Raw genomic sequence first — 56,931 nt, forward strand, 5'->3', positions numbered from 1 at the left:
CCGTCCGGGCGACGGCAGGCGACTGCTCGGGAGATCGGGTGGCGGCTCGGCACACCTGAGGAAAGCAGTCGCCGCGAGGTGACGCAATCTCGACGCGCAGGGAGACCCCGAATGACGTCCCCCCGAACGACCTCCCCGCGAACGGCCTCCCCCCGAACGACATGCCCCGAACGACCTCCCCACGAATGAAGTCCACAGACAGGAGAGAACGATGACCTCGTCCGACACCACCAGCACCACCGGCACCACCACCGCCGCCGACCGCGCCCCGCAGCAGGAGCGCATCGGCCTCTGGCTGATCGGAGCCCGGGGCAGCGTCGCCACCACGGCCGCCGTCGGCCTGCACGCCATCGCCTCGGGCGCCGCTCCCAGCAACGGCTGCGCCACCGCGACCCCGGCCTTCGAGGACGTCCCGCTCGCCGGCTTCGACGCGATCGTGATCGGCGGGCACGACGTCTCGTCGACCCCGCTGCTCGAGAAGGCGATGGGCCTGGCGGCCGGCGGGATGTTCCCGACCTCGGTCGTCGCCGAGGTCGCCGACCGGCTCGACGCGACCGACCGCGAGATCCGGCGCTCCTTCGGCGTCGAGGGCGGCTCGCAGCAGGACGAGATCGATCGTCAGGCGGCCGACATCGTCGAGTTCCGCGAGCGGCACGCGCTCGCCCGGGTCGTCGTGATCGACGTCGCCTCCACCGAGGTGCTGCCGCAGGACCGCCCCGAGTTCCACGACCTCGCCGCCCTGCGCGCCGCGCTGGCCCGGCCCGGCGAGACCGTGCTGCCGCCGAGCTCGATCTCCGCGCTCGCCGCGGTGACCGCCGGCTCGCCCTACGTCTGCTTCACCCCCTCCACCGCGCTGGCGCTGCCCGCGCTGGAGGAGTGGGCCGCGGAGGCGGGCATCCCGATCGCGGGACAGGACGGCAAGACCGGCGAGACCCTGCTCCGCAGCGTGCTCGCGCCGATGTTCACGGCGCGCGGGATGCGCGTGCTGTCCTGGGCGGGCGCGAACCTGCTCGGCGGCGGCGACGGGCAGACCCTCGCCGACCCGGAGGCGGTGCGCTCGAAGCTGGTCTCGAAGAACCGCGGGCTCCGCAGCCTGCTCGGCGACGAGGTCGTCACTCCGCTGCACATCGACAACGTGCCGGACCTCGGCGACGTGAAGACCGCGTGGGACCACGTGCACGCGGAGGGGTTCCTCGGCTCGCGGATCACGGTGCAGACCATCTGGTCGGCCTACGACTCCGCGCTCGCCGCCCCGCTGATCCTGGACCTGGCGCGCCTGATGTCGCTCGCCGACGCGGCCGGGATCTCCGGCCCGGTCGCCGAAATGGGCTTCTTCTTCAAGGACCCGTGGGGGAGCGACGTGCACGGCTTCGCGGAGCAGACCGCCGAGCTGGTCGCCTGGTCGGCCCGCACCGGGGCGGCCGTCGCTCAGCGCTCGCTCGTGGCGGGCGGCGCGATCCGCCATGGCTGAGCTGCGCGACTGGCTCGAGCTCGTGCGCGCCAAGGCTGCGCTCTCGGTGCTCGGCGACACGGTGGCCGGAGCGGCGTGGGCCGGCCGGGCGCCCGGCGCGCGCACCGTCGCGCTGCCGCTCGCGTCCGCGCTCCTCTACTCCGCGGGCATGGCGCTGAACGACTACGCGGACGCGGAGCTCGACGCGCTGGAGCGGCCGGAGCGGCCGATCCCGTCGGGGCGGATCCGGCGCGGCGCCGCGCTCGGGCTGGCGGCCGGGCTGACCGGGGCGGGGATCGCGGTCGCGGCACTGGTGGACGGGCGCCGCTCGCTCCTGCTGAGCGTGCCGCTCGCGGCGAGCATCTGGTCGTACGACCTGCTGGCCAAGCCGACTCCGCTCGGGCCGGTCGTGATGGCGGCGTGCCGCGGGCTCGACGTGCTGCTCGGTGCCGGAGCGGGTGGTGTGCGCGCGGCGGCTCCCGCCTCCGCCGCCGTCGCGGCGCACACCCTCGGCGTCACCGTGCTCTCGCGCGGCGAGGTGCACGGCACCCGCCCGGCCCTCGCGGGAGCGGCGGCGACCGGCACGGCCGCGCTCGCCCTCGCGCTGGGGATCGGGGCGGTCCGCGCGAAGGGCGGCCCGGCGATCGGAGCGGTCGTCGCCGTCGCGATCGCCCGCTGGATCGCGCTCGTGCTGGTCCCGCAGCTGCGGGCGGTGCGGACGCCCGACGCGGCCGCGGCGCGGACGGCCACCCGCTCGGGCATCGCGGGGATGATCCCGCTGCAGGCGGCGCTCGCCGGGCTGCGGCGGCCGGAGCTCGGCGCGGCCCTGCTCGGGCTCGACGCGCTCGGCGCCGTCGTGCTGCGGCGCCCGAGGGTCTCGGCGGACATCACATGAGCGGGCAGGAGAGCGACCAGGCCGGCCCCGTCCTCGGCTACGGCACCAACGGCTTCGCCGACCACACCCTCGACGACGCCCTGACCGTGCTGCACGCCGCCGGTTACCGGGCGGTGGCGCTGACCCTCGGGACCCCGCACCTCGACCCGTTCGCCGACGACGTCCGCGAGCGCACCCTCGCCCTGCGTCGACGGCTCGACGAGCTGGGCTTCCGCGTGGTGATCGAGACCGGCGCGCGCTACCTCCTCGATCCGTTCGTGAAGCACCGGCCGACCCTGGTCGACGAGGAGGCCGGCCCGCGCCTGGCCTTCCTGCACCGCGCGATCGAGATCGCCGCTCTGCTCGGCGCCGACGCCGTCTCGCTCTGGTCGGGCGTGCTGCCCGAGGGGATGGAGCGCGCCCGCGGCTGGCGGCTCCTGGTCGAGCGGATGCGCGGCGTCGTCACCGAGGCCGAGCGCTACGGCGTTCGGCTGGGCTTCGAGCCGGAGCCCGGCATGCTCGTCGAGACCGTCGCGGACGCGCTGCTGCTGCGGCGCGAGCTCGGCGACCCGGAGGCGTTCGGCCTCACCGTCGACCTCGGCCACTGCGTGGTCGTCGAGCCGGACGGCGTCGTCGGCGCCCTCCGCAGCGCGGCCGGCCTGCTGGTGAACGTGCAGGTCGACGACATGCTGCCCGAGCGGCACGAGCACCTCGAGCTCGGCACCGGCGTGCTCGATCTCGCGGCCGCCTTCGCGACGCTCGAGGAGATCGGCTACCGCGGGATCGCCGCCGTGGAGCTGCCGCGGCACTCGCACGACGCCCCGCGCCTCGCGGTCGCGAATCTCGCGGCGATGCGAGCGGCGATCCGGACCCGGGGGGCAGGGGCGGAGTCGCCCCAGCACCCCTGGACCGCCGGCGCCTGCGCCGTCCTGCGCGAGCAGCCGCGGCGGATCGAGCGCTGCTTCCCGGCGGCCGGTCGGGAGGCCGGCCGCGCGCCGCTCCGCCCGGACACGGATCCGCAGGGCCTCGTGCACGGCACCGAGGACGACGCGGCGCGCTCGGCGCTGATCGCGGCCGCCGCCTCGGCGCTCGACGACGAGGACCTCGCCGCCCTGCTCCTCCGCCTCTACCGCGGCGGCGACGACGCCGAGCGCCGCGGCGTGCTGGTCGGGCTGCACGCCCTGACCGCCGCCGGGCGCGCGGGCGAGTCGCTCGCCGCGGCCGGCCGCGAGCTGATCGCGGACGCCCTGCGCGCCAACGACACCCGGCTGGTCGCCGCGGCGATGGGCCGCTTCGCCGAGGAGCACCTCGACGCGCACGCCTGGCGGCACGGCGTGCTCAAGCTCGTCTTCTGCGGCGTCCCGCTCGCGGCCGTCTCCGGTCTCGAGCGGCGGAGCGACCCCGAGCTCGCCGCGATGGCCGGCCGCTTCGCCGACGAGCGCCGCGCCGCCGGCCGCACGGTGCCGGACGACCTGGCGGTGCTCCTGCCGAGCTGAGGGACCCCGGCGCGTCCCTCGACACGACCGCCGGCCCCGCACACCATCACGACCCCTCACGAGAAAGGCGCGACGATGCGCATCTTCGACCCGCACATCCACATGACCTCCCGCACCACCGACGACTACCAGGCGATGCACGACGCGGGAGTCCGCGCCGTCGTCGAGCCGTCGTTCTGGCTCGGCCAGCCGCGCACCAGCGTCGGCTCCTTCACCGACTACTTCGACGCCCTGATCGGCTGGGAGCGCTTCCGCGCCGCGCAGTACGGCATCCGGCACCACTGCACGATCGGCCTCAACCCCAAGGAGGCGAACGACCCGCGCTGCCGCGAGGTGCTGCCCGAGCTCGCCCGCTACCTCGCCAAGGACGGCGTCGTCGCGGTCGGCGAGACCGGCTACGACTCGCTCACCGCGGAGGAGGACGCGGTCTTCCGCCACCAGCTCGAGCTGGCGAAGGACCACGGCCTGCCCGTGCTCGTGCACACCCCGCACCGCGACAAGGCGGCGGGCACGCAGCAGACGCTCGACGTCGTCGCCGAGTCGGGGATCGACGCCGGCCTCGTCGTCGTCGACCACCTCAACGAGACGACCGTCGACCTCGTCCTCGGCTCCGGCTGCTGGCTGGGCTTCTCGATCTACCCGGACACCAAGATGGACGAGACCCGGCTGGTGACGCTCGTCGAGCGGATCGGCCTGGACCGCGTGCTGGTCAACTCCGCCGCCGACTGGGGCCGCTCCGATCCGCTGACCACCGCGAAGACCGGGCACCTGCTGCTCGTCGCCGGCTTCAGCGCCGCCGAGGTCGACCGGCTGCTCTGGCAGAACCCGATCGACTTCTACGGGCAGAGCGGACGGCTGAACCTCGACCCGATCCCGGGCTTCGACGCGGTCGACGCGATGGGCCGCAGCTTCGAGGGCAACTCGATCCTCCGGGGCGCGCCGCGCGTGGCGGAGGTCGTCTGATGCACCTCTCCTACTGCACCAACGTCCACCCGGCCGAGGACCTCGAGGGCGTCGTCCGCCAGCTCGACGTCTACGCCGGGCCCGCCCGCGCCGCCGCGGGGCTCGACACCGTCGGCGTGGGGCTGTGGATCCCGCGCGACCTCGCCGCCCGGCTGGTCGCCAGCCGCGAGGACCGCGCCGTGCTGCGCGCCGCGCTCGAGCGCAACGGCCTCGAGGTGCGGACGCTCAACGCCTTCCCCTACGCCGCCTTCCACGCCGAGGTGGTGAAGCTCGACGTCTACCGGCCCGACTGGACCACCCCCGAGCGCCTCGCCTACACGATCGACTGCGCGCGGATCCTCGCCGATCTGCTGCCCGCGGGCGCCGACGGCAGCATCTCGACGCTGCCCCTGGGCTGGCGCGAGGGCTGGGGCGCCGAGCAGGACGCGGCGGCGGTACGGCAGCTCGCGCGGCTGGTCGACGAGCTGCGCGAGCTGCGGCGCTCGACCGGGCACGCGATCCGCCTGGCGATCGAGCCCGAGCCGGGCTGCATCCTGGACACGGTCGAGGACGTCGTCGCCTGGCTGCACCCGCGGATCGGCCTGGTCGACCCGGCCTACGTCGGCGTCTGCCTCGACACGTGCCACCTCGCGGTGTCGTTCGCCGACCCCACGGCGGCGGTCCGGCGGATCCGGGACGCGGGGCTCCGGGTCGTGAAGGTGCAGGCCTCGGCCGCGCTGCACGTCGCGGACCCGGCCGATCCGGCCGCGCGCGCCGCCGCCGGGGCGTTCGTGGAGAAGCGCTACCTGCACCAGACCCGCGAGAACGGCGCGAGCGGGGTGCTCCGCGTCGACGACCTGCCGGACGCACTCGACACGCTGCCCGGCGCCGGGCCGTGGCGCGTGCACTTCCACGTGCCGCTGCACCACCGGCCGGCCGCGCCGCTGTCGGCGACCACCGCGGTGCTCGCCGAGGCGGTCTCCGCCGTCGACGCCGCCTGGCCGTACGACGAGATCCACCTCGACGTCGAGACCTACACCTGGGCGGTGCTCGCGGACGCGCCGAGCGATCTCTCGGTCGGCATCGGGGCCGAACTGGCCTGGGCGGCGGAGCACCTGATGACGCCGCAGGCACGCGCCGCGGTGCTGGAGGCGGGTGCCGCAGTGCCGCCGGTCGCCGCAGTGCCGGTCGCCGCCCTCGTCGCCGAGGAGGTCGCGCTGTGACGCCGGTGCTGCTGCTCGACGTGGTCGGCCTCACCGCGACGGCGCTCGCCGACATGCCGCGGCTGTCCCGGCTCGCGCGGGCCGGCGGGCAGCTGCCGCTCGACACGATCCTCCCGGCCGTCACCTGCAGCGTGCAGTCGTCGATGCTCACCGGCACGATGCCCGCGCAGCACGGGATCGTCGGCAACGGCTGGTACTTCCGCGACCTCGGCGAGGTGCACCTCTGGCGCCAGCACAACCGACTGGTCACGGGGGAGAAGGTCTGGGAGACGGCCCGCCGGCTGTCCGACGGCGAGCCCTACCGCGCCGCCAACATCGGCTGGTGGTACGCGATGGGAGCGACGACCGACGTCACGGTCACGCCGCGGCCGATCTACCACGCCGACGGCCGCAAGTCGCCGGACGCCTACGTCCGCCCGCCGGCGCTGCACGACGAGCTGGTCGGGAAGCTGGGCGCCTTCCCGCTGTTCCAGTACTGGGGGCCGACCGCGTCGCTGCGCTCCACGCAGTGGATGGTGGACGCGACCCGGCACGTGCTCGCGGGCGACGGCTCCGGCCCGCCGCAGCTGACCACGGCGTACCTGCCGCACCTCGACTACGACCTGCAGCGCTTCGGGCCGGACTCGCCCGAGGCGCGGCGGGCGGCGTCCGAGTTGGACGTGGTGCTCGCGCCGCTGCTCGACGACGCGGAGGCGCTCGGCGCGTCGGTCGTGGTGGTGGCCGAGTACGGGATCGCGGCGGCGGACACCCCCGTCGACCTCAACCGGGCGCTGCGGCGCGCGGGCCTGCTCGAGGTGTACGTGCAGGACGGCCGCGAGCAGCTCGACCCGTGGACGTCGCGCGCCTTCGCGGTGGCGGACCACCAGATCGCGCACGTCTACGTGCCGGACGCCGCGGACCTGCCGCGGGTGCGCTCGCTGCTCGAGGCGCTGGACGGGGTGGACGAGGTGCTCGACCGCGAGGCGCAAGCGCGGTACGGCCTCGACCACGAGCGCTCCGGTGAGCTCGTCGTGGTGGCGCGGCCGGGCGCGTGGTTCACCTACTACTACTGGCTCGACGACGATCGCGCGCCGGACTTCGCGCGCGGCGTCGACATCCACCGCAAGCCCGGCTACGACCCGGCGGAGCTGTTCTTCGACCCCGCCGACAAGCTCGTGAAGGCGAAGGCGGCCGGCAACCTCGCGAAGAAGGCCCTGGGCCTGCGCTACGCGATGAACCTCGTGCCGCTGGACGCGTCGCTGGTGCGCGGCACGCACGGCCGCCTGCCGGTGTCGGCGGCGGACACCCCGCTGGTGCTGACCTCGGACGCGGACCTGCTGCCGGCCGGCGCCGGGTCGCTGCCGGTGACGGCGGTGCGCGACCTGGTGCTGGCGGCGCACGGCCCGGCGCTGGCGCGCGCGGTGGCGTCGGCTCGGGCCTGACGCGGGCCCGGCCCGGGGCGGCTTCGAGTTGACGCGCGACGGGCCTTGCAGCTTCCGCAGCGCCCGTCCTGCGTCCACTCGCGCGGCTCGCCCGTCGCGAGCGGACGCGCGACGGGGTCTGCGGAGGGAACGTGCCCCGTCTCACGTCCTCTCGATGAGCGGTCCGCGCCTGGAGCGGGAGTAGTCCTCCGCGAACGGGTACGTTCTTCTCGTATGCCCCGGACGGGACGCGAGAGCGTCGGCGCGCCGGGGCGATCACCGTTGACGGGGTGCGAGCGCTGCGCGCGCGATGACCGCGGGGCATCCGCCGATCCTGCGAGGGCGGAGTTCGTCTCCTCGAGAAGACGGCGGTCGCAGGGTCGTTCGGCGGGCGGCGGTCAGTCGGCGCCGTCGAGGTCCGCGAGGTCGAGGACGAAGCGGTAGCGGACGTCGTTCGCGGCGAGACGCTCCAGTGCGGTGCCCACCTGCGCGGAGGGCAGCACCTCGACGTCGGCGGTGATGCCGTGCTCGCCGCAGAAGGCGAGCCGCTCGCGGGTGCTGCGGGTGCCGCCGCTGCCGCCGGAGGTGAGGCTCTTCCGCCCGATCAGCAGGTCGGTGACGTCCACGGTGACCGGTGCGAGCATCCCGAGGACGCTCAGTGCGCCGTCGAGGGCGAGGACGTGCAGGTACGGCGCGAGGTCGTGCGCGGCCGAGACCGTGTCGAGGACGAGGTCGAGGCGTCCGCGCTGCGCGGCCATCGCCTCCTCGTCGCGGGAGACGACGACCCGCGTGGCGCCGAGCGCGAGGGCGTCGTTGGTCTTCGCCTCGGAGGTCGTGAAGACGGTCACCTCGGCGCCGAGGGCGCGGGCCAGCTTCACCGCGAGGTGGCCGAGACCGCCCAGGCCGACGACGCCGACGCGCGAGCCGCGGCCGACGGAGTGCGCGCGCAGCGGCTCCCAGACGGTGACGCCCGCGCAGAGCAGGGGAGCGACGGCCGCCGGGTCGAGGCCGGCCGGCAGCGGGTAGGCGAAGCGGTCGCGGACCACGTACTCACGTGAGAACGCGCCGTGCGTGGTGCTGCCGTCGTGCCGGTCCGTACCGCCGTAGGTGAGGGTCGGGAACTCGCGGCAGAAGTTCTCCTGCTCGGCCGTGCACATGTCGCACGCGCCGCAGGAGTCGACGATGTTGCCGACCGCGACGGGGTCGCCGGGGGAGAAGGCCGTGACACCTTCGCCGACGGCGAGCACCGTGCCGACGAACTCGTGACCCGGAACGAGCGGGCCTGCGGCGGCGGCGGGGTCGGCGGAGTGCGCGGCGTGGGTCCGGAGGGCGTGCAGATCGCTGTGACAGACGCCGCAGTAGTCGACGCGGACGGCGAGGTCGTCGGGGCGGAGGGCGCGCCGCTCGATGACGGCGGGAGCGAGGTCGCCCTCGGCGGTGGCCGCGTAGGCGGTGGTGCTGGTCATAGCGCGCTCGTTTCTACTAACCGGTTGGTTTTATTGACGCTAGCACTGGCGGGCGGCGGAGAACAGACCGGTCGGTAGTCTCGAGGGATGGGAGCGACACCGGCCACCGGCAAGGGTGAGGCGACGCGTGCGCGGATCATGGCGGCGGCGACGGCCGAGTTCGCCCGCTACGGCATCGCCGGCGCGCGGGTGGACCGGATCGCGGCCGAGGCCCGCAGCAACAAGGCGCAGCTGTACTCCTACTTCACCAGCAAGGAGCTGCTGTTCGACGCGGTCTTCGAGGCGTCGCTCGACCGGATCGTCGACGTCGTGCCGATCGACCCGTCCGACCTCGGCGACTGGGCGGTCCGCCTCTACGACGAGTACCTGCGCCGCCCCGATCTGATTCGGCTCGCCACCTGGGCGCGCCTCGAGCGCCGACCGGCCGGCCACCTCGTCGCCGACGACGAGGCGCGCGTGCGCGAGGAGGGCAAGCTCGAGGCGATCCGCGCCGCTCAGGCCGATGGCACGGTGGGGGTCGCGGCCGACCCGTTCGACGTGATGGCGCTCGTCATCGCGATGTCGATGGCGTGGTCGCCGGTGAGCAACGTCTACGCCGCCACGGCGGAGGAGGCCGCGTCGGAGCACGAGCGGCGGCGCGCGCTGCTCCGCGCGGCGGTCGGGCGCGCGTTCCCGGCGGCCTGAGCGGAGGCGTCAGGCCGCGGCGACCCGCGCGGTGCCGGTGCGACGGGCGGCGGTGACGCGGAGCAGGAGCGTCGCCACGAGCACGACGGCTGCAGCGATCAGCGCGGCGGTGCCGGCGGGGATCGACACGAGCTCGCCGGAGAAGCGGCCGACCGCGACCCAGGCCAGGCCCCAGCAGAGCGAGAGCATCGGAGCGATCCGGCCGCGACCGGTGACGGCGATCAGCACGCCGATCAGTGCGGCGACGATCAGGACGACGACCGCCCACGGTGCGGCGCCGGGTCCGTCGGCGCTGCCGATGCCCGCGCCGACGAGGCCGGCCGTGACGTTGGCGACCGTCGCGACGCAGACCCAGCCGAGGTAGAGGCCGAACGTGCCGTCGGTGAGGACCGCGTCGACGACGCCGCCGGTGCGGGTGATGCGCAGGAGCACGAAGATCCGCGCGAGCACGGCGAGGAGCAGCGCGATCACCACGACGCTGAGCGCGAGCAAGCCGGCCTGCACGACCAGGATCCACGCGGCGTTCAGCAGCAGGCTCGCGGCGGCCCAGTAGCCGAGCCGGCGGTGGCGGGTGCGGGTGGTCTGCGACGGCAGGAACTGCCAGATCGCGTAGCCGAGGAGGCCGGCGTAGATGACGCTCCAGATCGCGAAGGCCGGTCCGTCGGGCGCGACCGGCGTCGAGGAGGCGGACAGTGCGCCGCCGGCGGCGTCCTGGATCTGCGTGCCGCCTGCTGCTCCCGAGCCGATGAACGAGCCGACCACCGCGAGCACGGCGCTGACGGCGACGGTCGACTGCCGGATCCGGTCCGCGCGGGTGAGGGATGTCGTGGCGGTCATGTCGCTCCTCGATTAGTCAGCTGGCTGAGTAATGAGCGTAGCGTGCCGGACGGCGTCGGCGCACGCGCCTTCCGAGCGTCGTCCGAGCCGCTCGGGGAGTGGGCGTACGAGGTCCACTGTCTGGCGGGGTCGGTTCTCGATACGCGCTGCGCGCTACTCGACCAGCATGAGGGGCGCATACCGACGCGCGCTGCAGGCGCTGCGGGCTGATGCGCCATGTAGGCGCTGCATGCTGATCGAGTAGCCCGCCTCGCGGGCGTATCGAGATCCACCCACCGTCAGAACGGCGCGGGCACGGTGTCGAACCGAGGCCTCGGCGGCGGGTCCGGCGGCCGCCCGGGCAGTGGGGGCGGCCGGTTGCTGATCCGCCGGCCGGTGGGGCTCGTCCACACGATCGTCACGTCGTCGACCTGGTCGTACGTCCACTGGTCGCCGTGCCGCAGATGGTGATGCGAGGTGCAGAGCGAGACGAGGTTCTCGAGGGAGGTCTCGCCGCCGTTGCGCCATTCGAGGGTGTGGTCGGCCTCGCTGGTGGTGGCGGGCCGGGTGCAGCCGGCGAAGCGGCAGGTCTGGTCCCGCAGTTGCAGGTGCAGGCGCATCTGCGGCGGTGGGACGCGGTGGGTGCGGCCGACGGAGACGACGGCGCCGGTGTCGGGATCGGTGAGGACCCGGGTGAACGAAGGAGCCGTGCGGATCAGCTCGCGGGCGATCTCGGCGGGGACCGGGCCGTAGCCGTCGAGATCCGCGGGCGCGTCGTCGAGACCCACGGCGGTGGAGGCGGCGAGGGTCAGCCGGACCTCGGCGCGGATGCCGGGGACGAAGGTCGGGTCGGGTCGGTGCTCGGCGTTCGGAGTCGTTCCCGCGATGTCACCGTCGCAAAGCAGGTCGACAGCGGCGTCGGCGCTGAGCTGCTGCAGGGTGCGCGGGTCGCCGTCGTCGCGGAGGGTGCGGGCGATGCGGCGCAGCCGGTCGTAGGCACCGGAGACGACCGGTGCAGGAGCGTGGACGCAGAGCGTGGCCATCCCGTCGACATCCGGGGTGACCCAGACGGCGCGGTCCTGGCGGGCGCGGGCGTGGCGCTCGGCGAGGGGCTGCTCGTGCAGCTCCTCGCGCCACCGGCTCAGGGCTCGGCGCAGCTGCGTGGTCGTCATGGTGACTGCGGCGTCGGTTGCGCGCTCATCAAGGGCCACGCGGGAGGCCTCAGGGAGACTGCTCGCCGTCCTGCAGATCGCCTCGCCGACCTCCCAGAGGATCCGGCCGTCGCGGAGCAGGGCGCGGGTGAGCGGCAGGTGCTCCATCAGCATCTCCGCGGTCTCGAGCCGTCGGCAGACCTCCGGCTCGGACACGCCGAGCGTCACCGCGAGTTCGGCGCGGATGGAGCGCTCGACGAGATCGCGGGTCTCGCTGCGCGTCGCGCCGCGGGCGAACGCCTTTGGGACGGTGAGCGCGATGCGGTGGCCGCGGTGCATCCGTTCCGCGGCTCTGAGGCGCGTCGGGGAGGCGGCGCGCTCGGCGGCCGCGGCGTCGGTGAAGCAGTCGCGCACCTCCGCGAGTGCTGCCGCGTTCTCATCTTCTGACATACGGATATCGAAGCAGGGGCCGCCGACGGCCGGGTCGGAATCACGGGCTGATCGGGGACAACGTCGTCGGAACCCGAGTGTGGAGGAGGCTCGCTCCTGGATCTCTCGGCGATGGTGGGTCTCGATACGCCGCCGGAGGCGGCTACTCGACCAGCATGCACGGGCCGCCGGAGGCGGCTACTCGGCCGGCATGGAGGGGCCGCTGCTCGACCGGCGTGAACGCGCCCTGTCGAGCGCTCGGCCGGCACGACGCGCCGAGCCTCTAGCGTTGGCGTGTGCCCCTCCGTCCGCCGTGCCCCCGCCCGTGAGCGCGCTCGTCGCGCGGCTCGAGCGGCGGCAGGTCGCCGTGTACCTCGGCGCGATCGCCGCCGGCGCCGTGCTCGGGCTGCTGCTGCCCGCCGCGCGGCACCTGGAGGGCGCGATCGAGCCGGTGCTCGGGCTGCTGCTGTTCGCGACGTTCCTCGGCGTCCCGTTCGCGGCGCTCGGCCGCGCGCTGCGGGACGTCCGCTTCCTCGCCGCGGTCGGCGTCCTGAACTTCGTCGTCGTCCCGGTCGTCGCGTACGGGCTGTCCCGCTTCGTCGCCGAGAGCCCGGCGCTGCTCTTCGGGGTGCTGCTCGTGCTGCTGACACCCTGCATCGACTACGTGATCGTCTTCGCCGGCCTCGCGGGCGGCGCGTCCGACCGGCTGCTCGCGGCGGCACCGCTGCTGATGCTCGCGCAGCTCCTGCTCCTCCCGCTCTACCTCCTGCTGTTCCTCGGGCCGGAAGGCGTCGCCGTGGTCGAGGTGGCCCCGTTCGCGCGGGCGCTCCTGCTGCTGATCGTGCTGCCGCTCACCGCCGCCGCACTCGTGCAGGCGCTGGGCCGCCGGCATCGCGCGGGGCGGGTCGTCGAATCGACGATGCTCGGCCTGATGGTGCCACTGATTGCGGCGACCCTCCTCGTCGTCGTCGCCTCGCAGATCGGCGCCGTCGGTGCCGCCGCGGGCAGACTGCTCGTCCTCGTCCCCCTCTACGCCGCGTTCCTCGCGGTGATGGTCGCGGCCGGACTCGGCGTCGCCCGGCTCGTCCGCCTCGACGTCCCCTCGTCCCGCGCGCTGGTGTTCAGCGGCGCCACCCGCAACTCCCTCGTGGTGCTGCCGCTCGCACTCGCGCTCCCCGCGCCGCTGGCACTCGCGCCCGTGGTCGTCGTGACGCAGACCCTGGTCGAGCTGATCGGCATGGTCGTGCTCGTGCGGCTGCTCCCGCGGCTCGTCCGCCACCCGGCCGCCCCCGACGCGCCCACCCCCGAGTAGGGCCCGGCGCCCGGATCCGCTTCCCCGGCGGTGCCGCCCCGATCTACGCTCGGCCCTGACCCCCGCCGAGAGGATCCCGCCGTGCCCGACCCGACCGCTCCCCCCGCGCCAATCGCGCGCCGCACCCTCGTCGGAGCGGCCTGGGCCGCTCCTGTGATCGCGCTCGCCGTCTCCGCACCGTCCGCCGCGGCCAGCGGCACGCTCCCTCCGCTCGGCGCTCGCGCCGAAGGTCCCGCGGAGGACGTCGCGTCGGCCTCGACGGCGTATCGCGTCTATGCGACCAACACCGGCTCCGCCCCGCTCGAGGGTGGCTCCGTGATCGTCGTCCTCCAGGATCCGGGAAACGGCTACTCGTTCGCCGGCTTCAACGGACAGCAGTGGAGCTACGCCGACGGCTTCCCGGAGGGACGCATCGCCCTCCGCTACGACCCCGCGCTCGCGGCGGGCGAGGAGTCCGGCATCCTGCTGCTGCTGATCGCCAGCGACGATCGCACGCAGAGTCCGGTCCCCGTGGCGGACCTGGTCATCACCGCGCCGGGTTTCGACGTCGCGGTGCTGTCGCTCACGGTCCCGTACTGATCCGCCGCCGAACCTCCGACGTGTGAGCGCCCCGGGGCGACGATTGTCATCGATTGCACAAGATGAGGATTTTCTAATTCGGGGCAATCTTCATCAATCTTCGGCGATCGACCCGCTTCCCGTCAGTCGCCCGTGCAGTCAGTTGCCCGTGCAGAACACCCGGTCGGACCTGACCGACGCCGTGCTCTTCGCGCCGGTGCCGACGGAGCCCTCGGGGAGGGTCGTCGTCGCGTTGAGGGTGAAGGCGCTGGTGACCGAGAGGGTGGTGCGCAGGCCCAGGGTGGAGCCTGCGGGCAGCGGACCGGTGAGGGTGACGAAGCGGGTGGTGCTGCTCGGGGAAGTGATCGTCGCGATGCTCGGGGTGGCCGTGAACACGCCGATGTTCGCGACGCCGCTGCCGACGATCGTGATCGTGGTCCCGACCGGCAGGTCGGCGGAGCCGGCGGTGAGCGTGAAGCCGGGGCCGAGGATCCCGGGACTGCCGCAGGTGCCGTTCAGGACGAAGGCTCCGACGTCGAGGCCGGACGCGGCGGCGGCGGGCGTGCCGACGGCGACGGCCACGACGGGCACGGTCCAGGCGGCGGCGGTGGTGACCGCCCGGCGGGAGACGCCGCGGGGGTCGGGGCGGCGGGCGGGGTGGTCGGCGGGGGTGCGGACGTCGATCATGGCGGCCTCTCGTGCGGCGGGGGAGGGGCTCCCGGGGGAAGAAGGCCCACGAGGGATCCTGGCAGGCGGCACGCCCCGCCGCGCAGTGCCGGCGCGCCCCCCGAGTGGGGCGGCGACGACTCCGACCCGGACTAGCGCGGCTCGGTCGTCGCGGACTCCGCGCCGAGGAGGACGCGGAACATCCGGTCCAGCGGCTCGCGGAGATCCTCGTCGGCGGCGGAGGCGATCGGCTCCACGGCGGCGGAGGTGCGCATCACGGTGACGCCCATCATCGTCGCGATGGCGAGCTGGGCTCGGACCAGCACCGGGGCGGTCCGCGGGTCGTCCGGGCGCCAGCCGGCCGCGACGGCGAGCCGGCGGGTGAACTCCTCGAGGGTCTCCCGGCGGATCCGGTCCGCGGTCGCGTCGCCGGAGGAGCGCAGCAGGAGGAGGAGCTGCAGCGGGTCGTCGTTGTTCGGCGCGCGGAGGACGTGGCCGATCAGCCGCTGGACGATCGCGTCGAGATCCGCGGGTCCGCCGGGGGTCTCGGACTCCAGCTCGTCCGAGGTGCGGCGCATGCACGCCTCGAAGAGACCGTCCTTGGAGACGAAGTAGCGGTTGATCAGGGCCACGTTCACTCCGGCGTCGGCGGCGATGTGCCGCACCGTGGTCGCGCGGTAGCCGTCGGTCGCGAACCGGCGCCGCGCGGCCCGGATCAGCGCGCGCTTGGTCGCCTCCGCGTCCCGGCCCGGGCGGACGAGCTCGTCGTCGGCGTCGCCGCCGGAGACCGCCGTGACGACGTCCTCGCTGTCAGTGCTCATGTCCCACTCCCGTCGACCAACCTAGCCGAGGACAAGTAAACACGTGTTGACAGGCGCACCGCGCTGGCTACACTCGACAAGTAAGCACCTGTTTACACGCCGCTCACACGCCGCACACCAGCCGAGGAGACGCATGTCCACCACCAGCCAGCCCGCCGCGACGGGCTCGGTGCCGACCGGAGTCCCGCCCGAGAGCGCTGCGCCGCAGCGGAAGCCGCGCGGCACCGCGATCGTGCTCTACCTCTCGCTCGGCGGTCTCTCGTTCGCCGTCCTGCAGTCGCTGGTCGCCCCCGCCCTGGGCACGATCGGGCAGGACCTCGGCGTGGCCACGAGCGACGCGAGCTGGGTGCTGACGGCCTACCTGCTCTCCGCCTCGGTGCTCACGCCGATCCTCGGTCGCCTCGGCGACATGGTCGGCAAGCGCAAGGTGCTGATCGTGGTGCTGTCGCTGCTGCTGGTCGGCACGGTCGTCGCCGCGATCGCGCCGAACCTCGGCGTCCTCATCGTCGGACGTGTCCTGCAGGGCGCGGCCGGTGCGGTGATGCCGCTGTCGATCGGCATCGTCCGTGATGAGCTGCCACGGGAGCGCGTCAGCGTCACCATCGGGCTGCTGTCCGCCATCTTCGGCATCGGCGCCGGAGTCGGCATCGTCGCCGCCGGCCCGATCGTCGAGGCGCTCTCCTGGCACTGGCTGTTCTGGCTGCCCGCCGTGCTGGTCGCCGTCGCCCTCCTCGGAGCGGTCTTCGGGATGCCGGAGTCGCCCGTGCGCACGCCGGGCAAGCTGGACCTCGTCGGCACGACGATCCTCTCGATCGGCCTGGTCGCGCTCCTCCTCGCTATCAGCGAGGGCCAGAACTGGGGCTGGGGCGACGCGAAGACGATCGGCCTGCTCGTGCTCGGCGCGGTCGCCCTCGTCGCCTTCGTGCTGGTCGAGCTGCGCGTCTCCGAGCCGCTGATCGACGTCCGCCTCTTCCGCCACCGCGGGGTGTGGACCGCGCACATCGTCGCGCTCGCCTTCGGCTTCGCGATGTTCGGCACCTTCATCCTCGTGCCGACCCTGCTCCAGCTGCCCACGGTGCTGGGCTACGGCTTCGGCAAGTCGGTCAGCGAGGCGGGTCTGTTCCTGCTGCCGACGGTCGTCGCCATGGTCGTCTCCGGCGTCGTCGCGGGGGCGATGATCCGCCGCGTCGGGCCGAAGATCCCGATGATCACCGGCGGCGTCGCCGTCGCGATCGCGTTCGTCCTCCCCGCTCTCGGACACGGCGAGGAGTGGCAGATCCTCGTCTCCGGCGTGCTCACCGGCATCGGCATCGGCATGGCCCTCGCGGCCACCTCGAACGCGATCGTCGAGAGCGTGCCCGCCGCCCAGACCGGCGAGGCCATCAGCGCGAACACCGTCCTGCGCACCATCGGCAGCAGCATCGGCACCGCGGTCATCGCCGCGCTGATCTCCTCCAGCGTCACCCCGCAGGGCGCCCCGACGGACGAGGCGTTCACCGTCGGCTTCTGGGCCTCGGCCGGAGTCGGAGCGCTCGCGATCGTCGCCGCGCTGCTCGCGCCGTCCCTGCGCGCGCGACGCCGCGAGGCCGCGGCCGCCGGTGTGGACGACATCGAGGAGCTCGGGACCGCTTCCTGACCGGTCCGCGGCCGCTCGGCGCGTCCGCCGGTGCTCGCTCGGGACGCCGGCGGCTGTCGCTGCCGTCCGGGATCTGCGAGGCTGCCCGGATGGCATCGGAGCAGAGCGGCCCGCCGGTCTTCGCGGACCCGCGACGACTCGGCGCGGTCGTCGGTCTGGCCGGCGCGGTCGTCTTCGCGTTCTCGTACTCGCCCGCGGAGCCCGTCGCGATCGTCGCGCGGGTCCTGGCCGGCGCGACGGTCGCCGCCGCACTCTGGTTCCTCTTCGTCCGTCCGCGCCCGCTCGGGCCCTTCGCACCGCCGAGGCCCGCGCGGCTCGCCGTCTACGGCGCCTGCGTGGTCGCGGAGTTCGCGCTCATCGCGGTCGGCAGCCGGGTCCTGGAGTCGGCGGGCCGCGGTGAGCTGCGCCCGGCGCTCATCGCGCTCGTGGTCGGGCTGCACTTCCTCCCGTTCGCGTGGGCGTTCTCCGAGCGGATGTTCGCGCTGCTCGGCGGCGCGCTGGTCGTGCTCGGCGGCCTCGGCCTGCTCCTCGGCAGCGGCGCGGCGGCCGTGCTGGCGGCGGTCGCGTCGGGAGTCGCGATGGCGCTGCTCCTGCTCGTGTACGCCCTCGGCGCGTTCGCGCCGCGGAGCCGAGCGCCGCGGAGCTGAGCGCGCCCGTTCCCCGCTGTCTGAGATCCTTCTCATAGACTCGACCGCAGTGCCCGGATGAACGTCTCGCTCCTCCGCTCCGTACCCCCTGTGACGGGCCGCCCGGCCGGTCGGGACAGGAGGCGCCGATGGCACTCGCGGCGCTGACGATGCCGACGACGATCGGGCCGCAGACGACCGGGCCGCAGACGACCGGGCCGCAGACGACCGGGCCGACGACGACGAGGCGACGAGGGGACCGCACCGCGATGACGCAGCCCGACCCGCGCCCGGCGCCCGTGCCCGCCGCCGGACCCGCCGCCCCGCCGCTCGATCCCATGCCCGGCGATCCCACGCCCGGCGATCCCACGCCCGGCGACCCCACGCCCGGCGACCCCACGCCCCTCGACCTCACCGCGGCGTTCGACGAGCACGGATCCGCCCTGCTCGGCTTCGCCGTCAACGCGCTGCGCGACCGCGGTCTCGCCGAGGACTGCGTGCAGGAGACGTTCCTCCGGGCCTGGCGCTCGCGCGAGCGCTACGTCGCGGAGCGCGCGAGCCCGCGCACCTGGCTGTTCGCGATCGCCCGCAACGTGATCGTCGACGCGCACCGCTCCCTGCAGCGGCTGCCGCGGATCGTGCCGGCCGAGGTGCTCGACGACGTCCCCGGCGACGACGTCGATCCGCTCGAGCCGCTGATGATGGTCGAGGCGCTGGCCCGGCTCTCGCCCGAGCACCGGCAGGTGATCGTCGCGATCCACCTCCGCGGCGAGAGCTACGCCGAGGTCTCCGCGGCGACCGGAGTCGCGGTCGCGACGCTCCGGACCCGCACGTTCTACGCTCTCAAGGCGCTCCGCACGCATCTCGCGGCGCCCGACTCGACTCCGGAGGACCGATCGTGACCAGCAGTGGCGGACCCGGCAGCGGCGGAACCGGCAGTGGCGGACCCGGCAGTGGCGGCCCGGACGATTGCGGGCGCCGGGAGGAGCTGATCGCCGCGGCCCTCGCCGGCGAGCTGTCGGCCGAGGAGGCCGCCGAGCTCGACCGGCTGCGGGCGGAGGATCCGAGCGTGGACGAGGAGCTGGCCTCCTTCGGCGCCGTGCTGTCCGGGCTGGGCGGCGTCGGCCGCTGGGAGGAGCCGGAGCCCTCGGCGGACCTGCGCACGCGGGTGGCGGCGCTCGCCGGCCCGGCGCTGACGGCGGTCCCGAGGGCCCGTGGCGAGGAGGCGCGGGATGCGTCGGACCGGCCCGCGACGGGGCGCCGGATCGCGCTGGGCGTGACGGCCGCGGCCGCCTGCGTGGCGCTCGGCGCCGTCGGCGGTCTCGCACTGCAGGCGCTCGGCGACCGACCGCCCCAGGGTGGGCCGGGCACGCTCGGCGCCGTCGAGCCGATCGCGTTCGCCGAGGACCCGGCCCTCGACATCGACGCCGAGCTCGTCGCGCACACCTGGGGCACCGAGACGATCCTGCGCGGCAGCGGCTTCGCCGTCGGCGAGAGCTACGAGGTCGTCCTCGTCACGGCGACGGGCGTGCGGCTGCCCTCGGGCTCGTTCCTCGGCAGCACCGCCGAGCTCGACTGCGCCATGAACGCGGCCGTCCTGCGCGCCTCCGTCGCCTCGATCGAGATCACCGACGAGAGCGGCGGAGCCGTCGCGGTCGCCGAGCTGCCGGTCGTCGAGAGCTGACGATCGTCGGCGACCGATCGGCGGCTCAGCGCCGCGGCGCCGGCACGAGCCGGGTCAGCCGGCCGATCAGCCACTCCAGCGGTCCGATGCCGACGAAGCGCCACCACAGCACCGCGACCGCCCACATTCCCAGCACCAGGAGGAGGGCGGCGCCGGGGGTGTCGGCGACGTAGCCGAGGCCCCGGGCCGCGAAGGCGGCGACGACCGCCACCTGCAGCACGTACACCGAGAGCGCGAGCGATCCGACGGCGCGGAACGGCGTGAGCACTGCCGTGATCACCGTGCTCGCCGGCCGCCGCCGGACCGTCGCGAGCAGCACCACGACGACGTACGCGGCGAGCACCAGGCCGAGGTCGTGCAGCGTGTCCGGGTGGCTGCCCGACACGGACTCGAGGCCGATCAGCCGCTCGAGCGCGGGCCGGACCGGGTACGCGAGCACGGCGACGACGGCCAGCACGGCGAGCAGGCGGTCGCGCCGGAAGCCGTGCCGCAGCAGCAGCGCGCCGAGCAGGAAGAAGGGGAGCAGATTCGTCAGCCGGTAGTGCGGATCGACGAAGCTCCACTGCAGCAGGAATCCGACGGGCGTCCGCGCGTAGAGCACCGCCGGGTCGGCACCGGCGGCGACCGCCGCGTTCAGCGGGGCGCCCGCCACGAGCACAACGGCGGCGACGACCGCGACGAGGCGGCTGCGCAGGAGCAGGATCGGCGTCCCGAGCGCGAGCGTGAGCCCGAGGTGCGGCAGCACGATCGCGATCCAGCTGCCCCAGCCGCCCAGCCAGACGCCGAGCGCGACCAGCACGGCACCGCGGATCAGGTTCTGGACGACGACGCGCCCGCCGGAGGCTCCGGGCCGCGCGAGGACCAGCGCCGCCGACATCCCCATCACCAGGGCGAACAGCGGCGACGCGAGGTCGTTGATGGTGCCCGCCGCGAAGCCGACCGCCCCGCCGCGCAGGCTCGGGACGAGCGGCATCGCGTGCGCGATCAGCATCGCCACGATGGCGACCCCGCGCAGGACGTCGGGCACGAGGACCCGGTCCGGCTGCAGCCGGGGGGCGGTCGGGGCGGCGCGCGAGACGGTCGTGGTCGCATCCATGGGGGAGAGGCTACGGCGTGGCCGCCCGCGCCCGCGCGCCGTCGCGCGCCGGGGCGCCCCCACCTCGCGCCACACGACGCTCGCCGCGCGTCCCCGCCCGCGTCCGCGGCACCTCCGGCTCGTGAAACGCGGTCCGGCTCGCGGATCTCGACGGTTCCCGCGTGCCGGAGACGGTTCCGCGCACCGGAGGTGCCCCGGCCGGCCGGCACTGCGGCCGGGTCATGAAGTTCCTGCGAGCCCGGGCCGAGCGCGCGCGCCGGGCGGGCACGGGCGGCATGCTGGAGGGATGACCGACGCCACCACGCCCGCCGCGCCGTCCGAGCGCCGCGCCCGCCCGCCCCGCCCGCAGCTCGTGCTGACCGTGCTGCGCACCGAGCGGCTCACCGAGCACTTCGTGCGCGTGCACCTCGGCGGCGAGGGCTTCGACGCCTTCGTCGAGGCCGCGGATCCCGAGAGGCTCGCCGCGACCGACCGCTACGTCAAGCTGCTGCTCGCCCCGCCCGGCGTCGCGCTCGAGCCGCCGCACGACCTCGACGCCCTGCGCGCCCGCCTCGCCCCCGAGGAGCTCCCGGTGCGCCGGACCTACACGATCCGCTCCGTCGACCTCGAGGCGCGCAGCCTCGCGATCGACTTCGTCCTGCACGGCGACGAGGGAGTGGCCGGACCCTGGGCCGCCTCCGCGCGCCCCGGCGACCGCCTCGAGATGTCGGCCCCCGGCGGCGCCTGGACGCCCCGCGCCGACGCCGCGAACCTCCTGCTCGGCGACGAGTCGGCGCTGCCGGCGATCGCGGCGGCCCTGGAGGCGATGCCCGCCCAGGCCCGCGGAACCGCGCTCATCGAGGTGCACGGCGCCGAGGACGAGCTGCCGCTGACCGTCCCCGCGGGCGTCGAGGTGCGCTGGCTGCACCGCGGCGACGAGGAGGCGGGGCACGCGCTGACCGCTGCCGTCGCGGAGCTGACCCGCCCGGACGGCGCCGTCGAGGTCTTCGCCCACGGCGAGCGGACGGCGATGAAGCGGCTCCGCACGATCCTCCAGGACGACTGGGGTGTCGAGCGCGCGGCGCTCTCGCTCTCGGCCTACTGGGCGCTCGGCCGCGCCGAGGACCGCTTCCAGGCCGAGAAGCGCGAGCCGGTGGGCGCGATCTTCGCCGACTGACGGCGAGTCCGACTGACGGCGACTCCGTCACCTGCGGACGACGAAGGGCCCCTGCACTGCGCAGGGGCCCTTCGACGTTCAGGCGGTGCTCACTCCGGGCGTCAGACCCGCTTCAGGAGGATCGGGGCGCTCGTCGTGGCGTTGCCCGCCGCGTCGACGGCCTTCGCCGTCACCGAGTAGGTGCCCTTCGGGAACACCGCGGTGTTGACCGTGAGGTACCAGTTGCCGTCCGACGCCTGCACGGCGTCGCCCAGCTTGGTGGTGCCGACCCAGTACGTGACTCCGGTCACGGCGGTGTCGTCCGCGGCGGTCGCCATCAGGCTGACGACTCCGGTGACCGACGAGCCGGAGCCCGGAGAGACGATCGCGACGGTCGGCGCCGTGCGGTCGACCGGGGCGGGCGCGGCCGTCGGGGTCGGAGTCGCGGTCGGCGTCGGCGTGGCGGTCGGCGTCGGCGTGGCGGTCGGCGTCGCGGTCGGGGTGGCGGTGGCCGTCGGCGTGGCCGTCGGGGTCGCGGTCGGGGTGGCCGTCGGCGTCGCCGTCGGGGTCGCGGTCGCGGTCGGCGTGGCCGTCGGCGTCGCGGTCGGCGTGGCCGTCGGCGTCGCGGTCGGCGTCGGAGCGGTCACCCCGCCGAACTGGTCGGCGCCGGCGGTGCGGGAGCCCATGACCTGGCCGTCGATGTCGGTGCGGGCCGACGTGGTCGACCCCCAGCCGGCGATCTGGGTCCCGGTCGCGGACAGCACGTGCAGGTCGCCGGTGGCCACCGAGGCGAGCGCCGGAGCGCCCTGGATGTTGCCCTGCTGGTTGAGCAGCGACGGCGTCTTGCAGAGCTTGGTGTTCCAGTTCTCGACGATGGTGTTCGTCATCGGGCTGGTGCAGGAGGAGAGGTAGCTGACGATGTTGCGGTCGAAGACCGTGTTCTTCGCCCCGCCGACCCGCAGTGCGCCCGACTCGAAGGTGTTGTTGCGGATGTAGATGCCGTCGGCCGAGGCCTCCCGGAAGTCCGCGGACGAGCCGCCGCGGCAGTCGCTGGTGATCACGATGCAGCCGGAGACGAAGTTCGACTCCACGGTGATGTCGCTCATGCCGTCGCCGCCGCCGGGGGAGAAGATGATGCCCGCGTTGTAGCAGTTCATCAGCGTGTTCCCGCGAAGGGTGACGTCGTTGCTCTCGAACACCTGGATGCAGTCGGCGTGCAGGCCGTTGTCGATGTTCTGGTCGAAGTTGCGGACCAGGTTGTTCTCGATCAGCCCGTTGTCGGTGCCGCCGACCTGGATGCCGTCGATCGACGAGCCGTTCTCGAAGAGCGAGTCGCGGACGACGACGTTCGCGCTGCGCACGAAGATGCCGGCGCCGTCGATGTGCATCCGGTTCACCGTGATGCCGGAGCCGTAGGTGTAGAAGGTGCTCTTGGAGAAGATGTCGTTCCACACGGTGTTGGGCGTGTAGACCTTCGTCGAGCCGAGCACGGGCGAGGCGCCCGGGGCCGGCTGGACGACGACGGGAGCGGCGACGGTCGCCTTCCCGCCCTTGAGGGTGGTCGTCGGGTAGGTGCCGGCGGTGAGCAGCACGGTGTCGCCGGCGGCGGCGTTCTGGACGGCGGTGGTCAGGGCGCAGGGAGCGGCTGCGGAGCAGGCCGTTCCCGTGCCGTTGGGCGAGGCGTAGCGGTTCGCCGCCGCGAAGCTGGGCGCGGCCGCGAAGAACGCGGCGATCACGACCAGCAGAGCGGCGAGAGTCGCGCTGAGCGTTCGAGTCATGGGCGTGGTGTCCAATCGGGGAAGGTGTGAGCGGGGACTCGGGGCTGGGAGAGGAGGAGGGAGAAGACGAGGGGAGGCCGCACCGGGCCTCGGCGGTGCGCGCCGGGCGAACGGGGGACGACTCCGTACACTGGGCGCGGCGGGAGCGTCCCCGGCGGACGGGCAGCACCGCTGCCTCTGCCGCCGAGATCCCGCCCGGACGGACGGATGCGGCGACGGGCCGCCTCCGCCATCGATGAGCACGGCTCCACGACGGGGCCGGGAACGGAATCGCTGTGAGCGGAGTAGGTTCGCGAGTCCGGACGGTGCTGGGCGGGCTGCGCAAGCGCACCGCCCCGCTGCTGAAGAGCCCGGCGGTGCTCTCGCTCGGCGCGCGCGGCGTCTTCCTCGACGCTCCGCGCCTGCGCAGCGCCCGCCGCTCCGGCGGGGCCCGCGGAGCCAGTGGTGCTCAGGGCCGCGCGATCCTGATCGCGCCCCCCGGCGCCGGCAACATCGGCGACGCCGCGCTGGTCGGCGCGTTCCTGGAGAACGTGGCCGGGCCGATCACCGTGATCACCCGCTACAAGGGCGACTTCCGCATCCCGGCCGAGCAGGCCGACCGCGTCGAGATCGTCTCGCTGGGCACCCTGCTCTACGGCGGCCTGCCGAGCTTCGTCCGCGACCTGCGCCGCTTCCGGGCCATGCTGCCCGGTGCCGCGTCGGTCTCGATCGTCGGCGCCGACATCATGGACGGCGCCTACAACTTCCGCGCCTCGACGAGCCGCGCGCTCGTCGCCCGCAGCGCCGCGTCGGCCGGAGTGGACACCCGCGTCCTCGGCTTCAGCTGGAACGGCAAGGCGCACCCCGGTGCCCTCGCGCAGCTCCGCGACGCGGACCGCGCCGGCACGACCCTCTTCCTCCGCGACCCGCTCTCCGTCGAGCGCGCCCGCCGCGACGGCCTGGACGCGAAGGCCTCGGCGGACATCGTCTTCTCGGCGCGCTCCGTCGACCAGGGCCGCGCGAGCACCGAGCTCGCCGCGCTGGACACGACCGGCGGCATCGCGATCGTCAACGTCTCCGGCCTGATCGACACCGACCAGACCGGCGCCTACGTGGAGATCATCGGCGGCCTGCGCGCACGCGGCCTCGCGGTCGTGCTGCTCCCGCACGTCATCAAGCACGGACCGGACGACCTCGCGGCCTGCCGCAAGGTCTACGCGGCCCTGCCGGACACGACCGGCGTCGCCTTCGTCGAGGACGTCCTCACCCCGGCGGAGGTGCGCGGCTTCACCGAGCGCGCGACCGTCACCGTCACCGGCCGGATGCACCTGGCGATCATGTCCCTGATGAAGGGCGTCCCCGCGATCACGCTCGCCACCCAGGGCAAGGTCGAGGGCCTGATGGCGATGTTCGAGCTGCCCTACCTCTGCGTCGAGCCGGGTGCCGGTCTCGCCGGCCGCGTGGGCGACGCCCTCGAGCGCGTCCTCTCCGACCGCGACAGCGTCTCGGCCGACATCCTCGCGAAGCTGCCCGCCGTGCAGGAGCTCAGCGCCGCGAACTTCGCCGGCCTGCCGCGCGCCTGAGCGGCGCGGGCGGGCTGTCGCGGGGGTCGTCGGCACGGGCGTCCTTCCGGGCGTCGAGGGCGGAGGAGCGGCTCATGCCCTGACCGCGGCACTGCGGTGGGGGGAGTCGCTCGAGAGGTCGGCCGGAGGAGTCCGGCGCGTCTGCTGCGACCCTAGGCGGGGCGTTCGAACGCCCGTTCGCAATGAACCTTCCTCCGGACGGGGGTTCCCGTTCAGGGGGCGCACTCCGGCTCGACGCGCCGCCGGTCCGTCCGATCCCGCCCCGGACGGGTGCCACGGGCCCCCGGTGCTGCCCCGAGCGCGAAGACGCGTTCGGCTCGCGGAACCGCATCGGGCTCGCGGAACTGTCCGGATCCGGTGTGCCGAGGCGGGTTCTGCGTGCCGGAGGGGGTTCCATGAGCCGAGGATGCGCGCCGTCGGTCCCGTCGCCGTCAGACCGAGCGCCGTCAGACCAGGCGCCTGCCGCTGAAGCGGTCGATCGGGGCGTCGCGGCGCATCGCCCGCTCGTACATGCGGTGGAACGGCTCGGTCAGCACGCCGTTGGAGCGGTCGAGGGCGTCCTGCCAGGCGACGATGTCGCCGAGCTGCGCCGCCAGGTCGGCCCGCAGCGCCGCCTCGTCCACGGTCGTCGACTCGCCGCCCGCGACGACGACCCGCCCGGCGACGATCACGGTGTCGATGGACGAGCCGTTCTCGGAGTAGACGAGCTGGTTCTCCAGGCGCTGGCGCGGGGTGAACGCGAGCGTCTCGAGGTCGAAGAGCACGAGGTCGGCCTGCTTGCCCACCTCGATGCTGCCGGTGACGTCGCCGAGCACGGCGCTGCGCGCACCGCCGATCGTGCCCGCGGTCAGCACCTCGGCCACCGTCGGCCACGTCGACAGGTCCGGATCGGTCACCTTGTGCAGCAGCGCCGCGGCCTTGATCACGTCGAGCATCCGCGGGGAGTCGCTGCTCGAGCAGCCGTCGGTGCCGAGCCCGAGGTTCACCCCCGCGTCGTGCAGCGCGCGCCACGGCGCGATGCCCGAGCCGAGCTTGAGGTTCGAGATCGGGTTGTGCGAGACGGAGGTGCCCGCCGCCGCGATCGACGCCATGTCGGAGTCGGTCAGCCAGATCCCGTGCGCGAAGGTCGTGTTCGCGGAGAGGGCGCCGATCCCGGCCATGTACTCGACCAGCGTCGAGCCGTGGAGCTCCTCCCCGGTCACCAGCTGCGTCTTGGTCTCGAGGACGTGGATGTGGCACTCCGCGTCGTGCTCGAGCGCCAGCTCCGTCGCGCCGACCAGCAGATCGGCGCCCACGCGCTGCGGGGCCGAGGGCGCGACCATGTAGCGCAGCCGTCCGCCGCCCCGCCCGTGCTGGGTGGCGAAGGCGGTGCGACTGAAGTCGAGGTAGCCCTCGGTGGTCGGTCGCGCCGCCCCGCGGACCGAGTCGAGCAGCTCGGCCGGCAGGTACTCCTCGAGGAACGGCATGGTCTCGAAGAAGGGCTTGCTGATCACGTGCCCGGAGATGTTCGCCCGGATGCCGATCTCGTCGTAGGCGTCGAACACCGCCGCCAGCTGCGCCGCGTCCTGGTCCGGGTTCTCGAGCACGTCGTCGACGAGCGTCGTGACGCCCGCCTTCAGCGACTCGAGTGCGAACAGCGACGAGCGCAGCCGGATCAGGTCCGGAGCGACGCGGCTGTCGCCGAGGATCGGGTACGACAGCAGCATCCACAGCTCGAGCGGCAGGTTGTCGTAGCGCCCCTTGTAGAGGTACTCCCACGAGTGGGTGTGCGCGTTGACGAAGCCCGGTGTCACGAGGCGGTCGCGCCCGTCGAGGACCTCGTCGCCCGGCTCGGGCTCGAGCCCCGGTCCGATCGCCGTGATCACGTCGTCGACGATCCGGATGCTCGCCGTGATCGGGACGGCGCCCGAGACGGCGTCCATGGTGATGACGGCGGCGTCGGTGATGAGGAGGGGCATGGCGGTTCCGTTCGTGATGCGGTGGTGCAGGAGCAGGGTGGTGCGGGAGCGGGTGGTGCGGGAGAAGAGGAGCGGGAGTGACGGGGCCGGCTACCCGAGGACGGGCTCGGACTCGCGCGCGGCCGGCTCCAGGGCCTCGCGCTTCCGCACCCAGGACGCGGCGTCGCCGCGGCCGAGCAGCAGATAGGCGAGCCCCGCCGAGACGCCGCCGGCGAGCCAGGAGACGTCGACGCCGCCGAGCGCGGTCGCGGCCGGTCCCTGCAGCGCCGGCACCGAGCCGTTCATGAACAGCCAGGTCAGCGTCGCGCCGATCGCGAAGGAGAGCAGCGCGCGCCAGCGCACGTCCGGCAGCAGCGGCGAGCCGACCGGGGCGAAGAGGTGCCCGAACGAGCGCACCCCCGGCTCGAACACCGTGTAGTGCACCAGGACGATCGCGCCCCACGGCGCGACCCAGCCGACCAGTCCCACCAGCCAGGCGTCCAGCGTCGTCGCCAGATCGTCCTGGAAGACGAAGAACACGGACGCGGCGAAGGCGAGCACTCCGACGATCAGGCTGAGCGCGCGGCGGCCCAGGCGGATGTCGAGCGCCTGGGTGGCCATCCCGAACGAGTAGATGTTGAGCACGTTCGTCGCGATCGGCCCGTGCACCACGAGCAGCAGCACCGGGATCGCGAGGGCGCCGAAGTTCTCCACGATCAGCTGGCCCGGGTCGACCGAGCCGTTCTTCGTGGCGAGCGTCGCGCCGAGCACGCCCAGCCAGACGACGGGGACGAACTGGCCGAGCACGCTGGCGAAGTAGAGCTTCCGGCGCGAGGCGCGGGGGCTGACGAAGCGCGAGTAGTCGCCCGCGTAGGCGAGCCAGGTGAGGCCCCAGCCGATGCCGATCGCGGTCATCACGATCGACATCGCCGCGATCCGGTCGCCGCCGGTGAGGGCGCCCTCGGCCGGGCCGGCGTAGGACCAGTCGATGTCGAGGAAGAACCAGGCGACGATCGACATCACGGCCAGCACCAGCAGGGTCGGCGGCACGGTCCAGCGCTCGAAGGCTGCGATGGCCCGGTAGCCGAGGAACGAGATCGCGACCTGGATCGCCATGATCACCGCGGCGACCGCGACCTTCCAGCCGATGTTCGCCGCCTCCGGGTCGACGAGGCCGACGGAGCCGAGCAGCGCGATCACCAGGTCGAGCACGATCCAGGTGTTGATCGCGCACCAGCCGATCACGACGACGGCCTGGATCACGGCGGGTGCGTAGTTGCCGCGCCGCCCGAAGACGGCCCGGCCGACGAGCATCCCGGTCGCGCCGGTGCGCTGGCCGAGCAGCACGAAGAAGCCGAAGACGGCCATGCCGACGACGTTGCCGAGCGCGAGGACGGTGATCGTGTCCCAGAGGCCGAGGCCCATGTTCACGCCCAGCGCGCCGAGGACCCAGTTGATCGGGGCGATGTTGGCGCCCGCCCAGATCCAGAACTGGCCGTCGAGGCGCGCGTTGCGACGGCTCTCGGGGAGCGGGGTCAGCGCGTCCTCGGTGTCGGTCGGGCCGTGCAGGGTGTCGGAGCTCATGGGTGGATCCTCTCGAAGCGTGAGGTGGAGCGGGGAGTCGGAGCGGGGAACGGTGGACGGCGCCGCGGCAGAGCGGGCTGTGGAGGAGCGCGGCGGGTCGGGCTCCACCCTCCCGGCGGGCGGTTTCGGCGGCCGCCTCGCCGTGTAAATTCGCCGTGACGCGAGAGGACGTTCTGCATGGTGATCCCGCTGTCCGAGGCGCTTCTCGACCCGCTGCTCGCGGCCGCCGGACCGGTCGTGGTCGCCGGCGGGGAGGCCGCCGCGCGGGTGCCGATCCGCTGGGCGCACGCCAGCGAGCAGCTCGACGTCGCGCCGCTGCTCCTGGGCGGCGAGCTGCTGCTGATGGAGGGCGTGAACCTCTCCTCGGACCAGGATCCCCAGGAGTGCCGTCGCTATGTGGAATCCCTGGTCACGGCGGGGATCGGCGCCCTGGCCGTCGAGCTGTCCGAGCGGCTGCCGAGCGTCCCGGCCCCGCTCGTCGCCGCGGCCGACGACCTCGGGCTCGCCGTGCTCGCGCTGCCCCGGCGGGTGCCGTTCGTGCAGGTCTGCGAGAGCATCAACACCCGGCTCACCGAGCAGAAGTTCCGGAGCCTGCGGGTGGCGGACAGAGTGTCCGGACTTCTCGGCGAGGCGGCGGCCGCGGACGCCGGGATCGACGAGCTGCTGAAGGTCGTCGCGAGCGCCACGGGCGCCAGTGCCGCGCTCGTCTCGCCGGCGGGCGAGGAGATCGTGCGCGCCCATCCCGGCCGCGGCGTCGACACCGCGCGCACCGCGGGCGCCTCGTCCGGGGTGCTGCGGGCCGGCGACTCCCTCCTGGGCACGCTCTACCTCCGCGCCCACGACGAGGCCGACCTGCACGGCGTGGCCGTCGCGCTCGACCGCGCGCCGGACGTGCTCGCGATCGCCCTGCTCCGGCGGCGACCGCCGACCGCGCGCGAGCGGCTCACCGCGCAGCTCTTCGCGGTCGCGACGGCGCCGTCCGCGCGCCCCGACCCGAGCGCGGAGCTGCAGATCGACGCGCTCCTCGGCCGGCTCGGCGTCGGCGGGCGGGAGTGCTTCCTCGGCGTCTGGGCCGACGTCGGCGACGACGAGCGCACCCTCCGTGCGGTCCGCGCCGCGCTCGACCGTTCGGTGCGGGGGTCAGCGGACTCCGCGAGCGTGATCTGCGTCGCGGGCGGCGAGCTGCTCGCGCTGCTGGCCTTCCCGGACGCCGTAGCGCGGGAGCGGGCGAGGGCGCTGCTGCTCGGCGAGTGGCCGCCCGCTGCCGGGGCGTCCGCGCTGGTCTGCGTCGGCAGCGGCGCCGACGCGGTGGCGCGGGTGCCGCGCGAGCTCGCGGAGGTGCGCGGGGTGCGGGAGTGGACCCGCGCCGAGAGCGGCGTCGTCGATGCGCGGCTGCACCGGCTCGAGCGCTTCGCCAGCACGCTGCGAGACGACCCCGAGGCGGATGCTCTGGTGGAGGAGGTGCTCGGCCCGCTGCGCCGCGGCCGGCCGGAGCTGCTCGCGACCCTCGAGACGTTCGCGTCGCACTGGGGGAGCAAGACCGCCACCGCGGCCGCCCTCGGCATCGGCCGGCAGACTCTCTACGACCGCCTCGCCCGCATCGAGTCCCTGATCGGCCCGCTCGACGTCTCCCCGGCCCGCACCCGCGTGCTGCTCACCGCCGTCTCCCTGCACCGCGCCCGCGCGGCCCTGCCCCCGGCCGCCCCGCGCTCGACCCGCCCGTTCCCGCCGCCCTCGGACCGCTGACGAAGCGCCCGGTCGAGCCGCTCGCAGAGCCCCAAAGTCGCAGGATCTGGTGATCGAGTAGACCGCCGCATCGGAGTATCGAGAACCGCGGACTCCGTGGGAACATCTCGATGTGCGAACGAGTGCGAGGCCGACGGTGGGGAATAATGACCGCAGCGGAGAAAGGAAAAAGAGACAATGAAGACTCACCTAGTAGATCCTCGCAACGTCGACGGCGAAGTGGATAACCCGGTCTATCGCGTCTACTTCACAGAGGCCGAGACGATCGAGGAGGAGATCCGTATCATCGAAGCGCGAGATGTCCTGGAGGTGATTGAATGGGCGGAGCGAGATGCTCGTGGTCTTCCGTTCCGACTGTACCTCGAGCACCCGAGCGCCTTCAATTCCGGAAAAGCAACACTCGAGCTTCTCTTCTCGCGGTAAGGGTCGCTTCTACTTACTTCTGACGTAGAGAAAAGTCGATTGGCCCGATCCTGAGATCTCTGTACTCAATGGTGGCGCTCCTGCGACCGAATGGCTGGCACGAAAGTAGGCGTCTGCGCTTATCCTTGGTGCTCCTTCGGCGGGGACATACCATGTCCGTGGCTGGCCGAGTGCACCCACCGGGATGTTCTGGACGTAGTTCGACTCGGCGACGATCTGCAGGCTTGCCACGCTGTTCCGGCTGGTCTTGCCGAGAAGCGAGAGGACCCTGACAGGGATGTTGCCGTTGGGTCCGGAGCAGGTGACAACAGTTTTAGCGATAACACCGCCCGTGCCGCGAGACCATTGTGGATTGTTCGTCTTCCCGACGCAGCTGTATTTCGCTTCATCGGCGAACTGAAGCTTCTGTCCGTCGGGTTGCGCGTAAGTGCCCGCGGGGATGGTGATGGATGAGGACGTGCTTTCATCCGGCGAAGCGTTTCGCATGTCCAGCTCCGCGTGGGCACGGGATCGAGGCTGGGTGCTGCCGACGTCGTGTTCGGTATGCCGATCATGGCGCTCGACAATGCGACGATCGCAGCCATTTTCCTTGCGCTGTAGAACCACATTTCTTACCTCCGTAGGTTTGCTTGTTGCGGATTGTTCTTGACGGAGATTTTTGTAGCCACGTACGTGCTGGCGCAATGCTGACGGCAATCAATATGTGGATCACTGTTTACTGCGAATCGGGAGAGCGCTCCCATTGCTGTAGATCTGCGGAGTGGAGGGGTGCCGAACTCGTGGGCTGTCGTTTGGTGAACGGACGTTGCGCGTTTCAGCCGAACGTCGCGCGCCATCGTTCTACCTTCGGTGGTCACCTCTTCGTTGAGCGCGGCAATCACGTAACGTGTGCCCCGACGCCGCGCTCGACTCGTCGTTCCCGACCAGGCGGCCCGTTTACGGGGCGTCCCGACCAGTAGGCGAGGTCTCAGCGCGGCGGCAGCGCGGCGCCCGCGACGGCAGAGCTGCCGAGGTCGCTCTGGGGGAGGGGCTCGCCGGAGGCGAGGGCGTCGGTCCAGGCGGCGGTGTCGGCGACGGCCGCGAAGTTCGAGTTCAGCAGGGCGAGCAGGGTGGTGTGCACCGTCTCGGCGTCGACGGAGCCCGCCGCGTTCGAGATCGCAATGGCACCGGTCGCGTCCGAGAGCACCTCCGCCGTCAGCCCGTGCGTCTCGGCCTCGGCCGCCGAGGCGAGGATGCAGTTGTTGGTCATGTAGCCGACGAGGGTGATCGTGTCGACGTCGCGCTCGCGCAGCCAGGCGAGCAGGTCGGTGCCGGCGAAGACGGTGCCGAACTGCTTGGTGATCGACGTCCACTCATCACTGCGGCGGCCTTCGATCTCGGGGTGCAGCTCGAAGCCGGGGGTGCCCGGTGCGAAGACGGGTGCTCCCTCGCCGCTGCTGTGCTGGACGGCGGCGATCGGCAGACCGGCGGCCGTGGCGGCGTCGAGCGCGGCGGTGATGGCGGGCAGCGAGGTCGCGTGCGGCGGGTAGCGGATCTCGAGCGGCCCGGCGAAGTACTCCTGCTGGACGTCGACGAGGATCAGGGCGCGGCGGGGTGCGGTCATGGTATCTCTCCTGGATCGGGGTGGTGCTCACCAGACTGCCCGTCTTCCGGGAGTCGAGGGACTCGCGGATCGACGGCGCGGACGTCAGGTCGTCGCGAGGGCGATCCCGAGCAGGAGGAGCGAACCACCCGAGGCGAGCACGCGCGCGGTGTTGGCGCGGATCCAGGCGCGCTCGAAGCCGCGCCGGGCGTCGGAGAGCGGACCGCCGGCGGCGCGGTCCAGTCGCAGGTTGAGCGGCACGCTGCGCCCGAAGGTGACGACGTACTGGGCGAACAGCGGGTTCTGCACCGCGGCGTTGATCGCGGTCATCGCGCTGACGAAGGCGCGGTCGTCGGTCCGGCCCAGGCCCGGCATCACCGCGCAGGCGAAGGCGTAGAAGAAGCCCGCCGCCAGGCCGCTGGTGACGAGCGCGGCGAGCAGGAGCGGCACGAGGAGAGCGTCGGGCACGGCTGCCTTTCCGAAGGGTGGCTCAGGCGGACGGTGTGCGGCGGACGGGACATCGGTCCATGCGAGCGCATGCTCACGAGAGGGAGACACCGCGGGCATCCGCTGCCCGGTCGGCGCGCACTGCGTCCATGCTCGCCGAGCAGCCCGCAGCGGGGAATCAATGCTGATCGAGTAGCCCGCGGAGCGGGCGTATCGAGCGGAGGTGGCGCCTCCGGCGCCAGCGCAGGGCGGGGAGGAGACCGACGTCCTTGGGGTGGGCGGGTCTGGATGCGCCCCTGCAGGGCTACTCGACCAGCATGTGTGCGGGCATCTCTTCCAAGTAGATCCCCCACCGTCAGAACGGTGCGGGAGCATCGTCGAAGCGGGGCCCCGGGGGCGGGTCGGGTGGCCGCCCGGGCAGGGGTGGCGGGCGGTTGCTGATCCGTCGGCCGGTCGGGCTCGTCCACTCGATCGTCCCGTGGTCGTCGACCCGGTCGTAGCTCCACTGCTCTCCGTGCCGGATGTGGTGGTGGGACGTGCAGAGCATGACGAGGTTCTCGAGCGAGGTCTCGCCGCCGTTGCGCCACTCGATCGTGTGGTCGGCCTCGCTGGTGGCGGCGGTCCGGGTGCAGCCGGGGAAGCGGCAGGTCTGGTCCCGCAGCTGCAGGTGCAGGCGCATCTGGGGCGGTGGAGTGCGCCAGGTCCGGCCGGCGGAGACGACGGCTCCGGTTTCCGGATCGGTGAGGACGCGGGTGAAGGACGCAGCGGTGCGAATGAGCTCACGGGCGATCGGGGCGGGGACGGGGCCGTAGCCGTCGAGCTCCGCGGGCGCATCGTCGAGACCCACGGCGGTGGACGCCGCGAGCGTGAGCCGCACTTCGGCGCGCACGCCGGGGACGAAGGTCGGGTCGGGCCGATGCTCGTCGTTCGGCGTGGTTCCGATGATGTCGCCGTCGCAGAGCAGATCGACCGCCGCATCGGCGCTGAGCTGCTGCAGGGTGCGCGGGTCGCCCTCGTCGCGGAGGGTGCGGGAGATGCGGCGGAGTCGGTCGTAGGCGCCGGAGACGGCGGGCGCGGGAGCGTAGACGCAGAGCGTCGCCATCCCGTCGACGTCCGGCGTGACCCAGACCGCGCGGTCCTCCTTCGCGCGCGCGTGGCGCTCGGCGAGCGGCTGCTCGTGCAGCTCCTCCCGCCAGCGACCGAGTGCTCGGCGCAGCTGCGTGGTGGTCATCCTGACGGCGGCGTCGGCGCCGCGCTCGTCGAGTGCGGAGCGGGAGGTCTCGGGAAGGCTGCTCGCGGTCCTGCAGATCGCCTCGCCCAGCTCCCAGAGGATCAGGCCGTCGCGCAGCAGCGCGCGGGTGAGCGGCAGGTGCTCCATCAGAAGCTTCGCGGTCTCGAGGCGGCGGGAGACCTCCCGCTCGGACACCCCGAACGCCACCGCCAGTTCGGCACGGACGGAGCGCTCGACGAGGTCGCGGGTCTCGCTGCGAGTCGCGCCGCGGGCGAAGGCCTCCGGGACGGTGAGCGCGATCCGGTAGCCGCGGTGCATCCGCTCCGCCGCTCTGAGGCGCGTCGGGGACGCAGCGCGCTCGGCGGCGGCGGAGTCGTCGAAGCAGTCGCGCACCTCCGCGAGTGCTGCCGCATTCTCGTCTTCTGACATACGGGTATTGAATCAGGCACCACCGACACCGGAGTGGGGTGGCGGGCCGATCGGGGACAGTGCTGTCAGATCGGGGGTTGGGGAGGAGGCTCGCTCCCGGATGTCCCGGCGGTGGTGGGTCTCAATGCGCCCTTCGGGCTGCTCGACCAGCGTGCAAGGGCCGCCTGCGGCGGCTGCTCGAGGGGCGGGCGGCATCATGCTGATCGAGTAGCCCGCGGAGCGGGCGTATCGAGATCCACCAGCGTCAGAACAGGAGTCTGCAGACCCGCCGAGCTGGTGACGGCGGGTCTCGATACGCCGCCTGCGGGGCTGCTCGACCGGCGGCGCTACTCCGTCTCGGTGCGGGTCTCCGTCTCGTCGGAGGAGGTGATCTCGGTGTCGGTCTCGTCAGCGCGGTCGCGGAGCGCGTCGGCCATGGCGCCCGCGCCCTCGTCGCCGTGGTCGTGGTCGACCTGCTCGATCAGGCCGCCCAGCTTGTCGTCGTTGCTCGCGTCCTCGGCGCCGTCCATGACGGGGCCGTTCTGGGTGTCGCTCATGGCTGCCTCTCCGCGCGGACGGAGGTCGACCGCGCGCCTCCGACGCTACGGACCGCGCCACCGGAGCGCCCGCCCTTGACGTCGCGACCGCCCCGTGGGAGACGCGAACGGCCCGGCCCCTCCGAGGAGGGAGCCGGGCCGGTCAGGCGGAGCGGGTCAGTTCTTGATCACCAGGGTGATCGAGGCGCTGGAGCCCACGTTGCCCGCGGCGTCGGTGGCCCGGGCGACCACGGCGTAGGTCGCGTTCGGCCAGTTCTTGCTGTTCGCGGTGAGCGACCAGCTGCCGTCGGCCTGCTTGACGCCGTCGCCGAGCTTGGTCGAGCCGGACCAGAAGGCGAGGCTCGTGACCGCGACGTTGTCGCTCGCGTTGGCGACGAGGGTCACGGTGCCGGTCACGGTCGTCTGGCTGGCGGGCGAGACGATCTTCGCCTGCGGCTTCACCGTGTCGGCGCCGGAGGTCGGCGTCGGGGTCGGGGTGGCGGTCGCGGTGGGCGTGGCGGTCGGCTTCGGCGTGGCGGTCGCGGTGGGCGTCGCGGTCGGGGTCGGAGTCGCGGTCGGAGTGGCCGTCGGCTTCGGCGTCGCGGTCGCGGTGGGCGTCGCGGTCGGAGTCGGCGTCGCGGTCGGAGTCGCGGTGGCCGTCGGCGTCGCGGTCGGCGTCGGGGTGACGACCGTGCCCACGGGGATCGTGCTCACGCCGTAGCCGTAGTAGCGGCCGGAGACGGGACGCGTCGGGTCGCCGGCGAAGGTGCGGCCGCGGTCGACGGTGGCCGACTTGGCCTGGGCGATCACCTGGGCGATGACCTGCGCGGGGCTCTTGCCCACGCAGGATCCGCCGGCCGTGAGGCAGTCGAGGACGACACCGGAGGCGGCGGCCGTCGACATGCTGGTGCCGGTCTGGATGTACGCGTAGGTGTTGCCCTTCTTCGTCGTGTAGGGGCAGGTGCCGGGCGCGGCGATGGTGTGACCGGCGTCCGCGGGCGAGGCGAAGTTGCTGTTCAGCGTGTAGTTGTCGTCCTTGGTGGTCACGTTCGTGCACGGGACGGCGGCGAGCGAGCCCGGCTTGCCGTCGTAGTTCGCGAAGTTGGTGACGGCGAGGACCTCGTCGTAGGCGGCGGGGATGTACTTCGACAGGTCGGCGGCGGAGTTGCCGGCGGCCGAGACCACGGTCACGCCCTTCGCGACGAGGTCGCAGACCGCCTGGTGGATGGTGTCGCCGTCGGTGCGGCCGCAGTTGCCGTCGTCGGCGCCGTTCGTGGCGAGCGACATGTTGACGACCTTGATGTTGTAGGTCGCGGCGTTCTGCGACACCCAGTCGAGCGCGCACATCAGGGTCGAGATGTTGCCCTTGTTGTTCGCGTCGAGCGCGCGGACCGAGTAGATCGGCGCACCGGGGGCGATGCCGACGGTGCCGGAGCCGTTGTCGAGCGCGGTCATGTAGCCGGAGACGCCGGTGCCGTGGCCGTTGGCGTCCTCGGCGGTGCCGGAGCCGAAGCAGTTGACCTGCTTGGCCAGGTTGTAGTCGGGGTGCGCGCTCACGCCGGAGTCGATGACCGCGACGGCGGGCCCGGTCCAGTTGGTGACGCCGTCGCCGGCGCTGACCGGGGCCTTGTCGGCCTCGGCGGTCAGGACGTGCGAGGGCATGGTCTGCGCCTGGCCCTCGACCACCTGGTCGGCGGGCGAGAGGCCGAGGACGCGGCTGTCGGCGGCGAGGATCGCGTGCTGACGCGCGGTCAGGGTCGCGGTGAAGCCGGAGACGCCTCCGCCGTAGGACGCGTCGAGCGAGAGGCCGAGGGCGCTCGCGAGCGTCGTCGAGACGGCCTTCGAGTCGACGGTGACGACGTAGCGGCCAGCACCCGTCTGGGCGGAGTCAGCGGCCTGCGCGGGGAGCGCGGCGGCGCCGACGAGACCGGCGGTGACGACGGCCGCGGCGGCGGTCGCGGCCAGGAAGCGGCGGAGACGACCGGCGGGGCGGCGCGACGAGTTGGAGCGAGGGATCACGAAGGTCCTGTGTTTCTGTGCGGCGGGCGGGGCGGGGTGACCGTGCGGGCTCGGCGGGCAGGGGTGACCGACGACCGTCGGAGGCGGGGGAGCATCCGGCGGAGGAGTGCAAAGGGGATCAGGAGCCAAAGCTAGCCGCCCCGGGTTTCCGGCGCACTACTCTTCGAGATTTTTCAGCAGGCGGGTTCTGCGGGTGGGGGTGCCGACCACGGTGGATCTCGATGCGCCCGCTGCGCGGGCTACTCGATCGAGACCCGCCCCCCACAGCAGGGAGTGGGCGCGGCTCAGCTGGGGCGCGGGGCCCGCAGCACGCGGCGGTAGACGTCGATGGTCGCGCGGGCGATCGCGTCCCACTCCAGCGCGGAGAGGTCGGCCGAGGCGTCGTCCGCCACCGTGCGCTCGTCGAGCCACGCCAGCGCGCCGTCGAGGGCCGCGGAGTCGAAGGCGCCGTCGTAGAGCCGCACCCAGTCGGGGCCGACCAGCGCGGCCAGCTCGTGCATCGCACCGAGGTCGGGCACCAGCACCGGGCGGTCGGCCGAGACGGCGAGGATCGCCGACCCGGAGTTCTGGATCGCCGAGTACGGCAGCACGACCAGGTCGCTCGCGCGCAGCCAGAGCGCCATCCGCTCGTCGCTGAGGAAGGACAGCTCGAGCCGGATGCGCGCATCGCCCGCCGCCGCCTCCTCGATCACGCCGCGCAGCGGTCCGCGGGCCGGGTTGCCGGCGACCGCGAGCAGCGTGCCGTCGTCCCCGCGCTCGCGGAAGCGCTCGATCAGCGTCGGCACGTTCTTGTACGGCCGGATCTGGCCGACCGACACGACGAGCCGCGCGTCGGGGTCCAGACCGAGCTCGGCGCGCGCCTCGGCCCGGGTCGCGGAGAAGTCGTAGTCCTGGCGGTAGTGCCCGTGCGGAGTCACGAACGCGGGCACCGCGGCCAGCTCGGGGTAGGAGCGGCGCATCGCGGTCACGCCCTCCTCCGAGAGGCAGACGATCGCGTCGAGGTTCTCGGTCAGCAGCCGCCGGTACCAGTTGCGCAGGAACGGGGTGCCGCGCTCCTCGTGCGAGGTGACGTTGTGCGCGGTCCAGATCAGCCGGGTGCCGCGCAGCCGCGCGACGCGGAGGAAGGCGAAGAAGAAGACCAGCCGCGCGACGATCCGGTAGCGGCGGACGCCGCTGAGGAAGGTCAGGTCCGGCCAGTGCAGGTGCACCACGTCGACCTTCGCGACGAGCAGGCGCAGCCAGGAGAGGTCGCGCACGAGCACGCCCTCCGCGGTCATCGCCGTGTAGAGCCGCGCGTTGTAGGGGTTCGCGTAGCGGGTGCGGAAGGCCGGCTCGGCCTCGACCCGCAGCCGGCGGCTCCGGGCGTCCTCGCCGGAGAGCAGTCCGCGCAGGCGCGTGCGCAGGCGGCCGCGCAGGGTGCGGGTCCCGCCGGCGATCATCGGGCGACCTCCGCCGCGCCGGTGCCGGGCACCCGGCCGAACAGCGTGCGCTCGGCCTCCGGGTAGCCCACGCGCCAGTCGGCCCGGCGCTGCCAGACCTCGGTCCAGGCGCGGCGCTTGCGGCGGGTCGCGGTCTCGAGCACGGTGCGCACGAGCGCGCCAGCCTGGAGCAGCGCGATGCCGATCCGCGCGGGCAGCGGCTTCCACGAGAGACGGATCATCGTGGCCTTGCCGGCCATCACCATGCACATCTTGCGGCCGGAGTTCCCGGCGGTCGCCGCGTCGCGAGTGGAGGCGCCGACGTCGTGCACGATCACGGCGGTCGGCACGATCACCGGGCGCAGACCCGCGCGGCGGGCGCGGATCGAGAACTCGGCGTCCTCGCCGTAGAGGAAGAAGCGCTCGTCGAGCCGGCCGACCCGCTCGTACTCCTCGCGCGGCATCAGCAGCAGGCAGCCGGTGATGATCGGCACCTCGCGGACGCTGTCGCGCTGCCAGCCGCCGAGCGACTCCGGGTCGAGCAGCGGGTTGCCGCGGAAGGCGGTGGAGAGCATGGTCGCGTAGGTCAGCAGCGACCACAGGCTCGGGGCGCCCCAGCAGGACGAGGGGTCGACCGAGCCGTCCGGGCGCAGGGTGCGCCCGCCGTAGACGCCGTAGCGCGGGTTCGCGACGGCGAACTCCATCAGCGCGCGGAAGGAGCCCTCGAGCACCAGGGTGTCGGGGTTCAGCAGCAGCACGAAGCGCTCGGTCGCCGCCGCGACGCCGCGGTTCACGCCGCGGGCGAAGCCGAGGTTGTCGCCCGCCTCGATCACGGTCGCCTCGGGGTGCGCGGCGCGGATCGCCTCCGCGCTGCCGTCCTCGGAGCCGTTGTCGACCACGATGATGTGCGGCGGGGTCGGCGCGTCGCCGAGCGGGATCGACGCGAGGCAGGCCAGCGTCTTCTCCCGAGTGTTGTAGCTGACGACCACGATCGCCAGGCTGGTGTCCACCGACTCAGGCACGATCGGCCTCCGGTCGCTGGCCGATGACCTTGGCGGGCACGCCGCCGGCGATGCAGTTCGCCGGCAGGTCCTTGGTGACCACGGCCCCCGCGCCGACGATCGCGCCGTCGCCGATGGTGACGCCCGCGACGACGACCACGTTCGCGCCGAGCCAGACGTCCCGGCCGATCACGATGTCCTTCTCGATCTTCGGCTGGTCCATCACGGGCGTGCCCTGGACGATGCCGTAGTTCGAGGCGGTGATCGTGACGTTCGGCGCCAGCAGGCACTTCGCGCCGAGGGTGATCCGGCCGGTGCTGTTGCCGGCCCAGAGCAGCGAGTTCTCGCCGATGTGGGTGCCGGCGCCGAGGGTGATCCGCTCGGCGTTCCGGAACGACACGTTCGGCGCGAACGAGACGTCGGCCCCGCGGGTGAGCCGCGGCACCTGGTCGGCGTGGCTGTACGCGTGGAAGTGCAGCAGGCGCACGGCCTGCAGGTAGGTGCGCACCTTCGTGAGGGTGCGCAGCGGTCCGCCGCCCTGGCTCATCGGCCGGCTCCGTTCGATTCGAGGTCGTCCGGCGATCCGGCGGGGGTCTGCTCGGCGAGCGGGTCGATGACCGGTGCGCCGATCTCGGTCAGCGAGGCCGCGATGGAGCCGATGAAGAGGTCGGCGTCGAGGTCCGAGCGCACCGAGATCGCGATGTCGAGACGCTTGGTGAAGGAGCTCGCGAAGACCGCGGCCTCGTCGTCCGGCTCGGTCACCGGCCAGAGGGTCATCGAGGCCAGCTCGGCGCCGCCGAACCAGCGCGGGCGCAGGAAGACGGGGAGGTAGGACGCGTAGCCCTGCCAGTCCTTCCGGCCGCGGGTGATGCCGCTCTCGCCGGTCTCGACGGCGAGCTGCACCTGCTCGCGCACGCTCGCCACCGTCTCCGCGAGGCCGAGCGACACCGGCACGGCGACGCGCACCATCGACACGTGGTTGCGCTTGACCTCGTTCCTGTCGCGGCGCGGCGACACGGGCACGAGCGTCGCGATCTCCGCGCGCTCGGGGTGCAGCGCGGCGAAGGCGTGCAGGGCCAGCGCGACGGTCAGGTCGGCGACCGAGCCGCCGGCCGCGCGGGCCGCCGCCTTCGCGGTCTTGAGGTCCGCGGTGAGGATCGCGGCGTCGCGCGGCTTGATGCTGCGCTCGAGCAGTCCCGAGCGGCGGATCCACCAGTCGCGGGCGGCGCGGATGTTGCGGCCGCCGACCCGGGTGATCCGCTTCTTCAGCGGCTTGCGCTTCCACTCGGTCCACTCGTCCGCGAGCGATGCGTGGGTCGACGCGATCTGCCGGCGGGCGGCGAGTGTGAGCGCGATCGGGCCGCGGGGCGGCCGCGGGTCGTCCGGGAAGCGCATCGGCGCGCGGCTGAACGGCGCGAACTCGATCGGCTCGCCCGAGGTGAACGCCTGGATCAGCACCAGCCCGAACATCCCGTCGCCGAGCGCGTGGTGGATGCGCACCGCGAAGCCCAGCTGCCCGGTCGAGAGCTCGATGACGAGGATGTCCCAGAGCGGGCCCTTCGGGTCCATCGGCCCGTTGAAGGCGCCGGTGAGCAGCTCGACGTGCCGAGGGTCCCACTCGACGACGCCCGGGTGGAAGCGCACGTGGTCGCGGACGTCGATCTCGTCGACCGACACCCAGGACGGCGTGAACAGCCCGAGCGGGGCGCGGGTGAGCCGCTGCCGCACCGAGGGGGAGGAGCGGATGAACGCCTCCCAGGCGGAGTAGACGAGGTCGCGGTCGAGCGAGCCGTCCGCACGGCGGAACGGGGCGCCGTCGACGATCATCGAGCCGGTCGGCCGGGCGACCTCGTAGACGACGGCGTTCGAGACGAACTTCTCGTCGAGCGTGCGCAGCGGCTCGGCGTGCGGTCGCCCGGTGCGGCGAGGGGGTCGGGTCATGGCGGTGCTCCCTGGTCGGAGGCGGCGGAGGGGAGCGGTCAGCTCGGGGTGCCGGCGGGCCGCTGGTCGGCGGCCGGCAGGCGGATCGGCGTCGGCGGGTACTCGTCGACGAAGGTCGAGCCGGAGAGGCGGAGGTGGCGCGAGCGCAGGTAGCCGCGCAGGATCCCCTCGACCATCGCGAGCTCGTCCTTCGCACCGCGGCCGCGCCGCTTGGCCGAGCGCACCAGGCGCCGGCCGCTGCGGACGGCGAGGGTCGCGGTCAGCCGCGCGCCGACCTTGGGCGACAGCCGCCACCACTTGCCGACGAGCGCGCCGAGCCCGAGTCCGTAGCCGCGCATCAGGCGGCGGTAGGCGACGGGGTTGCGGGTGTTGACGTGCAGCACGACGCTGTCGGGCACGAAGACGGCGGTGCCGCCCGCGGCGAGGGCGCGGCAGAAGAGGTCGAGGTCCTCGGCGCCGGCGAGGTAGCGGCCGGCCCCCAGGGTGTCGTCGAAGCCGCCCAGTGTCTGCAGGACGTCGCGGCGGAACGCCATCACGGCGCCGTGACCCGCGTCGAGGCCGCGGACGGCGGAGCGGTAGACGATGCGGTCGGTCGGCGGCACGTCGGTGTCGACCAGGGTGTGGTCGAGCATCCGCCCGGTCGCCACGGTGACCCGCTCCTCCTCGAAGGCGCGCAGCAGCGCCTCGATCCAGCCGGGCGTCGGCGAGCAGTCGTCGTCCGTGTAGACCACGATCGGCCGGTCGCTCGAGTCGAGCCCGAGGTTCCGCGCGATCGAGAGGCCCTTGGTGTCGGTGCGGACGTAGCGCACGCCCGCGGCGAGGGCGACCTCGCGGGTGCGGGAGTCGGTCGACGCGGAGTCGACGACGATCACCTCGACCTCGGGGTCGGTGCCGGCGGCGATCGCCGCGAGCGCCTCCCGGAGCATGTCGGGCCGCTCGCGGGTGCACAGGATGATCGAGACGTCACCCGGGGTGAGGAGGGAGGGGTTCACGGCGTGTCTGTCCTCGGCTGGTCGGAGCGGTCGTCGGAGTCGGCGGCTGAGCCCGTGCCCACTGAGCCCGTGCCCGCCAGGTCCTCGCGGACGAGCACCATCGCGGCGCGGTAGGCGGCGACGAGGTCGATGCTCGCGCGCTCCCAGGTCAGGTTCGCCCGGTTGTCGAGTGCGGCCCGGCGCATCCGAGCGAGCAGGGCGCGGTCGGAGGAGACCAGGTCGATCTGCGCGGTCAGGGTCTCGACGTCACGCGGCTCGTGCACGAGCCCCTGCACGCCGTCCTCGAGGTTGGCGCCGGCGGCGGAGGAGACCAGCGGCACGCAGCCGGCGGCCTGCGCCTCCGAGGTCACCAGGGCGCTGCCCTCCTCGATGGTCGGCAGGATCAGCACGTCGGCGCTCGCGAAGACCCCGGCGACGTCGCCCGTGAAGCCGCGCAGCTCGACGCTCGGCTGCTCGAGCAGTCCGGCGAGGCGCTCCTGGTAGCCCGGGGTGAAGTCGCCGTAGACCAGGAAGCGCCCGGTGCTGCTCGCCTTCGACTGCTGCCAGGCCTGCAGCGCGTAGAGCAGGCCCTTGCGCGGCTCGATCCGGCCGACGAAGACCGCGGTGAAGACGTGGTCCGGCTCGTCGCGCGGGTCGGGATCGAAGCTGCGGGTCGTGTCGACCAGGGCGCCGTAGCGGTGGCGGAGGAGCTTGCGCGGCGAGAAGCCCTTCTCGAGGAAGGTCTGCTCCACCGAGGCGGACGGCACGAGGATCGCGGTCGCGGACGCCCACTCGCGCTCCTCGCGGCGCAGGCGCACCGCGTTGTAGGTGTGCGGCGAGCCGACCGGGGGCGTGATGCCCAGGCGCTCGTACTCCTCGGCGACGACCTCGAAGGCGTGCGCGGTGTGCGTGTTCGGGGCCTCGCGGACCGCGGGCACGCCCTGGCGGGCGGCCTCGTCGAAGGTGCGGGCCGAGCCCCACGGCCAGCCGTGCACGACGTCGTAGTCGCCCTCGGCGAGGATCCGCGCGGTGACGCGGTCGTGGTGCGCGATCGAGCGGCTGCGGCCGAAGAGGCGGTGCGGGAGGCGGACGCCGCCGAGAGTGAGGGTCGTCACGGCGCGGGCGACCGGGCCGAGCGGCTCGGTGATCGAGGCGGCGACGACGGTGACGCGGTGCCCCGCGGCGACGAGCGAGCGGACCTGCTGCAGCGCGGTCCAGCCGATGCCCGGCGAGCCGATGCCGTGCGGGAACGAGTACAGGATCGACAGCGGAGCCCCGGCGGGCACGCCGGAGGCGACGCTCGTCAGCGGACGGGCGTCGCGGTCGGTGCGGTCGTGCTCGGGGTCGTCTCGGTGGTCGGGTGGGCCTGCGGCAGTGGTGGAGCACTGGTGCTCATCATCCATGCGTCTCCTGTCGTGAGGGCGGCGCGCTCAGGAATGAACGATAGCCACCATCCTCGACCACCTGAGAGGAACGCAAGTCCACTCCCGGCTCGGCGAGTCGTCGGTCCCGCAGACTTAACACAGCCGCAATACTTCCGGCATCCGCATGCCGTGGGTTATGGTCACAATGAGTGTGTCGGGGCACCGCACTCGCGGGGTCCCGGTTCTGTGCTCGTTCCGGCCCCATCGAGGCATGCCCGAAGGCCGGTGCGAAAGCAGCACCGCACCGCTCCGAAACCGCCCTTCGCACCAGGCTCCGTCGACACCTCGACAGCCGCAAAACCCGTTCCGCCATCACCGCCGTGATGGACGGAGGCGTTGCTCCAACGATTGCAGCAGCAATGCGACCTCCGAGCACGCGGCGCGTCGCCCCGAGGTCCCACACCTCGCCGTCTGGAAGTCGAGACCGAGATGTCCGTCCCCCTTTACCTTCGAGTGCTCTGGAGCTACAAATGGCTCCTCGCGGTCGGCCTCGTGGTCGCCGTCCTGGCCGCCATGGTCGCCGGCTACACCGTGAAGGACGGTGAGATCGTCTCGCGCGCCGAGTCGGCGTACCGCTCCGACACCACGATCCTTCTCGGCGGTGGCTCGCGGAACCCGCTCCAGGCCGTCGAGCCCGGTCAGACCCTCACCGAGGGCCAGTCCGAGGCCCAGCAGAACGACCTGACGAACACCGCGGTCATCTACGCGTACATCGTCAGCGGCTCCGAGATCCGCACCCAGGTCGAGCAGGCCATCGGCGGCTTCGCGCCGACCGAGGCCCTCAGCGCCGTGCGCCGCACGACCCAGCCGGCCGGCACCGAGCAGAACCCGGGCCGCTTCAGCCTCCCGATCCTCTCGATCGTCGGCGAGTCGACCGACCCGGCCCGCGCCGTCCTGATCTCGCAGACCGCGACCCAGATCTTCCAGGGCTACATCACCGCGCAGCAGGACGCCCAGGGCGTCGCCCCCGAGCTCCGCGTCACCCTGCAGACCACCGACCAGGGTGCGGCCGTCGAGCAGGAGGGGTCGAACCCGATCATCCCGATCGCGATCACCGGTCTCGGCGTCTTCCTCGCGTTCATCGCGCTCGCCTTCATCCTCTACAACATCCGCATCTCGCGGGAGCGCGTCACCGCCAACCGCGGCAACCAGCGCCGCGGCGAGTCCTTCCGGCGCGGCCCGGCCCTGACCGGCACCGCGTCCGAGAACGGCCAGCGCCCCGCCGCCCTCGGCACCGCCCCCGAGAACACCGCCGGGCCGGGTGAGCTGGCCTCCTCCGGGAAGCGCAGCGCCACCTGAGGCGGTCGCAGCAGATGAGCACGCCGACGCTGAAGGGGACCCCGCTCGGGGTCCCCGGGAACGACGACCCCTACGCGGGTGAGATCCTCGTCCGCCGGACCTTCACGGTCCGCGCCGTCCTGTCGACCGTCCTGCTGGCGGCCGTGGCCGTCGCAGCGGTCTACTACCTCAATCCGCTGTACGCGGGGGCGATCCTCTTCGGGATCTCCTTCCTGTACCTCACGCGCAAGCTGGTCTTCAACTGGACCGGCGCGTTCATCGTCCTGCTCGGCGTGATCATGTTCATCCCGGTGCGCTACTACGCGCTGCCGATCCCGCTGGGCTTCGCTCTGGAGCCGTACCGGCTCGTCATCGTGCTGATGGTCGTCGCGGCGATCGTCGCGCTGATGATCGACCCGACCTTCGTCTGGCGCCCGGCCGCGTTCGGCTGGCCGCTGGGCATCTGGGTGGCCTCGAGCCTGCTCTCGATCGCCGCGAACGTGCAGTTCATCTCCGAGGGCGCCCTCGGCTCCGGTGTCGCCGGCGCCATCGTCAACGACCTGCTGATGCTCTCGGTCTACTTCGTCGCCCGGCTCGTGATGCGCAACGAGAAGCTCGTCGAGGCCTTCCTGACCTTCCTGGTCTGGTCGGCCGTCGTCGTCGCCTTCTTCGCGGTGATCGAGCGCGCGACGCAGCAGAACGTCTTCACGATGCTCGACAAGTTCCTGCCGCTCGAGCGCCTCGGCGCCGAGCAGGAGGCCTACCGGGCCGGCGGCTACCGCTCGTTCGGCTCGTCGCAGCACCCGATCGCGCTGGCCGTCATGTTCACCATGATGATCCCGATCGCGATCTACCTCTCGAAGTACGCCCGCTGGCCCTTCAACGAGATCAACCGCCGGATCATCTACTACGGCACGATCCTCGCCCTGCTGCTCGGCGTGGTCACCGCGGTCTCGCGCACGGCGATCGTCACGCTCGGCGTGATGTTCCTGCTCACGGTCATCCTGCGCCCGAAGGTCGGCGGCTATTTGCTCCTGGGCATGGTCCCGGTGCTCGGCCTCGGCTTCGTGCTGATCCCGAAGATCCTCACGGACATGATCGGGTCGTTCCTCGACCCCGACGCGCTCATCGCCTCGCAGTACACCTCCGCGGGCATGGCGGGCGCGGGCCGCCTGGCCGACCTCGAGCCGGCCATGGCGATCGTGCGCGAGCACCCCTTCTTCGGAACGGGAGTCGGCAGCCGCATCGTGGTGGGCGAGGACAAGAACGCGTTCATCCTCGACAACCAGTGGCTGGGCACTCTGCTCGACGGCGGCGCCGTGGGCGTCATCGGCCTGGCCGTGCTGTTCCTCGTCCCGATCGTGATGCTGCTGCGCTACTCGTTCAAGAGCACCACGACGCCGCAGTACGCGAGCCTCGCGTTCGCGATCGCGGTCCTGCTGCTCGGCTACACGATCGCCGCGTACTTCTACGACGCCTTCGGTTTCTTCCAGTCCTTCATGCTCTTCTGGATCCTCCTGGCCGTCGGGGCCTGGGTGCTCACGGAGGCACCACGGAAGTCGACCCGCCGGCGCCTGTCGCCGGAGGAGGCGGGGCACGTCTCCGCCTTCACCCGCGGAGGCCCCCACATCCCGGTCGGGCAGCCCGCCCTCGGCTCGCACGTCGGCGCTCACGTCGTCCGCAAGCCGACGCAGATCGAGTCGTGAGCGCACGCGTCAGCGTCGTCATCCCCGCGCACGACGAGGGGGCGGTGATCGCCCGGCTCCTCGGCGCCCTGGTGGCCGGGGACCCGGAGGGCCGGCTCGAGATCGTCGTCGGCGCGAACGGCTGCACCGACGACACCGCCGCGGTGGCGCGGGCCGTCGATCCGCGGATCCTGGTGGCGGAGACGCCCCGGGCCTCGAAGATCGCCGGCCTCAACGCGGCCGACGAGCTCGCCACGGTCCTCCCGAGGATCTACGTGGACGCGGACGTCTCGGTCTCGGCCGAGACGCTCCTGGCGCTCGGCGACGAGCTGGCCCGCCCCGGCGGACCGCTCGCCGCGGCGCCCGAGTTCCGCGTCGACACCCGCGGGGCCTCCTGGCCCGTCCGGGCGCACTACTCGATCTGGGAGCTCTCCGACTACCGGGCCCCGGGCCTGGTCGGCTCCGGGATCTACGGCCTCTCGGCCGAGGGACGCAGCCGGTTCGGCGCGTTCCCCGAGATCATCGCGGACGACCGCTTCGTCCAGCAGCTCTTCACCCCCGAGGAGCGGCTGACGCTCCCCGGCCGGTCCTTCTCCGTGAAGGCGCCGCGCCGGATGCGCAACCAGATCAAGCGCACCGTCCGCATCGCGATCGGCAACGCCCAGCTCGCGGCCTCCGGGCTCGTGCCCGAGCAGACCGGCGCCGGCGGCGGCGGCCCGGTCGCGCTGCTGAAGCGCGTCCTGCGCCGGCCCGCCCTGTGGCCGGCCTTCCCGATCTACTGCTACGGCTATCTGCGACCCCGCCTCGAGGCGCGGTCGATCATCGCTCGAGGAGGCGTACCCGAATGGAACCGCGACGAGACGACGCGCGCGTGACGGGGTCGACCCCCGCGGGCGGCTCCTCCGCCCGCCACGGCACCACCGCGAGCGACGCCCAGATCGAGGCGGCGATCGACGACACCGCGCACACCACCGAGACGCTGGCGACCGACGCGATCGCGCAGTCGCCGACGGTGGGGGACGGGCCGAACCTGCCGCCCGCCTCGCCCAAGTCCGACCTCGGGCACAAGGCGAGCCGCGGAGTCATCCAGACCCTGGGTGGCCTGTGGGGCAAGACCGCGATTCAGCTGATCTCCACGATCGTGCTGGCGCGCCTGCTCTCGCCGAGCGACTTCGGTCTGCTCGCCGCCGTCACGGCCATCGTCGGCGTGGCCGACCTGGTCCGCGACTTCGGCCTGACCGGCGCGATCATCCAGGCCAAGAAGATGAGCGAGACCGTCTGGCGGTCCGTGCTCTGGCTGTCGGTCGCGCTCGGCGTGGTCGGCACGATCGTGATCGGCGCCTCCGCCTGGCTCATCGCCGGCATCTACAACGAGCAGGCGCTGGTCGTCCTGACGCTCGCCGTCGCGCCGACCCTCTTCATCAACAGCCTCTGCATGCCGCTCCAGGCGCGCGTGCAGAAGGAGATGAAGTTCGGCCTGATGGCGCAGATCGACGTGGTCTCGATGCTCGTCGGCGTGATCGGCTCGATCATCGCCGCGTTCCTCGGCTGGGGCGTCTGGTCGCTCGTCGTGCTGCAGGGCGGCGCGCTGATCTACCGGTTCATCGCGCTCTGGGTCGCGGCCCGGCCCACCTTCGGCCGCCCGCAGATCTCGCGCGAGGTCATCCCGCTGGTCACCACCGGCGGCAGCATCTTCGGCGTCCAGCTGCTCAACTACTTCGCCCGCAACGTCGACAACGTGCTGATCGGCGCGCAGCTCGGCACCGGCGTGCTCGGCCAGTACACCCGCGCGTACTCGCTCTTCCTGCTGCCGCTGCAGCAGCTCAACGGACCGCTCGGCCGCGTCGCACTCCCGGTGCTCTCCTCGCTGCAGGACGACGGCGAGCGCTACCGCCGCTACGTCCGCGGCGCACTGCTCGTCATCGGCTACCTCACGCTGCCGACGTTCGGCGTCCTCGCGGCGCTGGCCGGGCCGCTCGTCGAGCTGCTGCTCGGCCCGCAGTGGTCGTCCTCCGCGACGATCCTGTCGCTGCTGTCCATCGCGGGCATCGCGCAGGGCATCGGCAACGTGCAGGGCTGGATCTACATCTCGCTCGGCCGCGTGCACCGCCAGCTGGTGTACTACGTGGTCACCCGCCCGCTCGTCATCGGCTCGTTCTTCGTGGGCCTGTGGTGGAACGGCGTCGAGGGCCTCGCGCTGCTCTACGGCCTCACCACCCTGGCGCTGCTGGTACCCGGCTTCTGGCTGGCGATCCGCGGCACCTTCGTGCGCGGCTCCGACGTGATCGTGCCCGTTCTGCGCCCCGCGCTCGTCGTGCCGTTCATGTTCGGCGCGGCCTGGGCCGTCGGCGCGTACACCGACCTGCCCGCGATCGTCCACCTGCTCGTCGGCGGACTCGCCTCGCTGGTGCCGCTGGCGCTCGCGATGGCGATCCCGGCCTACCGCCGCGACATGAACCAGATCCTCGCGTTCGTGAAGCAGGTCCGGAAGCCCAAGCCCAAGGGCCCGGCGACCCCTGCCGCGCCTGCCGCGCAGACCACCCCGGCCGATGGAGGCACTGCATGACCCGCACCACCCGCTCCCGTCGCGCCGGCGTCCTCGCCGTCGTGGCCGTCGCCGCCGCGCTGCTGGCCGGCTGCACCTCCGCCCCGGCTCCCGCCGAGACGACCGAGCCCGCCGCCTCGGGCGAGCTGCCGTTCGCGGCCGGCTCGATCGCCGCGATGGGCGACTCGATCTCGGTCGGCGTCGCCGCCTGCGGGCAGAACAAGCCCTGCCCCAGCGCGTCCTGGACCACCGGCGAGGACGAGACGGTCGACTCGGTCGCCCGCCGCGCCGGCGAGTCGGTCGGCGCCGTGCCCGAGATCGAGAACGTCGCCTCCAAGGGCGCGACCTCGGCCGAGCTGCCGCGCCAGGCCGAGAAGGCCGTCGCCGCCGCGCCCGACCTGGTCACGATCCTGATCGGCGCGAACGACGTCTGCCGCAAGAACAGCGCCGACATCACCACGCCGGACGCGTTCCGCAGCAACGTCACGACCGCGCTCTCGACGCTCTCCACCGGCGCTCCGGAGGCGACGATCTTCGTCTCCTCGGTGCCGAACCTGCTCGACTTCTTCGAGACCGAGCGCGGCGACGCCGAGGCCGTCTCGCGCTGGGCCGGCAGCTCCAACTGCAACTCGCTGCTCTACCAGCCCACGTCGGACGACGCGGACGCGCAGGCCCGCCGCGACAACGTCTCGACGACGATCGACGCCTACAACGACGTCCTCGCCGACGTCTGCGGCGCTACCGCAAACTGCGTCTACGACCAGGGCGCCCTGCACGACTTCGACGTCACCTCGGACGACATCTCCGACGTCGACCACTTCCACCCGTCGCTGGCGGGCCAGGCGAAGCTCGCGGACATCGCCTGGACGGCGCTGCTCGCGAACGCCTCCTGAGGCGCTGAGAGCGCCGCCTGCGCCCGCTGAGGGGGCAGGACGAGGGCGGGGGAGCTGCGGCTCCTCCGCCCTTCTGCGTGCGCGGGCGGTTTCTCGCGCGCGCCGGCGGTAGTGGTGACGACGCTGTCCGGCACGTGGAGACCGCTCCGGCTCGCGGAATCGTGGGGATTCGGCGAGCCGGAGGTGGTGCGGCGTGCCGGAGGTGCTACGGCGCGCGGAGGGCGCAGCGGCCCCCGCGTCAGGCGGTCTCGAAGCGGGTGTCGCCGCGCTCGGGGCGCCAGGAGGGGACGCTCGCGGAGGCGCGGCGGCGCGAGCGCGCGCGGGACGGGCTGAAGCGGAACGGCGGCACGGTGGGGGCCAGCGCGGCCGTGCGGCTCGCGGCGCGCAGCAGCAGCTCCTCCGTCAGCTCCTCCGGCGCGGCCGCGATGGCCAGGCCGCGCTGGTCGAGCTCGCGGGCGATCTGGATCTGGTGGTCGTCGATGTGCTCGCCGCGCGCGACGAGACGCGGGACCAGGATCGGGACCTTGCCGTTCTCGATGGCCGTGATGGCGGCGCCGGTGCCCGCGTGGGCGATGACGACGTCCGCCTCCTTCACGGCCTCCTGCAGCTCGTGGTGCGGCACGCTCGCGCGGCCCTCGATGCCGTAGGGGGAGACGTCGGCGAGGCCGGTCTGCCAGAGCACCTCGGCGTCCTTCAGCAGCGGCACCGACGCGGCGATCAGCCGGTCGAAGGGGTAGAGGTCCTGGGTGCCCACGGAGATCACCGCGCGGCGGATCGCATAGACCGGCTCGTCGGGACCGGTCGTGTACGCGTCGAAGATCGAGCCGCCGAAGAGCCAGCGCTCGTCCGCCCACACCGGGTACTGCGTGTAGGTGTTCACGCCCGGCAGGCGGGCCATGATCTTGCCGGTGATCGAGGGGCCGTCGGCGCGCGCGGCGCTCTCGATGTAGTGGCACTCGATGCCGCGCAGCGAGGCCTCGGGCATGAACGACACGGCGGGGCTCGAGCCGGTGCTGAAGACGGCGGAGTAGTCGCCCTTGGCCAGGATCCGGTGCGCGATCAGCGCGTTCTCGGCGATCGGGCGGGCGTCGCGCGGAGCGGCGAAGCGGCTGTAGGTCACGCGGCGGCCCTCGAGGAGGGAGCGGCTGAGGCCGTTGTCGAAGGTCACCCAGTGCTGGTCGGCGGGGTCGATCCCGAAGCGGGAGGACAGGGTGAAGAGCTGTTTGAGATGCCCTCCACCGGAGCAGACGAACAGGAACTGTGACATGGCGACCCTTCTTGCGTCCGGGGGAGCTCTCGGGCTCTCCTCCGGCGGAAGCTGACTGAGGCGGTAGTGCAGGGCTGGGTGTTGTGGGGGGTGGGTGGTGCTGGTGGTGCTGGGGCGGCGCGGAGCCGGGCGGGAGCTCCGCTCTGCACTGGAGCGGCCCGGTGGGAGGGAGATCCGGCGGCGTCGTGACCGCGCTCTCCCCGGAGTGCGTCAGGACGTGGGGGCGTCCCGGGCATCGGCGGGTCGACGCCCAGGGGGACGCGCGCGGGGTGGGGCGGGGAGCCTGCGCTGCATCGTGGTCCTGGTCGGTCGGGTGGTTCTCGGGCGGGTGAGGATCGTGACGTCGGGTGCGACGCGGTGCCGGCGCGGCGTGATCCGCTCCTGCGCCTGGGCGAGTGCTCGCCGTCCGAGGACGAGGGCACAGCGGAACGGGCCGCGGTGCCACCCCCACGATAGTGAGGCGCCCGTTCCCTGGCTACTTCGGAGTCGGACCCCTGGGTGGATTGACCTAGCCCGCCTGCAGCGCCGACGGGGTGGCTCCGCCCGCGCGGGCGCGGCCGTCGTTCCGGTCGAGCAGGATGTCGAGCACCGTCTCGTGCCGGGCGGCCCAGGAGTTCGCATGGATCCAGCCGAGGCGCTCGTCCTCGGTGGCCGGGCCGTCGGCGAGCGCGTCGTCGACGACCGCGGCGAACTCCGCCATGGTCGGCACGATGCGGATCCGGTCGCTGATGCCGTGGATCGGCGGCAGATCGACGGAGATCACCGGGCAGCCGCTCGCCACGTACTCGTAGAGCTTGAGCGGGCTCATCGCCTCGGTCAGCGGGGTGCGGCGGTGCGCGAGGAGGCAGAGCTCGACGTTGCGCATCGTCGCCACCAGCTCGCGGCGGCCGACGGAGTGGTGCAGGTGCACGTTCGCGAACGGGGCGAGCGGGGCGAGGTAGCCGGGGTCGGGCTGCGGGCCCATCAGCACGATCTGCAGCTCGGGGTGCGCCGTCGCGACCGCGACGATCCCCTCGACGTCGAGCCGGTCGTCCAGCGTGCCGACGTGCAGGGCGCGCGGGCCGGGGATGCGGCTGAGCCACTCGGGGGCGTCGGGCACGGGGCCGGTCCACTCCTCCGGGCTGACGCCGTTCGGGACGACGGCGTGCGGGCCGGTCGGCGCGATGCGGTCGATGATCTCCTGCGAGACGGCGGTGACGGAGCGGCCGCTGGTCGCGACGCGGCGGTAGGCCTCCTGGAAGGCGGGCCAGTGGCCCTTCCAGCGGGTCGAGGTCGTCCAGTCGTCGCGGGCGAAGAACATCACGTGCTCGGCCCACTCGAACGGCGAGAAGCCGGCCACGACGGGGCTGGTCGTGACGACGACGGGGCGCACGAGCTCCATCTCGTCGGCGAGCTTCGCGATCCCCTGGTCGTAGGCGCGGTACTCCTTCTCCAGGCCGGCGATGTCGGTCGGGTCGGAGCGGCGCAGGCGCAGCGGGGTGTGCAGGACGCGCTGCGGCGTCGACGGGAAATCGACCTCGCGGCCCAGGGCCCCGCGCACGAGCGTCGTCGGCAGGAAGCGGAAGGGGTTCGCCACGATCAGGCGCCCGACCTGCGGGCTCTCCATCAGCGAGTGCAGGATCCGGTCCGGCGGGCGCATCATCCCGCGGCGGGCCGCGTCCGTGTAGGTCTCGTAGGAGAAGGTGAAGACGACGTCGCGGACGACGCCGTCCGCGGTCGGCTCGGGCGCCGTCCGGTCGGGCGCGGTCCGGTCGGGCGCTGTCCGGTCGGGCGCGGTCTGGTCGGGAACGGTCTGGTCGGGCACGGCGCTCCTCACGCGAAGGTCCGGATGACGCGCGCGGGCACGCCGACGGCGACGGAGTAGTCCGGCACGTCCTCGCGGACGACGGCGTTCGCGCCGATCACCGCGCCGCGGCCGACCGTCACACCGGGCATGATGACGGCGTTCTCGCCGAGCCACGCTCCGCGGCCGATGCGGACCGGGGCGATCCGGTCGACGCCCTGGTCGCGGATGAAGCGCGTCGGGTCCTTGAAGCCGTGCGAGTGGTCCGAGATGTAGACGCCGCGGGCGATGCCGACGCCCTCCTCGATGACCACGCTCTGCACGGCGCTGATCGCGGTCATGTTCATCCGCACGCGGTCACCGATGATCAGGGCGGGCGTGGGCGCGTCGTCGGTCGGGACCATCAGCATGCAGTTCGCGCTGATCAGCACGTTCTCGCCGATGGAGATCCGCTTGCCCTGCCCGGGTCCGATCCGGAAGGGCAGGCAGATGCGGGAACCCTTGCCGAAGCGGTGGAAACCGCCGGCGACCAGCTTGCTGAAGGCCAGATCGCGTGCTCGCTGCGCGAGGATCGCGAGATCCAGTCCGTTCAAGGCATCAACTCCAGGGGATAGCGGCGGGCCGGACGGCGGGGGTGGACGTCCTGAGCCTGGGGGGGTGTGGTGATCGCGCCCGGGGGTGAGGCGCGCGGGTGGGACCCACGATAGCGAGCGCCTCCTGTGCGCCACGAGTCCGTGCTGATCGGATCCGCGGTGTTTACCCCGCGGAAACACGCTGTGCGCTCCGAGGCGGGCTCGGTGCGTGCTCAGAACGGGGGTCGTCACCTGCACGGTGGCCGAGCATCCCGGCGCTCGGGAGGCTCCCGGCGCCGGGAGCGCCCCGGGGAGCGTAAAATCGCAGGGTCCGCGGAGGCGGCCGCCCGCTCCGGGCCGGCGCGTCCTCCGGATCGTGCGGGACACCGCACCGACGGACCCGGCGACGCCGCTCGGTCCCCGCCCTCGCGCGACCCCGACCCGCCCGCACCACCAGAGAGGCCTGACCGTGGCCGAAGCCGACACCGCCAGCCGACTGTGGACCCTCCACCTCGCGCGAGCCGCCGTCGCGGCCGTCGCCGGCGTGGTGATCACCTTCTCGCCCGACCACGGCCCCGCCTTCGGCTTCGCCGTCTTCGCCGGCTTCGCGATCCTCAGCGGCGCCGTCGCCCTCGTGATCGGCCTGCGCACCCTCGCCGGTCGCGGCCGCACGCTCGCCCTCGCCTCCGCCGGGATCACCCTCGCCGCCGGCGTGCTCGCGCTCGTCGCGCTGCCGGTCGCGGCACTGCTGCCGTTCATCGCGCTGATCGCCGGCTGGGCGCTCGTCTCCGGCTCGCTCGAGTTCTCCAGCGGCCGCCGCGGCACCGGCCTCGCCGCCCGCGACGCGCTGATCGTCGGCCTCGGCACGGCCCTCCTCGGAGCGGTCTTCGCCCTCCTCCCGCCGCACCCCGTCGTCTCGGTCGGACTCCTCGGCGCGTACGCCGTGATGCTCGCCGTGTTCCTCGCGATCGCCGCGTTCTCGCTCAAGTGGGCCGCCGGCGCCGATGCCGCCGCACCCTCCACCCCCACCACCGGAGGAGACCGATGACCGCCCCCGACCCCGCCCCCTCCGAGCCGTCGCCCTCCGACGACGACTTCGCGCCGCGCACCTTCCGCCCCACCCGCAAGGACCGCCTGCGTCCGCTCGAGCTCGTCGGCCTCTCCGCCGTGATGGCGGCCTTCGTCGGCCTCGTCGTGCTGATGTCGACCCGCGAGTTCGTCGTCGCCCTGATCGGCTTCGGCGTCGCCTTCATCGTCGTCCTCGTCGCCATCGCCATGTTCTCGCTGACCTTCAAGCCCGACGAGGCCGAGATCGCCGACCTCGACGAGCAGGACGGTGCTCATTAGGTCGGTGCGACTGCGTCGCTCCTCCCCGCGGTCGGCTCCCTGAGGCGGCCGGGTTCCGCAGAGCGTGTAGCGTCCGCTGCGCGGAATCGCTTGGCACGCGATTCCGCGATGCGCTCGCACCTGCGGTGGAGCTCTGCTGACGGGTTCGCGCCCATGCTGGTCGAGTAGCCCCGGAGGGGCGTATCGAGACCCGCCGTCGTCAGCAGCGTGGTTGCATGCCTCGAAGGCAGCAGGAGGTGGGTCCATGCCTCGGCACCCCCGCTTCATGCTGGTCGAGTAGCCCCGGAGGGGCGTATCGAGACCCGCCGTCGTCCGCAGTGCGGCAGCACCCTCGCCCGGCGAGCCGGACGCTCTACGGCGAGACGTCGTCGCGGCTGGTCTCGCCGAGCGCGTACGCCAGGCTCCGCGCGTAGATCTCCTCGAGGCGGGACGCGACGATGCGGTACTGGACCGAGCGGCCGCGGCGCTGCTCGCGCGGGAGGTTGCCGAGAACCACTCCGGCGTCCTCCAGCTCGATGAGGTGCCGGTAGAGGCTCGTCGTCGTGGCGCGGCCGGTCGGCAGCTCCGGGCCGATCGCCTCCACCAGCTCGCCGAAGAGCAGGCCCTGCTCGGGACGCGCCGCGCGGGAGAGCGACCGCAGGATCCCCCGGTTGATCTCGCTGCCGACCACCCGGACGGCCAGATCGGCCTCCTCCGGGGTCGCTCGGCTCCTCGTGGACGACGCGGACGAAGGCATGACGCCCATCCTCCCGCACGGGATCGCATCGCGGTCCCACAGGCGCGTATTGCCACACCGTCTGGGTACCGGATGATTCGCGCCAGCGGAATCATGATCCCACCGAACGGTTACCGTGGTCTCCGTCGGCACGCCTCTCGCGTGCCGGTACGCGATCGCATCCGGCGCTCGCGTGAGGCGCGAGCCTCGACGCACGCAGGGGAGAGAACGGCATGGATCGACGACGACGGGCGGGGGAGCCCGCGAGAGCCGCGGTGGGCGGGCAGCGTGTCCGGAGACGAGCGGTGGTGTGGCCGAGCGGCGCCCACCGCGGCCGGATGCGGGCGGGGCGCCGGCTGGCCGCAGGCCTCCTGGCGGCGGGACTGGTCGGCGGAGCGGGCACGTCGCTGGCGGTGACCTCGTCGTTCCTCGCGCCGCTGTCGGCGTCGGCGGCCACGCACGGCGCGGGCTTCGACCTGGGGAAGGGCTTCCTCGGCGCCTATCGCCACCCGGACGGGACGCTGGCCTACTGCCGGCAGATCAGGGCGTCGATCCCGTACAGCCCGACGTCCGGTCCGTCGCTGAACAGCGACTGGAACTCCCTGTCGCCGGATCAGCTCGCACGACTGAGCTACGTCATGGACGTCCACGGGAACACGGAGGACGCGAACACCGCGGCCGCCGTCGCGCTGTACGTGTGGGACGTGGCGGACAACGCCGCGTACAACGGCAACGGCATGCCGGGTGACGTCTACTACAGCGCCCGCGCCGGCGGGAACCGCGACGCCGTGCTCGGGCTGCTGCGGCAGTACCGGGCGGAGGCCGCCGGCGTGACGGCGGTGCAGCCGGGGCGGACGTCCGGGTCGGCGTCGCTGAGTCTCGACATGCAGTCGAGCGCGGCCACCGGCAGAGTCACGGCTCGGACCGATCCGCCCGGGCAGACGGGGACGGTGCATCTGACGAACGCGGTGTTCGACGACACCGGATCCGGGGAGTCGACGATGAAGGGCGGGGAGTCGCGGACGTTCCGCGTCGTCCCGAGCGCCGGCCCCTCCTTCGCCGTCGAGGCGCGGACCGACGAGATCCGGGTGGCGGGTGCCTCCGGCTACCTGGGCAACATCATGACCTGGGCTCCAGGGGTGACCTCCGAGCAGTGGACCGCGTCGAAGGGGCAGAAGATCGACGGCTCGTTCACGATCGCCGCCGCCACGGCGGCCTCCGCGCCGATCCCGAACCTGTTCTCGCCGATCGGATCGACGCAGGTCTCGACACGACGCGTGGAGGCCGGGACGCAGGCGACCGACACCGTCACGGCAGGCGTCGCGCCCGGATCGGGGGAGTGGCGCACCCTCGACGGCGCGCCCGTGCCGGTG

General features: G+C 73.1%; 50 protein-coding genes (1 of these 50 cut by a window edge). 25 read left to right on the top strand and 25 right to left on the bottom strand.

What is annotated here, in order from left to right; genetic code table 11:
• Positions 1–211 precede the first annotated feature (211 nt).
• The 6 genes from MT353_RS19705 to MT353_RS19730 all read left to right on the top strand — a co-directional run bounded on the left by MT353_RS19705 (position 212) and on the right by MT353_RS19730 (position 7,406).
• The gene (locus MT353_RS19705) at positions 212–1,471 is read left to right on the top strand and encodes an inositol-3-phosphate synthase (RefSeq protein WP_243599775.1); all 1,260 of its coding nucleotides are present in this window, start codon (positions 212–214) and stop codon (positions 1,469–1,471) included.
• A complete protein-coding gene (locus tag MT353_RS19710) occupies positions 1,464–2,345 on the top strand; it encodes an SCO3242 family prenyltransferase (RefSeq protein ID WP_243616442.1) in 882 nt (293 codons plus the stop codon). The genes MT353_RS19705 and MT353_RS19710 overlap by 8 nt, the downstream gene beginning before the upstream one ends.
• Positions 2,342–3,820 (top strand): EboA domain-containing protein, encoded by a 1,479-nt coding sequence (locus tag MT353_RS19715; protein WP_243625674.1) that lies wholly within the window; start codon positions 2,342–2,344, stop codon positions 3,818–3,820. Before MT353_RS19710 ends, MT353_RS19715 begins: the two co-directional genes overlap by 4 nt.
• Before the next feature lie 75 nt (positions 3,821–3,895).
• Positions 3,896–4,783, top strand: coding sequence for a TatD family hydrolase (locus MT353_RS19720; protein WP_243625675.1), 888 nt, complete (start codon positions 3,896–3,898; stop codon positions 4,781–4,783).
• Positions 4,783–5,985, top strand: coding sequence for a metabolite traffic protein EboE (eboE, locus tag MT353_RS19725; protein WP_243625676.1), 1,203 nt, complete (start codon positions 4,783–4,785; stop codon positions 5,983–5,985). The genes MT353_RS19720 and eboE overlap by 1 nt, the downstream gene beginning before the upstream one ends.
• On the top strand, positions 5,982–7,406 hold the full coding sequence (locus tag MT353_RS19730; protein ID WP_243625677.1) for a nucleotide pyrophosphatase/phosphodiesterase family protein: 1,425 nt from the start codon (positions 5,982–5,984) through the stop codon (positions 7,404–7,406). The genes eboE and MT353_RS19730 overlap by 4 nt, the downstream gene beginning before the upstream one ends.
• Before the next feature lie 377 nt (positions 7,407–7,783).
• Here the strand turns inward: MT353_RS19730 and MT353_RS19735 are convergent, their stop codons facing one another.
• Entirely contained in the window at positions 7,784–8,851 is a 1,068-nt protein-coding gene (locus MT353_RS19735; protein ID WP_243625678.1) for an NAD(P)-dependent alcohol dehydrogenase, read from the bottom strand.
• 87 nt (positions 8,852–8,938) lie between these two features.
• On the opposite strand from MT353_RS19735, the gene MT353_RS19740 reads away from it, so the two are divergent.
• Positions 8,939–9,535 carry a TetR family transcriptional regulator gene (locus MT353_RS19740; protein ID WP_243599782.1) on the top strand — a complete coding sequence of 199 codons (597 nt, stop codon included), beginning with the start codon at positions 8,939–8,941 and terminating at the stop codon, positions 9,533–9,535.
• Between the two features lie 9 nt (positions 9,536–9,544).
• Here the strand turns inward: MT353_RS19740 and MT353_RS19745 are convergent, their stop codons facing one another.
• Positions 9,545–10,372 carry a tryptophan-rich sensory protein gene (locus MT353_RS19745; protein WP_243625679.1) on the bottom strand — a complete coding sequence of 276 codons (828 nt, stop codon included), beginning with the start codon at positions 10,370–10,372 and terminating at the stop codon, positions 9,545–9,547.
• A gap of 278 nt (positions 10,373–10,650) precedes the next feature.
• Positions 10,651–11,952: an HNH endonuclease signature motif containing protein gene (locus MT353_RS19750; protein WP_243625680.1), complete on the bottom strand. Its 1,302-nt coding sequence runs from the start codon at positions 11,950–11,952 to the stop codon at positions 10,651–10,653.
• 304 nt (positions 11,953–12,256) lie between these two features.
• Between MT353_RS19750 and MT353_RS19755 the strand changes: the two genes are divergently transcribed.
• Together MT353_RS19755 and MT353_RS19760 are read left to right on the top strand one after the other, a co-directional pair.
• Positions 12,257–13,243 carry a bile acid:sodium symporter gene (locus MT353_RS19755; protein WP_243625681.1) on the top strand — a complete coding sequence of 329 codons (987 nt, stop codon included), beginning with the start codon at positions 12,257–12,259 and terminating at the stop codon, positions 13,241–13,243.
• Positions 13,244–13,324: 81 nt separating this feature from the next.
• Entirely contained in the window at positions 13,325–13,822 is a 498-nt protein-coding gene (locus MT353_RS19760) for a hypothetical protein (protein WP_243625682.1), read from the top strand.
• Positions 13,823–13,960: 138 nt separating this feature from the next.
• Here MT353_RS19760 and MT353_RS19765 read toward each other — a convergent pair whose 3' ends face one another.
• Together MT353_RS19765 and MT353_RS19770 are read right to left on the bottom strand one after the other, a co-directional pair.
• Positions 13,961–14,488, bottom strand: coding sequence for a hypothetical protein (locus MT353_RS19765; protein WP_243625683.1), 528 nt, complete (start codon positions 14,486–14,488; stop codon positions 13,961–13,963).
• Positions 14,489–14,619: 131 nt separating this feature from the next.
• The gene (locus MT353_RS19770; protein ID WP_243600295.1) at positions 14,620–15,288 is read right to left on the bottom strand and encodes a TetR/AcrR family transcriptional regulator; all 669 of its coding nucleotides are present in this window, start codon (positions 15,286–15,288) and stop codon (positions 14,620–14,622) included.
• Between the two features lie 133 nt (positions 15,289–15,421).
• Here MT353_RS19770 and MT353_RS19775 point away from each other — a divergent pair, with 133 nt between their 5' ends.
• From MT353_RS19775 to MT353_RS19790, 4 genes are all read left to right on the top strand, one after another.
• Entirely contained in the window at positions 15,422–16,924 is a 1,503-nt protein-coding gene (locus MT353_RS19775) for an MFS transporter (protein ID WP_243600296.1), read from the top strand.
• Positions 16,925–17,013: 89 nt separating this feature from the next.
• On the top strand, positions 17,014–17,571 hold the full coding sequence (locus tag MT353_RS19780; RefSeq protein ID WP_243625684.1) for a hypothetical protein: 558 nt from the start codon (positions 17,014–17,016) through the stop codon (positions 17,569–17,571).
• Positions 17,572–17,699: 128 nt separating this feature from the next.
• Positions 17,700–18,452, top strand: a complete 753-nt coding sequence (locus tag MT353_RS19785) for a sigma-70 family RNA polymerase sigma factor (protein ID WP_243625685.1) — start codon at positions 17,700–17,702, stop codon at positions 18,450–18,452.
• On the top strand, positions 18,449–19,234 hold the full coding sequence (locus tag MT353_RS19790) for a hypothetical protein (protein WP_243625686.1): 786 nt from the start codon (positions 18,449–18,451) through the stop codon (positions 19,232–19,234). Before MT353_RS19785 ends, MT353_RS19790 begins: the two co-directional genes overlap by 4 nt.
• Positions 19,235–19,259: 25 nt before the next feature.
• Here the strand turns inward: MT353_RS19790 and MT353_RS19795 are convergent, their stop codons facing one another.
• A complete protein-coding gene (locus tag MT353_RS19795; protein ID WP_243625687.1) occupies positions 19,260–20,330 on the bottom strand; it encodes a DUF418 domain-containing protein in 1,071 nt (356 codons plus the stop codon).
• A 286-nt stretch (positions 20,331–20,616) separates the two neighbouring features.
• Between MT353_RS19795 and MT353_RS19800 the strand changes: the two genes are divergently transcribed.
• Positions 20,617–21,486 (top strand): siderophore-interacting protein, encoded by an 870-nt coding sequence (locus MT353_RS19800; RefSeq protein ID WP_243625688.1) that lies wholly within the window; start codon positions 20,617–20,619, stop codon positions 21,484–21,486.
• Between the two features lie 101 nt (positions 21,487–21,587).
• Here MT353_RS19800 and MT353_RS19805 read toward each other — a convergent pair whose 3' ends face one another.
• Positions 21,588–23,243, bottom strand: a complete 1,656-nt coding sequence (locus tag MT353_RS19805; protein ID WP_243625689.1) for an Ig-like domain-containing protein — start codon at positions 23,241–23,243, stop codon at positions 21,588–21,590.
• A 275-nt stretch (positions 23,244–23,518) separates the two neighbouring features.
• Between MT353_RS19805 and MT353_RS19810 the strand changes: the two genes are divergently transcribed.
• The gene (locus MT353_RS19810; protein WP_132435121.1) at positions 23,519–24,805 is read left to right on the top strand and encodes a polysaccharide pyruvyl transferase family protein; all 1,287 of its coding nucleotides are present in this window, start codon (positions 23,519–23,521) and stop codon (positions 24,803–24,805) included.
• A gap of 446 nt (positions 24,806–25,251) precedes the next feature.
• Here the strand turns inward: MT353_RS19810 and MT353_RS19815 are convergent, their stop codons facing one another.
• The gene (locus MT353_RS19815) at positions 25,252–26,763 is read right to left on the bottom strand and encodes an amidohydrolase family protein (RefSeq protein ID WP_243616453.1); all 1,512 of its coding nucleotides are present in this window, start codon (positions 26,761–26,763) and stop codon (positions 25,252–25,254) included.
• A 90-nt stretch (positions 26,764–26,853) separates the two neighbouring features.
• On the bottom strand, positions 26,854–28,326 hold the full coding sequence (locus MT353_RS19820) for a cytosine permease (protein WP_243625690.1): 1,473 nt from the start codon (positions 28,324–28,326) through the stop codon (positions 26,854–26,856).
• Between the two features lie 177 nt (positions 28,327–28,503).
• Here MT353_RS19820 and MT353_RS19825 point away from each other — a divergent pair, with 177 nt between their 5' ends.
• On the top strand, positions 28,504–30,072 hold the full coding sequence (locus MT353_RS19825; RefSeq protein ID WP_243625691.1) for a PucR family transcriptional regulator: 1,569 nt from the start codon (positions 28,504–28,506) through the stop codon (positions 30,070–30,072).
• Between the two features lie 177 nt (positions 30,073–30,249).
• The gene (locus tag MT353_RS19830; protein ID WP_173250837.1) at positions 30,250–30,495 is read left to right on the top strand and encodes a hypothetical protein; all 246 of its coding nucleotides are present in this window, start codon (positions 30,250–30,252) and stop codon (positions 30,493–30,495) included.
• Positions 30,496–30,504: 9 nt separating this feature from the next.
• Here MT353_RS19830 and MT353_RS19835 read toward each other — a convergent pair whose 3' ends face one another.
• The 12 genes from MT353_RS19835 to MT353_RS19890 form a co-directional block, all read right to left on the bottom strand.
• Positions 30,505–31,101: a hypothetical protein gene (locus MT353_RS19835; protein WP_243625692.1), complete on the bottom strand. Its 597-nt coding sequence runs from the start codon at positions 31,099–31,101 to the stop codon at positions 30,505–30,507.
• 361 nt (positions 31,102–31,462) lie between these two features.
• Positions 31,463–32,098 (bottom strand): isochorismatase family protein, encoded by a 636-nt coding sequence (locus MT353_RS19840; RefSeq protein WP_243600309.1) that lies wholly within the window; start codon positions 32,096–32,098, stop codon positions 31,463–31,465.
• An 84-nt stretch (positions 32,099–32,182) separates the two neighbouring features.
• Positions 32,183–32,545: a hypothetical protein gene (locus tag MT353_RS19845; RefSeq protein WP_243600310.1), complete on the bottom strand. Its 363-nt coding sequence runs from the start codon at positions 32,543–32,545 to the stop codon at positions 32,183–32,185.
• A 334-nt stretch (positions 32,546–32,879) separates the two neighbouring features.
• Positions 32,880–34,184 (bottom strand): HNH endonuclease signature motif containing protein, encoded by a 1,305-nt coding sequence (locus MT353_RS19850; RefSeq protein ID WP_243625693.1) that lies wholly within the window; start codon positions 34,182–34,184, stop codon positions 32,880–32,882.
• 326 nt (positions 34,185–34,510) lie between these two features.
• Positions 34,511–34,720 carry a hypothetical protein gene (locus tag MT353_RS19855; RefSeq protein ID WP_123734716.1) on the bottom strand — a complete coding sequence of 70 codons (210 nt, stop codon included), beginning with the start codon at positions 34,718–34,720 and terminating at the stop codon, positions 34,511–34,513.
• Positions 34,721–34,876: 156 nt separating this feature from the next.
• On the bottom strand, positions 34,877–36,718 hold the full coding sequence (locus MT353_RS22075; protein WP_243625694.1) for an Ig-like domain-containing protein: 1,842 nt from the start codon (positions 36,716–36,718) through the stop codon (positions 34,877–34,879).
• A gap of 284 nt (positions 36,719–37,002) precedes the next feature.
• Positions 37,003–38,157: a glycosyltransferase family 4 protein gene (locus MT353_RS19865; protein ID WP_243625695.1), complete on the bottom strand. Its 1,155-nt coding sequence runs from the start codon at positions 38,155–38,157 to the stop codon at positions 37,003–37,005.
• Positions 38,154–39,146, bottom strand: coding sequence for a glycosyltransferase family 2 protein (locus MT353_RS19870; RefSeq protein WP_243625696.1), 993 nt, complete (start codon positions 39,144–39,146; stop codon positions 38,154–38,156). Before MT353_RS19870 ends, MT353_RS19865 begins: the two co-directional genes overlap by 4 nt.
• A 4-nt stretch (positions 39,147–39,150) precedes the next feature.
• A complete protein-coding gene (locus MT353_RS19875; RefSeq protein ID WP_123705671.1) occupies positions 39,151–39,684 on the bottom strand; it encodes a DapH/DapD/GlmU-related protein in 534 nt (177 codons plus the stop codon).
• Complete coding sequence (locus MT353_RS19880; RefSeq protein WP_243625697.1) at positions 39,681–41,078, bottom strand: wax ester/triacylglycerol synthase family O-acyltransferase; 1,398 nt, start codon at positions 41,076–41,078, stop codon at positions 39,681–39,683. The genes MT353_RS19875 and MT353_RS19880 overlap by 4 nt, the downstream gene beginning before the upstream one ends.
• Before the next feature lie 38 nt (positions 41,079–41,116).
• On the bottom strand, positions 41,117–42,070 hold the full coding sequence (locus tag MT353_RS19885) for a glycosyltransferase family 2 protein (RefSeq protein ID WP_243625698.1): 954 nt from the start codon (positions 42,068–42,070) through the stop codon (positions 41,117–41,119).
• Positions 42,067–43,452 carry a glycosyltransferase family 4 protein gene (locus MT353_RS19890; protein WP_243625699.1) on the bottom strand — a complete coding sequence of 462 codons (1,386 nt, stop codon included), beginning with the start codon at positions 43,450–43,452 and terminating at the stop codon, positions 42,067–42,069. The genes MT353_RS19885 and MT353_RS19890 overlap by 4 nt, the downstream gene beginning before the upstream one ends.
• 450 nt (positions 43,453–43,902) lie before the next feature.
• On the opposite strand from MT353_RS19890, the gene MT353_RS19895 reads away from it, so the two are divergent.
• The 5 genes from MT353_RS19895 to MT353_RS19915 are packed head-to-tail and all read left to right on the top strand — an operon-like array spanning position 43,903 to position 49,874.
• Positions 43,903–44,772, top strand: a complete 870-nt coding sequence (locus tag MT353_RS19895) for a hypothetical protein (RefSeq protein ID WP_133671811.1) — start codon at positions 43,903–43,905, stop codon at positions 44,770–44,772.
• Between the two features lie 14 nt (positions 44,773–44,786).
• Positions 44,787–46,457, top strand: coding sequence for an O-antigen ligase (locus MT353_RS19900; RefSeq protein ID WP_123444655.1), 1,671 nt, complete (start codon positions 44,787–44,789; stop codon positions 46,455–46,457).
• Complete coding sequence (locus MT353_RS19905; protein WP_185020063.1) at positions 46,454–47,311, top strand: glycosyltransferase family 2 protein; 858 nt, start codon at positions 46,454–46,456, stop codon at positions 47,309–47,311. The genes MT353_RS19900 and MT353_RS19905 overlap by 4 nt, the downstream gene beginning before the upstream one ends.
• The gene (locus MT353_RS19910) at positions 47,281–49,002 is read left to right on the top strand and encodes a lipopolysaccharide biosynthesis protein (protein ID WP_123444657.1); all 1,722 of its coding nucleotides are present in this window, start codon (positions 47,281–47,283) and stop codon (positions 49,000–49,002) included. Before MT353_RS19905 ends, MT353_RS19910 begins: the two co-directional genes overlap by 31 nt.
• A complete protein-coding gene (locus tag MT353_RS19915; RefSeq protein WP_243625700.1) occupies positions 48,999–49,874 on the top strand; it encodes a GDSL-type esterase/lipase family protein in 876 nt (291 codons plus the stop codon). Before MT353_RS19910 ends, MT353_RS19915 begins: the two co-directional genes overlap by 4 nt.
• 238 nt (positions 49,875–50,112) lie before the next feature.
• Here MT353_RS19915 and MT353_RS19920 read toward each other — a convergent pair whose 3' ends face one another.
• The 3 genes from MT353_RS19920 to MT353_RS21775 form a co-directional block, all read right to left on the bottom strand.
• Entirely contained in the window at positions 50,113–51,141 is a 1,029-nt protein-coding gene (locus tag MT353_RS19920) for a glycosyltransferase (RefSeq protein WP_243625701.1), read from the bottom strand.
• A gap of 508 nt (positions 51,142–51,649) precedes the next feature.
• A complete protein-coding gene (locus MT353_RS19925) occupies positions 51,650–52,945 on the bottom strand; it encodes a hypothetical protein (RefSeq protein WP_243625702.1) in 1,296 nt (431 codons plus the stop codon).
• Positions 52,946–52,953: 8 nt separating this feature from the next.
• A complete protein-coding gene (locus MT353_RS21775; RefSeq protein ID WP_123734729.1) occupies positions 52,954–53,517 on the bottom strand; it encodes a DapH/DapD/GlmU-related protein in 564 nt (187 codons plus the stop codon).
• 448 nt (positions 53,518–53,965) lie between these two features.
• Between MT353_RS21775 and MT353_RS19935 the strand changes: the two genes are divergently transcribed.
• Positions 53,966–54,544, top strand: a complete 579-nt coding sequence (locus MT353_RS19935; RefSeq protein ID WP_243625764.1) for a hypothetical protein — start codon at positions 53,966–53,968, stop codon at positions 54,542–54,544.
• Positions 54,541–54,843, top strand: coding sequence for a hypothetical protein (locus tag MT353_RS19940; protein ID WP_260321427.1), 303 nt, complete (start codon positions 54,541–54,543; stop codon positions 54,841–54,843). The genes MT353_RS19935 and MT353_RS19940 overlap by 4 nt, the downstream gene beginning before the upstream one ends.
• Before the next feature lie 352 nt (positions 54,844–55,195).
• Here MT353_RS19940 and MT353_RS19945 read toward each other — a convergent pair whose 3' ends face one another.
• Positions 55,196–55,579, bottom strand: a complete 384-nt coding sequence (locus tag MT353_RS19945) for a hypothetical protein (protein WP_243625703.1) — start codon at positions 55,577–55,579, stop codon at positions 55,196–55,198.
• Between the two features lie 284 nt (positions 55,580–55,863).
• Here MT353_RS19945 and MT353_RS19950 point away from each other — a divergent pair, with 284 nt between their 5' ends.
• A protein-coding gene (locus MT353_RS19950) for a hypothetical protein (protein ID WP_243625704.1) crosses the window boundary here: on the top strand, positions 55,864–56,931 show its 5' portion. The gene runs 1,857 nt beyond the window's last position; 1,068 of the gene's 2,925 nt are visible here — the first part of the coding sequence; its start codon is at positions 55,864–55,866; the stop codon falls past the right edge of the window.

Origin of the sequence: Rathayibacter sp. VKM Ac-2927 (assembly GCF_022815525.1) — a bacterium.
Lineage (GTDB): Bacteria > Actinomycetota > Actinomycetes > Actinomycetales > Microbacteriaceae > Rathayibacter > Rathayibacter festucae.

Bases quoted from the DNA above. Each gene is read 5' to 3' on its own strand.
- eboE (WP_243625676.1), top strand. From the start codon at position 4,783: ATGCACCTCTCCTACTGCACCAACGTCCACCCGGCCGAGGACCTCGAG.
- MT353_RS19745 (WP_243625679.1), bottom strand. From the start codon at position 10,372: ATGACCGCCACGACATCCCTCACCCGCGCGGACCGGATCCGGCAGTCG.
- MT353_RS19855 (WP_123734716.1), bottom strand. From the start codon at position 34,720: ATGAGCGACACCCAGAACGGCCCCGTCATGGACGGCGCCGAGGACGCG.
- MT353_RS19940 (WP_260321427.1), top strand. From the start codon at position 54,541: ATGACCGCCCCCGACCCCGCCCCCTCCGAGCCGTCGCCCTCCGACGAC.
- MT353_RS19900 (WP_123444655.1), top strand. From the start codon at position 44,787: ATGAGCACGCCGACGCTGAAGGGGACCCCGCTCGGGGTCCCCGGGAAC.
- MT353_RS19945 (WP_243625703.1), bottom strand. From the start codon at position 55,579: ATGCCTTCGTCCGCGTCGTCCACGAGGAGCCGAGCGACCCCGGAGGAG.
- MT353_RS19705 (WP_243599775.1), top strand. From the start codon at position 212: ATGACCTCGTCCGACACCACCAGCACCACCGGCACCACCACCGCCGCC.
- MT353_RS19770 (WP_243600295.1), bottom strand. From the start codon at position 15,288: ATGAGCACTGACAGCGAGGACGTCGTCACGGCGGTCTCCGGCGGCGAC.
- MT353_RS19785 (WP_243625685.1), top strand. From the start codon at position 17,700: ATGGCACTCGCGGCGCTGACGATGCCGACGACGATCGGGCCGCAGACG.
- MT353_RS19880 (WP_243625697.1), bottom strand. From the start codon at position 41,078: ATGACCCGACCCCCTCGCCGCACCGGGCGACCGCACGCCGAGCCGCTG.
- MT353_RS19895 (WP_133671811.1), top strand. From the start codon at position 43,903: ATGTCCGTCCCCCTTTACCTTCGAGTGCTCTGGAGCTACAAATGGCTC.
- MT353_RS19735 (WP_243625678.1), bottom strand. From the start codon at position 8,851: ATGACCAGCACCACCGCCTACGCGGCCACCGCCGAGGGCGACCTCGCT.
- MT353_RS19715 (WP_243625674.1), top strand. From the start codon at position 2,342: ATGAGCGGGCAGGAGAGCGACCAGGCCGGCCCCGTCCTCGGCTACGGC.
- MT353_RS19840 (WP_243600309.1), bottom strand. From the start codon at position 32,098: ATGACCGCACCCCGCCGCGCCCTGATCCTCGTCGACGTCCAGCAGGAG.
- MT353_RS19910 (WP_123444657.1), top strand. From the start codon at position 47,281: ATGGAACCGCGACGAGACGACGCGCGCGTGACGGGGTCGACCCCCGCG.
- MT353_RS19875 (WP_123705671.1), bottom strand. From the start codon at position 39,684: ATGAGCCAGGGCGGCGGACCGCTGCGCACCCTCACGAAGGTGCGCACC.
- MT353_RS19795 (WP_243625687.1), bottom strand. From the start codon at position 20,330: ATGGATGCGACCACGACCGTCTCGCGCGCCGCCCCGACCGCCCCCCGG.
- MT353_RS19920 (WP_243625701.1), bottom strand. From the start codon at position 51,141: ATGTCACAGTTCCTGTTCGTCTGCTCCGGTGGAGGGCATCTCAAACAG.
- MT353_RS19815 (WP_243616453.1), bottom strand. From the start codon at position 26,763: ATGCCCCTCCTCATCACCGACGCCGCCGTCATCACCATGGACGCCGTC.
- MT353_RS19800 (WP_243625688.1), top strand. From the start codon at position 20,617: ATGACCGACGCCACCACGCCCGCCGCGCCGTCCGAGCGCCGCGCCCGC.
- MT353_RS19825 (WP_243625691.1), top strand. From the start codon at position 28,504: ATGGTGATCCCGCTGTCCGAGGCGCTTCTCGACCCGCTGCTCGCGGCC.
- MT353_RS19710 (WP_243616442.1), top strand. From the start codon at position 1,464: ATGGCTGAGCTGCGCGACTGGCTCGAGCTCGTGCGCGCCAAGGCTGCG.
- MT353_RS19740 (WP_243599782.1), top strand. From the start codon at position 8,939: ATGGGAGCGACACCGGCCACCGGCAAGGGTGAGGCGACGCGTGCGCGG.
- MT353_RS19830 (WP_173250837.1), top strand. From the start codon at position 30,250: ATGAAGACTCACCTAGTAGATCCTCGCAACGTCGACGGCGAAGTGGAT.
- MT353_RS19865 (WP_243625695.1), bottom strand. From the start codon at position 38,157: ATGATCGCCGGCGGGACCCGCACCCTGCGCGGCCGCCTGCGCACGCGC.
- MT353_RS19750 (WP_243625680.1), bottom strand. From the start codon at position 11,952: ATGTCAGAAGATGAGAACGCGGCAGCACTCGCGGAGGTGCGCGACTGC.
- MT353_RS19720 (WP_243625675.1), top strand. From the start codon at position 3,896: ATGCGCATCTTCGACCCGCACATCCACATGACCTCCCGCACCACCGAC.
- MT353_RS19805 (WP_243625689.1), bottom strand. From the start codon at position 23,243: ATGACTCGAACGCTCAGCGCGACTCTCGCCGCTCTGCTGGTCGTGATC.
- MT353_RS19820 (WP_243625690.1), bottom strand. From the start codon at position 28,326: ATGAGCTCCGACACCCTGCACGGCCCGACCGACACCGAGGACGCGCTG.
- MT353_RS19775 (WP_243600296.1), top strand. From the start codon at position 15,422: ATGTCCACCACCAGCCAGCCCGCCGCGACGGGCTCGGTGCCGACCGGA.
- MT353_RS19890 (WP_243625699.1), bottom strand. From the start codon at position 43,452: ATGGATGATGAGCACCAGTGCTCCACCACTGCCGCAGGCCCACCCGAC.
- MT353_RS19850 (WP_243625693.1), bottom strand. From the start codon at position 34,184: ATGTCAGAAGACGAGAATGCGGCAGCACTCGCGGAGGTGCGCGACTGC.
- MT353_RS19780 (WP_243625684.1), top strand. From the start codon at position 17,014: ATGGCATCGGAGCAGAGCGGCCCGCCGGTCTTCGCGGACCCGCGACGA.
- MT353_RS19915 (WP_243625700.1), top strand. From the start codon at position 48,999: ATGACCCGCACCACCCGCTCCCGTCGCGCCGGCGTCCTCGCCGTCGTG.
- MT353_RS19765 (WP_243625683.1), bottom strand. From the start codon at position 14,488: ATGATCGACGTCCGCACCCCCGCCGACCACCCCGCCCGCCGCCCCGAC.